This is a genomic window from Rheinheimera sp., assembly GCF_037442525.1.
Classification (GTDB): Bacteria; Pseudomonadota; Gammaproteobacteria; order Enterobacterales; family Alteromonadaceae; genus Pararheinheimera.
In genome coordinates, this window is record NZ_JBBIQD010000016.1 from 1 (window position 1) to 57,671 (window position 57,671).

Annotated in this window: 45 protein-coding genes and 2 tRNA genes (1 of these 47 running past the window's edge); 14 read left to right on the forward strand and 33 right to left on the reverse strand. The window is 54.4% G+C overall.

Going from position 1 to position 57,671, the window contains the following annotated elements:
* Positions 1-4: 4 nt before the first annotated feature.
* A tRNA-Gln gene (locus WKJ03_RS16670) sits at positions 5-79 on the forward strand.
* Positions 80-136: 57 nt separating this feature from the next.
* Positions 137-211: transfer RNA gene (locus tag WKJ03_RS16675), tRNA-Gln, on the forward strand.
* 240 nt (positions 212-451) lie between these two features.
* On the opposite strand, the gene WKJ03_RS16680 is transcribed toward WKJ03_RS16675, so the two are convergent.
* Positions 452-1,960: a glycoside hydrolase family 43 protein gene (locus WKJ03_RS16680; RefSeq protein WP_337843372.1), complete on the reverse strand. Its 1,509-nt coding sequence runs from the start codon at positions 1,958-1,960 to the stop codon at positions 452-454.
* Positions 1,961-2,088: 128 nt separating this feature from the next.
* On the opposite strand from WKJ03_RS16680, the gene WKJ03_RS16685 reads away from it, so the two are divergent.
* Positions 2,089-2,334, forward strand: a complete 246-nt coding sequence (locus WKJ03_RS16685; RefSeq protein ID WP_337843373.1) for a hypothetical protein — start codon at positions 2,089-2,091, stop codon at positions 2,332-2,334.
* Positions 2,335-3,099: 765 nt separating this feature from the next.
* On the opposite strand, the gene WKJ03_RS16690 is transcribed toward WKJ03_RS16685, so the two are convergent.
* The 10 genes from WKJ03_RS16690 to WKJ03_RS16735 all read right to left on the reverse strand — a co-directional run bounded on the left by WKJ03_RS16690 (position 3,100) and on the right by WKJ03_RS16735 (position 14,938).
* Positions 3,100-4,104: a family 43 glycosylhydrolase gene (locus tag WKJ03_RS16690; protein WP_337843374.1), complete on the reverse strand. Its 1,005-nt coding sequence runs from the start codon at positions 4,102-4,104 to the stop codon at positions 3,100-3,102.
* A complete protein-coding gene (locus WKJ03_RS16695; protein WP_337843375.1) occupies positions 4,097-5,035 on the reverse strand; it encodes an SMP-30/gluconolactonase/LRE family protein in 939 nt (312 codons plus the stop codon). Before WKJ03_RS16695 ends, WKJ03_RS16690 begins: the two co-directional genes overlap by 8 nt.
* Entirely contained in the window at positions 5,028-5,984 is a 957-nt protein-coding gene (gene yjfF / locus WKJ03_RS16700; RefSeq protein WP_337843376.1) for a galactofuranose ABC transporter, permease protein YjfF, read from the reverse strand. Before yjfF ends, WKJ03_RS16695 begins: the two co-directional genes overlap by 8 nt.
* On the reverse strand, positions 5,984-7,051 hold the full coding sequence (locus WKJ03_RS16705) for an ABC transporter permease (protein ID WP_337843377.1): 1,068 nt from the start codon (positions 7,049-7,051) through the stop codon (positions 5,984-5,986). The genes yjfF and WKJ03_RS16705 overlap by 1 nt, the downstream gene beginning before the upstream one ends.
* Before the next feature lie 17 nt (positions 7,052-7,068).
* Positions 7,069-8,595: a sugar ABC transporter ATP-binding protein gene (locus WKJ03_RS16710; protein ID WP_337843378.1), complete on the reverse strand. Its 1,527-nt coding sequence runs from the start codon at positions 8,593-8,595 to the stop codon at positions 7,069-7,071.
* Between the two features lie 10 nt (positions 8,596-8,605).
* A complete protein-coding gene (locus tag WKJ03_RS16715; RefSeq protein WP_337843379.1) occupies positions 8,606-9,547 on the reverse strand; it encodes an ABC transporter substrate-binding protein in 942 nt (313 codons plus the stop codon).
* 73 nt (positions 9,548-9,620) lie between these two features.
* Positions 9,621-10,664, reverse strand: coding sequence for an aldose epimerase family protein (locus tag WKJ03_RS16720; RefSeq protein WP_337843380.1), 1,044 nt, complete (start codon positions 10,662-10,664; stop codon positions 9,621-9,623).
* Positions 10,665-10,666: 2 nt separating this feature from the next.
* Entirely contained in the window at positions 10,667-12,265 is a 1,599-nt protein-coding gene (locus WKJ03_RS16725) for an aldehyde dehydrogenase (NADP(+)) (RefSeq protein WP_337843381.1), read from the reverse strand.
* Positions 12,266-12,331: 66 nt separating this feature from the next.
* Complete coding sequence (locus tag WKJ03_RS16730; protein WP_337843382.1) at positions 12,332-13,102, reverse strand: SDR family oxidoreductase; 771 nt, start codon at positions 13,100-13,102, stop codon at positions 12,332-12,334.
* A 96-nt stretch (positions 13,103-13,198) separates the two neighbouring features.
* Positions 13,199-14,938 (reverse strand): IlvD/Edd family dehydratase, encoded by a 1,740-nt coding sequence (locus WKJ03_RS16735; RefSeq protein ID WP_337843383.1) that lies wholly within the window; start codon positions 14,936-14,938, stop codon positions 13,199-13,201.
* Positions 14,939-15,180: 242 nt separating this feature from the next.
* On the opposite strand from WKJ03_RS16735, the gene WKJ03_RS16740 reads away from it, so the two are divergent.
* Both WKJ03_RS16740 and araD1 read left to right on the forward strand, forming a co-directional pair.
* A complete protein-coding gene (locus WKJ03_RS16740) occupies positions 15,181-16,119 on the forward strand; it encodes a glycoside hydrolase family 43 protein (protein WP_337843384.1) in 939 nt (312 codons plus the stop codon).
* Positions 16,120-16,230: 111 nt separating this feature from the next.
* Positions 16,231-17,226 (forward strand): AraD1 family protein, encoded by a 996-nt coding sequence (gene araD1 / locus WKJ03_RS16745; protein WP_337843385.1) that lies wholly within the window; start codon positions 16,231-16,233, stop codon positions 17,224-17,226.
* Positions 17,227-17,289: 63 nt separating this feature from the next.
* Here araD1 and WKJ03_RS16750 read toward each other — a convergent pair whose 3' ends face one another.
* Positions 17,290-18,018, reverse strand: a complete 729-nt coding sequence (locus tag WKJ03_RS16750) for a FadR/GntR family transcriptional regulator (protein ID WP_337843386.1) — start codon at positions 18,016-18,018, stop codon at positions 17,290-17,292.
* Between the two features lie 279 nt (positions 18,019-18,297).
* Here WKJ03_RS16750 and WKJ03_RS16755 point away from each other — a divergent pair, with 279 nt between their 5' ends.
* From WKJ03_RS16755 to WKJ03_RS16765, 3 genes are all read left to right on the forward strand, one after another.
* A complete protein-coding gene (locus tag WKJ03_RS16755; protein ID WP_337843387.1) occupies positions 18,298-19,545 on the forward strand; it encodes a DUF3391 domain-containing protein in 1,248 nt (415 codons plus the stop codon).
* 204 nt (positions 19,546-19,749) lie between these two features.
* Positions 19,750-20,937, forward strand: coding sequence for a GGDEF domain-containing protein (locus WKJ03_RS16760; RefSeq protein ID WP_337843388.1), 1,188 nt, complete (start codon positions 19,750-19,752; stop codon positions 20,935-20,937).
* A gap of 162 nt (positions 20,938-21,099) precedes the next feature.
* Positions 21,100-23,601 (forward strand): EAL domain-containing protein, encoded by a 2,502-nt coding sequence (locus tag WKJ03_RS16765; protein WP_337843389.1) that lies wholly within the window; start codon positions 21,100-21,102, stop codon positions 23,599-23,601.
* 3 nt (positions 23,602-23,604) lie between these two features.
* Here WKJ03_RS16765 and WKJ03_RS16770 read toward each other — a convergent pair whose 3' ends face one another.
* Positions 23,605-24,075 (reverse strand): cupin domain-containing protein, encoded by a 471-nt coding sequence (locus WKJ03_RS16770; RefSeq protein WP_337843390.1) that lies wholly within the window; start codon positions 24,073-24,075, stop codon positions 23,605-23,607.
* Positions 24,076-24,259: 184 nt separating this feature from the next.
* On the opposite strand from WKJ03_RS16770, the gene WKJ03_RS16775 reads away from it, so the two are divergent.
* Complete coding sequence (locus tag WKJ03_RS16775; RefSeq protein ID WP_337843391.1) at positions 24,260-24,961, forward strand: hypothetical protein; 702 nt, start codon at positions 24,260-24,262, stop codon at positions 24,959-24,961.
* Between the two features lie 8 nt (positions 24,962-24,969).
* Here WKJ03_RS16775 and WKJ03_RS16780 read toward each other — a convergent pair whose 3' ends face one another.
* The 8 genes from WKJ03_RS16780 to WKJ03_RS16815 all read right to left on the reverse strand — a co-directional run bounded on the left by WKJ03_RS16780 (position 24,970) and on the right by WKJ03_RS16815 (position 39,802).
* Entirely contained in the window at positions 24,970-25,635 is a 666-nt protein-coding gene (locus WKJ03_RS16780) for a DUF6445 family protein (protein WP_337843392.1), read from the reverse strand.
* A gap of 10 nt (positions 25,636-25,645) precedes the next feature.
* Positions 25,646-27,151: a tryptophan halogenase family protein gene (locus WKJ03_RS16785; protein ID WP_337843393.1), complete on the reverse strand. Its 1,506-nt coding sequence runs from the start codon at positions 27,149-27,151 to the stop codon at positions 25,646-25,648.
* 83 nt (positions 27,152-27,234) lie between these two features.
* Positions 27,235-30,576 carry a TonB-dependent receptor gene (locus WKJ03_RS16790; RefSeq protein ID WP_337843394.1) on the reverse strand — a complete coding sequence of 1,114 codons (3,342 nt, stop codon included), beginning with the start codon at positions 30,574-30,576 and terminating at the stop codon, positions 27,235-27,237.
* 312 nt (positions 30,577-30,888) lie between these two features.
* Entirely contained in the window at positions 30,889-32,601 is a 1,713-nt protein-coding gene (locus WKJ03_RS16795; protein ID WP_337843395.1) for a glycoside hydrolase family 9 protein, read from the reverse strand.
* Positions 32,598-33,719 carry an endo-1,4-beta-xylanase gene (locus WKJ03_RS16800; RefSeq protein WP_337843396.1) on the reverse strand — a complete coding sequence of 374 codons (1,122 nt, stop codon included), beginning with the start codon at positions 33,717-33,719 and terminating at the stop codon, positions 32,598-32,600. The genes WKJ03_RS16795 and WKJ03_RS16800 overlap by 4 nt, the downstream gene beginning before the upstream one ends.
* Positions 33,716-36,604: a glycosyl hydrolase 115 family protein gene (locus WKJ03_RS16805; RefSeq protein WP_337843397.1), complete on the reverse strand. Its 2,889-nt coding sequence runs from the start codon at positions 36,602-36,604 to the stop codon at positions 33,716-33,718. The genes WKJ03_RS16800 and WKJ03_RS16805 overlap by 4 nt, the downstream gene beginning before the upstream one ends.
* Entirely contained in the window at positions 36,601-38,265 is a 1,665-nt protein-coding gene (locus tag WKJ03_RS16810; RefSeq protein ID WP_337843398.1) for a glycoside hydrolase family 43 protein, read from the reverse strand. Before WKJ03_RS16810 ends, WKJ03_RS16805 begins: the two co-directional genes overlap by 4 nt.
* A gap of 340 nt (positions 38,266-38,605) precedes the next feature.
* Positions 38,606-39,802: a DNA-binding transcriptional regulator gene (locus WKJ03_RS16815; protein ID WP_337843399.1), complete on the reverse strand. Its 1,197-nt coding sequence runs from the start codon at positions 39,800-39,802 to the stop codon at positions 38,606-38,608.
* A 249-nt stretch (positions 39,803-40,051) separates the two neighbouring features.
* Between WKJ03_RS16815 and xylB the strand changes: the two genes are divergently transcribed.
* Together xylB and xylA are read left to right on the forward strand one after the other, a co-directional pair.
* Positions 40,052-41,509, forward strand: coding sequence for a xylulokinase (xylB, locus tag WKJ03_RS16820; protein WP_337843400.1), 1,458 nt, complete (start codon positions 40,052-40,054; stop codon positions 41,507-41,509).
* 145 nt (positions 41,510-41,654) lie between these two features.
* Complete coding sequence (gene xylA / locus WKJ03_RS16825; protein WP_337843401.1) at positions 41,655-42,974, forward strand: xylose isomerase; 1,320 nt, start codon at positions 41,655-41,657, stop codon at positions 42,972-42,974.
* Between the two features lie 87 nt (positions 42,975-43,061).
* Here the strand turns inward: xylA and WKJ03_RS16830 are convergent, their stop codons facing one another.
* Positions 43,062-43,268 (reverse strand): hypothetical protein, encoded by a 207-nt coding sequence (locus tag WKJ03_RS16830; RefSeq protein ID WP_337843402.1) that lies wholly within the window; start codon positions 43,266-43,268, stop codon positions 43,062-43,064.
* A gap of 89 nt (positions 43,269-43,357) precedes the next feature.
* Complete coding sequence (locus WKJ03_RS16835; protein WP_337843403.1) at positions 43,358-44,299, reverse strand: aldose epimerase family protein; 942 nt, start codon at positions 44,297-44,299, stop codon at positions 43,358-43,360.
* Between the two features lie 200 nt (positions 44,300-44,499).
* Here WKJ03_RS16835 and WKJ03_RS16840 point away from each other — a divergent pair, with 200 nt between their 5' ends.
* Both WKJ03_RS16840 and WKJ03_RS16845 read left to right on the forward strand, forming a co-directional pair.
* Positions 44,500-46,035: an MFS transporter gene (locus WKJ03_RS16840; protein ID WP_337843404.1), complete on the forward strand. Its 1,536-nt coding sequence runs from the start codon at positions 44,500-44,502 to the stop codon at positions 46,033-46,035.
* A 2-nt stretch (positions 46,036-46,037) separates the two neighbouring features.
* Positions 46,038-47,042 (forward strand): glycoside hydrolase family 43 protein, encoded by a 1,005-nt coding sequence (locus WKJ03_RS16845; RefSeq protein ID WP_337843405.1) that lies wholly within the window; start codon positions 46,038-46,040, stop codon positions 47,040-47,042.
* A gap of 264 nt (positions 47,043-47,306) precedes the next feature.
* Here the strand turns inward: WKJ03_RS16845 and WKJ03_RS16850 are convergent, their stop codons facing one another.
* The 5 genes from WKJ03_RS16850 to manD form a co-directional block, all read right to left on the reverse strand.
* Positions 47,307-47,618, reverse strand: coding sequence for a DNA-binding transcriptional regulator (locus WKJ03_RS16850; protein ID WP_337843406.1), 312 nt, complete (start codon positions 47,616-47,618; stop codon positions 47,307-47,309).
* Between the two features lie 39 nt (positions 47,619-47,657).
* Positions 47,658-48,095 carry a type II toxin-antitoxin system HicB family antitoxin gene (locus tag WKJ03_RS16855; RefSeq protein ID WP_337843407.1) on the reverse strand — a complete coding sequence of 146 codons (438 nt, stop codon included), beginning with the start codon at positions 48,093-48,095 and terminating at the stop codon, positions 47,658-47,660.
* A 62-nt stretch (positions 48,096-48,157) separates the two neighbouring features.
* The gene (locus WKJ03_RS16860) at positions 48,158-48,292 is read right to left on the reverse strand and encodes a type II toxin-antitoxin system HicA family toxin (protein ID WP_337843408.1); all 135 of its coding nucleotides are present in this window, start codon (positions 48,290-48,292) and stop codon (positions 48,158-48,160) included.
* 24 nt (positions 48,293-48,316) lie between these two features.
* Entirely contained in the window at positions 48,317-48,463 is a 147-nt protein-coding gene (locus WKJ03_RS16865) for a type II toxin-antitoxin system HicA family toxin (protein WP_337843409.1), read from the reverse strand.
* A gap of 222 nt (positions 48,464-48,685) precedes the next feature.
* The gene (manD, locus tag WKJ03_RS16870) at positions 48,686-49,894 is read right to left on the reverse strand and encodes a D-mannonate dehydratase ManD (protein ID WP_337843410.1); all 1,209 of its coding nucleotides are present in this window, start codon (positions 49,892-49,894) and stop codon (positions 48,686-48,688) included.
* Positions 49,895-50,129: 235 nt separating this feature from the next.
* Here manD and WKJ03_RS16875 point away from each other — a divergent pair, with 235 nt between their 5' ends.
* A complete protein-coding gene (locus WKJ03_RS16875) occupies positions 50,130-52,037 on the forward strand; it encodes a sialate O-acetylesterase (protein WP_337843411.1) in 1,908 nt (635 codons plus the stop codon).
* Between the two features lie 84 nt (positions 52,038-52,121).
* On the opposite strand, the gene WKJ03_RS16880 is transcribed toward WKJ03_RS16875, so the two are convergent.
* From WKJ03_RS16880 to WKJ03_RS16900, 5 genes are all read right to left on the reverse strand, one after another.
* Entirely contained in the window at positions 52,122-52,823 is a 702-nt protein-coding gene (locus WKJ03_RS16880) for a DUF6445 family protein (RefSeq protein WP_337843412.1), read from the reverse strand.
* Positions 52,817-54,331, reverse strand: a complete 1,515-nt coding sequence (locus WKJ03_RS16885) for a tryptophan halogenase family protein (RefSeq protein WP_337843413.1) — start codon at positions 54,329-54,331, stop codon at positions 52,817-52,819. The genes WKJ03_RS16880 and WKJ03_RS16885 overlap by 7 nt, the downstream gene beginning before the upstream one ends.
* Before the next feature lie 27 nt (positions 54,332-54,358).
* Positions 54,359-55,393, reverse strand: coding sequence for a cupin-like domain-containing protein (locus WKJ03_RS16890; protein ID WP_337843414.1), 1,035 nt, complete (start codon positions 55,391-55,393; stop codon positions 54,359-54,361).
* Positions 55,390-56,139 carry a SapC family protein gene (locus tag WKJ03_RS16895; RefSeq protein WP_337843415.1) on the reverse strand — a complete coding sequence of 250 codons (750 nt, stop codon included), beginning with the start codon at positions 56,137-56,139 and terminating at the stop codon, positions 55,390-55,392. The genes WKJ03_RS16890 and WKJ03_RS16895 overlap by 4 nt, the downstream gene beginning before the upstream one ends.
* A gap of 84 nt (positions 56,140-56,223) precedes the next feature.
* A protein-coding gene (locus WKJ03_RS16900) for a TonB-dependent receptor (RefSeq protein WP_337843416.1) crosses the window boundary here: on the reverse strand, positions 56,224-57,671 show its 3' end. Its footprint extends 1,624 nt past the window's final position; only the last 1,448 of its 3,072 coding nucleotides appear in the window; its start codon lies beyond the right edge, outside the window; its stop codon occupies positions 56,224-56,226.

Here is a 57,671-nt window from a genome sequence, read left to right on the forward strand (position 1 = left end):
CTGTAGGGGTGTAGCCAAGCGGTAAGGCAGCGGGTTTTGATCCCGCCATTCTGGGGTTCGAATCCCTGCACCCCTGCCATTTAATTAAGTGGCAGTATGGTCATCACATCATACAAGTTAGTCACCTAGTTACTGTAGGGGTGTAGCCAAGCGGTAAGGCAGCGGGTTTTGATCCCGCCATTCTGGGGTTCGAATCCCTGCACCCCTGCCATCATTAAGAACCCAGCCTTTGGCTGGGTTTTTTCTTTTGTGCTTTCCCACTTACATCCACTGCGCTATCCAAAGCGAGGGAAGGCAAAGAACTAAGCAGACCCTGTGAGGCATGGATGCCGAACAGGAGCCTACAGGGAGCGTATTCACGGCGTGTCTGCGTGGGCTTTGCCTTTTCCGCCGCACCCAAACCATCTAACGATCCTTTAGGCGCAGCGAGTACCTTTTGTTCTCTAAGATTTTAAGGGTTTTTCACCGCCCACAGACTGCGGCCCTGATCAGACAATACCGAAAAGGTCACAGCCCAGTTGCTGCGGCCCTGGTGCCATTGTTTTGAGACGACCCCATCAAACTGCCCTGCACCGTCCAGCACCAGTTTTAGTTGCTGATTGGCCTCCAGCACCCAGCTGCCGGTCTGGCTGCCGCTCACTTTGCCGTCCGCTGTTAAGGTGACGGTACTGGCGGTTTTGACTGTGGCAGAAATATCTTTGCCGTGATCAATCAGCTGATAGGTGCCAGCCACTGCGCTGGCAGCCACACTGCTGTCTGCCGGAGGCGCATAACGCAGAGGTGCTACCACAGGCCAGCCTTCACTATTGATAAACATTTGATGCACCCGCACTTCATGCTGCTCGCCCCGGCCTGGAAAACGACTGTGAAAAATCAGGAAGTACTGCTTTTTCGTTTCGTCGTACCAGGCCGAGTTATGGCCAGGAGACACATAACCAGGCGCCGTTGTTTCGCCGGTCAGCGCAGTAAACTGGTGGTTCCCCATCAGTTTTTCAGCATAAGGCGCAATACTGGCATCATCAAACAAGGTTTTTGCCGGGTCGGATTTCACCGACGCCATATCGTTGCCCAGCGCATCAAAATAGGGCCCTTCCGGGTTACTGGAGCGAGAAACGCGGATATTGTAGCCCCCGGCCGCATCCAGTCCACCAAAGGAGACAAAGAGGTAGTAGTAATCAGTGTCCGGGCTGTACAGCACATAACCGCCTTCTATCCGGCTGTGGTTACCGCCCATCAGATGCTTGCCGTACCCTTGCTCCGGCAGCGGTAAGCCTGAGGTTTTGTCCAGCTCCAGAATAAACAGGCCACCCGAGTAGGAACCATACAGCATCCAGAGCCGGCCGTTTTTATCGAAAAACACATCCGGGTCCACCACATTGGGGTGTTTCTGCGCGTCATAGACAGTGCCATCCGGGCTGGCTTCGCCCCACATGCCGGATTTCAGCAAAATCTGTTTGTTTTTATACGGTCCTTCCACTGAATCGGCCACGGCCACACCCAAGGCAGAGCGCGGCGAATCGCCTTTGCAGGCGTTGTAGTACATATAAAACTTGCCGTCCGCCAGTTGAATAACATCAGTCGCCCATAAGGTGCTGGCTTCTGCCCAATCAAAGGTTTCTTTTAATTCGGTCAGCACATTGCTGATCAGCGGGTTGGCATTGGTGACGCCATCGGCCACTTTGGTCCACTTCATCAGATCCGAGGATTTTGCGGCCGCCAGGTGGGAGCCAAAAATATAAAACTCTGAGCCGACTTTCAGCACAGACGGGTCATGCACAGAGACTTCGGTAAAGCTGGGAGCATCTGCTGGCGCTGTGGGAGTGGTGGGTGTAGTCGGCGTGGTTGGCGTGCCGCCTGTGCCGCCCCCTGTTGTGGTCGTGGAGCTGCCACCACCGCCGCCACAGCCGATAAACAGGCAGGCGCTGACCGCCAGCACCAAAGGTTGGAACTTCGTCTTCATACTTATCCCCTGTCGTTTTCAAAGACGCGGCCGCTATGTTGCAGCCTGCAATTAGAATCAGGGTAAGTATTAGATCAACTTATTTGTATTACAATACTATTTTAATAAAAATCTAGAGTGTTCGATCCTTGGCCGCCCTATCACATTGGCTAAACCCAACACCTATGGTGCTGCAGCGTAAATCGGTCGCCGGTTCTTTGATTGGCGGTATTGCCGAGACACAAGAGATGCTGGATTTTTGCGGCCAGCACAATATCGTCTCGGATGTGGAAGTGATCCAAATTCAGGACATCAACCACGCCTGCGAACCTATGCTAAAAAGCGATGTAAAGTACCGTTTTGTAATTGATATGGCGTCGTTAAAGCGGGGTTGAAGGTAGCACGATAGAGCCTTAATCAGGGCAGTTGTAGCTGCCCTTTGCACTTAGTTAGCCTGTAGGCAGCGGAAAAGATATAGCCCACACAGACCCGCCGTGAACCCATCCATGGGGGCTCGTGTTCGGCATCCATGCCTCACACGGTCTGCTTAGGACTATACCTTTCCTCGCTTTGGCTGAAACTGTTCTACTGAGCTCATTATTTGATCTTCTAAACACTATGGGCACTCTATGTTAAACCCAAATCAGATCCACAATTAGCCTCCACGCCCAATGTAGGCCCAGAACTCCGGAATGTATACCATATCTAAACAGTATGAATTCTCCCCTGAACTTCACGAAGTTCTACTGCTAACGATGTCATCCCAGATAGCGAGTGAACTGCTATGCGCTATGGCTATAAGTGTAAGTAAAGAAAATGCTGATGTAACCAATAGTGATGGTTCGGTAATGAACTTCGGTTTGTCTGCAAATCTCGTCAGGTTATTGAAGATATCAAACAACACAGATCTGATTAGGATGCTAGACAAAGCCCTTCAATCCTGAAATATCAAACGCAGTTAAACGAGAAAAGGCTGAAAACTCCGCAGACCCTACGAGAGGAGATTGAGGAATTTTCTCTCCGAGCAACAGGCTTACGGCGGGTCTGCGAGAGCTTTGCCTTTCCCGCAACCTCCGAACCTACTACTACCAGTTGCAAAGCCAAAAAGGGCGCACCAAGGTACGCCCCTACCGTTCGTTGAAAAATCGAGGTTTACACAGCTACTCGTCCCACTGGTCGGGTAACTGCTGACCAAACTGCAATTCGCCTTGGGCGGAAATGGGTAACTGGCGCAGCCGGGTATGGCGGTTGCCGTCAGCGAGCGGGTTGCCTTGGATCTCTTTGTAATTGCGGGCGTGGTACAGCATTAGCCAGTGCTGACCGTTTTTATCCAGCACAAAGCTGTTATGGCCTGGGCCAAAACGTTTTAGATCAGCATTACTGTAAAACACCGGCTCTGCTGCCTTGTGCCAACTCGCCGGGTCGAGCAGGTCAGCATCAGCCGGGGCCGTTAATAACCCCATCGCATAGTGGTGGTCTGTGGCGCTGGCGGAATAGCTGATAAACACCTTGCCGTGGCTTTGCAGCACCGCCGGGCCTTCATTGACCTTGTAGCCTATACGTTCCCAGTCAAGCAAAGGTTCGGTCAACAGCACAGGTTGTGTTGCCAGTTCAGTTGGGCTTTTCAACCGGGCTATCCACAGCGCGCTGTTGTAGCTTTTTAATTTATCCTGCTGCGCCCACACCAGATACTGCTGGCCCTGATGCTTAAACAATGTAGCGTCCAGGTTAAAACTGTCCCAGGGCAGCTGCAACAGCCCCAACTCAGTCCACTGGCCTTGCAGTGGGCTGGCGGAGGTATTTTTCAGTACATAGGTACGAATATGAAAAGGTTTATCCACCTCGCCAGCAGCAAAGTAAATATACCAAGCCCCGTCTATCCGGTGCAGCTCAGGTGCCCAGATATTCAGGCTCATAGGCCCTTTGGCTTTTTTCCGCCACACCACCTGCGGTATCGCCTGCGCCAGACCCAAGACTGAGCTGGCATGGCGCAGCTCAATCCGGTCAAATTCCGGCACTGAGGCGGTAAAGTAATAGGAATCCCCAGCCTCACGGTACACCCAAGGGTCAGCACGGTTTGGGATCAGCACGGGCGCATCAGCGGTTTGGGCTAAAACACTGTCAAACATCAACACTGCAATCAGCCCTGCAAATAACTTACGCATTGGCAGTGCCCTCCATCTGGGCCATTAGCTTCTGCCAATGCAGTGACTGCAATGTCGCTTCAGGCACGCCCTGGCTTTGGCTCTGATACACCAACAAAGCCCCGGCCAAAGGCTCTGCCGCACGCTGTGCTTCGCTCAGGCCAACAGTGGCACTGGTGACAAATAGTAAATCCAGTTCTGGCCCGCCAAAGGCCAGGCAGGTCGGCTGCGACACCGGCAATGGGTGCAGTGCCAGCAGCTCACCACTGCTACGGTACTGCGCCAAAGCGCCACCACCCCAAAGTGCGACCCAGAGGTTGCCTTCAGCGTCTATCACTGCACCGTCCGGCTCGCCCTGTGGCACTTGAGCAAAGAGTTCGCCATCGGTTACAGCCCCTGACGCCGCGTCAAACTGATAACGACGAATGGTGCCTGTCGGTGAATCGCCGTGGTACATCACACGGCTGTCCGGGCTCCAGCATAAGGCGTTGGGAATGGCTAAATCTGTCAGTACGGCGCGGGCTCCGGTCTGGGTTAAGCAATACAAAGAACCACGCTGGCCCTGATCCTGCTCTACCATAGTGCCGGCCCAAAAACGGCCCTGCCGATCCACCCGGCCATCGTTCATTCGGTTGCCAGGCAAGCCCAGTTCGGGCCTGGCCAGCCAACAACGCTGTTTCGTCTGGGGGTTATACAGCGCAAAGCCACTGGCAAAAGCCACCAACAGCGGAAACTCGGCAGCCAGGCTGTCGTTTTCAGGCAGATGGGCAAAACAGCTGATACGCTCGTCCAGTTCAAATTTATCCACTTGCTGCGAGGGCCAGCTTAACTGGTACAGTGCTTTGCCATGAATATCTGTCCACCACAGGCTTTGACTGGCATCATGCCAGACCACCGCTTCCCCCAGCAGGTTGCCCAACGCAAAACTGGCGATTAACTTCAGCTCAGCCATGGGTTTTACCCCGCTGTAACACCTTTTGCAGTGCAATAAAACCAAACAGCAGCAGACCAATCACAATTTTGCTCCACCAGCTGCTTAAACTGCCATCAAAGGTAATGTAGGTCTGGATCAGGCCCATCAGCAGTACACCAAGCACTGTACCCAGCACAAAACCGACGCCGCCACTTAATAAAGTACCGCCAATCACCACAGCAGCTATCGCATCCAGTTCGGTGCCCACTGCGGAGAGCGCATACCCCGAATAGGTGTACAGACTTAACAGCAAACCTGCTGTTGCCGCCAATAAACTGGACAAGGCATAAAGCTGAATAGTGGTGCGGGCCACAGGCACGCCCATCAGCGCCGCCGATTGCGCATTGCCGCCGAGCGCATAAACACGGCCCCCAAACTGGCTGTGATGTGCCAGCAATGCCACCAACAACACCAGCAGCAGCGCCAGCAGGGAACTAGCCCCTAACCAGCCGCCATCGGGCAGACTCAGGCCAAATTCAGACAGCTGATCGTAAAAGGGGTGCTCAATCGCCACCGACTCTTCACTCAATAAAGTCGCGATACCACGGGCCAGAAACATTCCCGCCAAAGTGACAATAAAAGGCTGCAGCTGGTAATAGTGGATCAATGCGCCCATAGCGGCGCCAAAGAGCGCTGCGACCGGCAAAATAACCGCAAAGGCCAGCAGCGGATGCCAGCCCAGCGGGCCTATCAGCAAGGCCGCCGCCACACCGGCTAACGCAATTACGGAACCGACCGATAAATCAATACCGCCGGATAAAATCACCAGCGTCATACCAAGGGCTGTCACCAGTAAAAAGGCGTTATCGCTGACCAGATTGGTCAGCACCGCCAGACTGGCAAAACCGTCAAACTGCACCGCGCCCAGCACAAACAACAGCAGCAACAGTACGGAGCTGACATACAAAGGCAAATAACGGGAGGTCATCACAAGGCTCCTTTGGCTTTGAAGCGGCCAGTCAGGGCACGGAGCTGAGCGCGGAATAAAGCTGATTGCAGCATCAGCACCGCCAAAATCACCAGCGCTTTAATCAGCAGGTTAAATTTGGCGGGTAGACCACTGACAATAATGGTGGTGCTCAGACACTGAATAATCACAGCCCCCAACACCGCCAGCGGCAAGCTGAAGCGGCCCCCCGTCAGCGCTGCACCACCAATCACCACCGCCAGTATAGCGTCCAGCTCCAGCCATAAACCGGCGTTGTTGGCGTCTGAACCCTGAATATCGGCGGTGGCCACCACGCCAGCCACAGCAGCACAGGCCCCTGCCAGCAAGTAGACCATCAGTTTGATTTGCCGATCCGGCAGGCCCATATAGCGGCTGGCTTTGCTGTTGCAGCCTACGGCTTCAATAAACAACCCCAGGGCGGTTTTGCGGGTCAACCCTTGCAGCACCAGCAACATCAACAGCACCAGCCAGACAGGCAGGGGTAAACCGAGCCAGTCCCCTGTGCCCAGCGCGGCAAAATCCGGGTTCTGAAAAGTGACAATCTGGCCCTGATTCAGCAGCTGAGCCACCCCACGGCCGGCCACCATCAACAGCAAGGTCGCCACAATAGGCTGAATCCCCAGATACGCCACCAGCACGCCATTCAGTGCACCGCACAGCAAACCCGTCGCCAGCGCCGCCAGCAACACCAGCGGCAAGGGCCAACCGCTGGCAAGCAGCAGATTGGCACAAACAGCACCACATATCGCCATCACAGCGCCCACCGACAAATCAATGCCGCCAGTGGCTATGACCAGGCTCATACCCAGCGCCAGCAACGCCACAGGCGCGGCGCGGTTCACAATATCAATCAGCGGGCCGTACAAGCGGCCGTCCTGCCACTGCAGGCTGAAAAAGCCGGGGTCCAGCAACAGATTCACCAGCAGCAACAGCCCCAGCGCCACCAAAGGCCACAACGACTGCTGCCAGCGGCTGCCAGCCTGGCCTTTGCTGTAACGCGCCACTTTGGCAGCATCCAGCGTATTGGACTGCTTCACCTCATTCATTGTGTAGTCTCCGTGGCTCATGCCCGCACTCCCTGCCCTGACGCAGGCGTCACGGTGCCAGCTATTGCCGCCATAATGGCGTCAGGACGAATTTGCTCCGCGGTCAGCTCTGCGACTTTTTGCCGGTCACGCATGACCACCACCTGATGCGCAAAAGCCACCAGCTCGTCCAGCTCTGAGGACGTCACCAGCAGGGACATGCCCTGCTCACAAAGCTGATGAATAAGCTGCAGAATTTCGGCGTGAGCGCCAATGTCAATGCCACGGGTCGGTTCGTCCAGTAACAAGAGCTCCGGCTGCACCGCCAGCCAACGAGCCAGAATGACCTTTTGTTGATTGCCACCGCTGAGCTGGCCTATCGGCTTGTCAGCATCCGGCGTGGCAATCTGCAGTTTGTCGATATAAAACTCTGCCAGCTGCTGCGCTTTTTGTTGACGGATAGGACGCCACCAGCCCTGTTTGGCCTGCAACGCCAGCTGAATATTTTCCCGAATCGACAAAGGCGCAATAATACCTTCGGTCTTCCGATCCTCTGGGCAGAGTGCAATACCGGCAGCAATCGCATCAGCCGGTTGTTTTAACTGCAGTGGCTGGCCCTTCCAGTACATGTGGCCTTGTGCCAACGGGTCCAGGCCGAATAAAAGGCGACAGACTTCAGTGCGGCCCGACCCCAGCAAACCCGCCAGCCCGACCGCCTGGCCTTTGGGTAACTCCAGGTCAAGTTGCTGCACTGACGCCAAAACACAGGCCTGCCGGGTTTGCAGCAAAGGTACATCCAGACTGGTTTTTTCTTTGGCGGTGCAGGTTTGGTGGGGGACCAGCTCGCGCCCCAGCATAGCGGCAATTAAGTCTGCCCGTGGCAGGTCAGCCGTCCGGTATTCACCGACCAAAGCGCCATTACGCAGTACTGTTATGCGCTCACAAAGCCGGTACACCTGGTCGAGGAAATGGGTGATAAACAGAATTGCGACCCCCTGCTGTTTCAACTGCTCCAACAGACAAAACAGCCGCTGCACTTCACCGGCATCCAGACTGGCGGTGGGTTCATCCAGCACCAGGACCCTCGCCTTTTGCGCCACACCACGGGCTATCGCCACCAGTTGCTGCACCGCCATCGAGTAGCAGGCCAGAGGTTTCGTCACATCAATATCAAGCGCAAAACTTTGCAACAAATCACGCGCCTGCGCGGCCATTTGTTTGTGGTCTATCAGGCCCCAGCGTTTGGGTTCTGCCCCTAAATACAGGTTATGGGCCACCGACAAATTCGGCAATAAATTCACTTCCTGGTACACAGTGGCAATACCAGCCTGCTGTGCATCCAGAGGAGTGGCAAATTTGCAGCTGTGGCCGTCAAAATGCAGAGTACCGCTCTCCGGCCGATACACCCCTGTCATCACTTTGACCAGGGTCGATTTACCGGCGCCATTTTCGCCCAAAAGCGCATGAGCTTCACCGGCAAAGAGCCGCAGGCCAGCGCCTTGCAAGGCTTTAACACCAGGGAAACTTTTGCAGATAGCGGTGAGTTCCAGCAGAGGCTGACTCATTGCAGCCTCCTTAGTTTAACCGGCGTTTTTCATATTCAGCGGCCGCTGTTTCCTGGGTGAACAGGCCACCAGTGGTGCGGATAAGTTTAGGAATGCGGGTGTCGCCCTCCAGCACTTTGCTCACCACATCAAAGGCCGGCCCCCCCAAATGCGGGTTCAGCTCGACTGTGGCATTGGCGTCACCATCGGCCATGGCTTTAAAGTAGTCCGGCACCCCATCGACCGACACGACCAGTATCTCTTTGCCCGGTACCAGACCTGCTTCTTTAATGGCCTGAATGGCCCCCAAGGCCATTTCATCGTTATGGGCCCACAGGGCACAAATGCCTTTGCCGCCATTTTCAGCTTTCAGCAAGGACTCCATCACTTCTTTGCCTTTGGCGCGGGTAAATTCCGCCGTCTGGCTGCGCACAATTTTTGACTGAGGGTACTGCGCCAGCACCTCGTTAAAACCTTTGGCGCGGTCAATCGCAGCTGTAGCACCGACTGTGCCCTGCAACTCAATAATGTTGCACTGGCCTTTACTTTGCTGCATCAGCCAGCGCGCAGCAATACGACCTTCTTCGGTAAAGTCCGACGCAATGCGGGTGACATACAAAGAGTCGTCATTCAGCGCTACGTTACGGTCGAGAATAATCACCGGAATACGGGCCCGTTTGGCTTCGCGCAGCACCGGCATCCAGCCGGTTTCGACCACTGGAGCCAACAAAATGGCATCCACCCGCTGTGCGATAAAACTGCGCACCGCTTTAATTTGGTTTTCCTGCTTTTGTTGGGCGTCGGCAAACTTCAGCTCGATACCCCGTTTGCTGGCTTCGGCTTTGACCGATTCAGAAAACTGGGTCCGCCAGCCGCTTTCAGATCCCACCTGGGCAAAGCCAACAGTGGTGGCCAGCGCACTGGCAGAATAGACAGTCAGCGCCAGAGCGCTTAATGCTAATTTAAAATTCATCACAGTCTCCCCTGTTCAAGACGGAGCCTGTAAGTGTGATTATGGCGGCTCCGCTGGTTAGTGATTCAGCAGCTTAGCTGTAACCCAGACAAAACCTCGTTACATGCTGATACGTCTCGCCTGCCCGCAGCAGCACCGAAGGAAACTCCGGCCGATTGGGGGCATCCGGGTACCCATGAGGTTCCAGGCATAAAGCCGCATATTGTTGAATAAATTCGCCATTCTGACCGCGCAGACGGCCATCCAGGAAATTACCACTGTAAAACTGAATACCTGGCTGGTCGGTATACAGCTGCAAGGTACGGCCGGATTTCGGGTCACGCACTACCGCAGCGGGTAACTCCGGATTGCGTCCGCTGTCGAGCACAAAATAATGATCATAACCACCAGGCAACAGACCCAAGTCCTGCCCTATGGTTTTGCTGAGCCGAAAATCCATCACATCACTGACAGCCCGCACTTCACCTGTCGGCAACTGCTCATTGTCCAGCACCAGATAATATGAGGCAGCCAGCCACAACTGCTGGTTCAGGATACTTTGCCCCCCGATGCCGGACAAAGTCCAATAGGCATGGTTGGTTAAACTGACCGGCGTATCCATGTTGCTGACGGCACTGAAGCACAGCTGTACTTCAGTGGCCAGCACCTTGTACTGCACAGTGACATCGACAGCACCTGGGTAGCCCTGATCCCCCTCCGGACTGTGCAGCCGGTATCCGACGACAACAGCCTCTTCCAACACTTGTGTGCTGCATTGCCAGAAACGGCTGCCAAAACCTTGGGGCCCGCCATGCAGCTGTTTGCTGCCCTCATTGGCGGAAAGCTCAACAAAACCAGCGTCGGACGGGTAACGCGCCTGACGGATACGATTGGCCACCCTGCCAATACAGACGGCCAAAAAATACGGATTGTGCGCAAAATCAGCCAGGTTCTGGTAGTTCTGCAGCAACTCAACTTTGCTGTTGCCATCAAATGACGGCATTTGTGCCGACCAGAAGCCAGCGCCCAGGTTGGAAAAACCAAAACGGTAACCTGCCGGTGTCTCCACCCAAACCAACTGCAGCGCCTGTTCAAGGGCCGGCACTGCGATAGTTTCGGTACTCAGACAAAAGCTCATGCTTAGCCCTCTACAGCTGCGCTGGTTTTCACGCCATTCACCAGGCGTGGCAACTGCCATGGGTTGCTGTTTTGCAACTCGGGAGGTAACAGCTCAGCCGGGAAGTTCTGAAAACAGACAGGCCGGACAAAACGGGCAATAGAGGCGGTACCGACAGAGGTAAAACGTGCGTCAGTGGCTGCCGGGAAAGGACCGCCATGCATCATGGCGTCACAGACTTCCACGCCTGTCGGGTAGTTGTTCACCACTAAGCGGCCGACTTTCTGCCGCAGCAGCTGCACCAGTTCCGGGTAAGCAGCCAGCTCGCCTGGCGCCGCCTGAATAGTGCCGGTCAGCTGACCTTTCAGGTTACTGACCACCTGCAGTAATTCCGTTTTATCCTGACAGACCACCAGTACAGAGGCATGGCCAAAGACTTCTTCCTGCAAATGCGGGTTGGTCAAAAAAGTTTGCGCCTGCACTTTAAACAGTTGAGCCTGCGAGCAGAAGCCTGCTTTGTCGCCCACAGCTTCACCCGACGCGAGCAGTTCTACGCCGCTTTGCTCCGCCAGATGGGCTGTACCTTGGTGGTAGGCCGCCGCAATGCCTTCATTGAGCATCACACCGGCCGGCACTTTGGCCAAGGCGTCGCTGGCTGCGCTGCAAAAACGATCCAGCGCAGGGCTTTGCAATGCGATCACCACCCCTGGATTCACACAAAACTGCCCCACCCCCAACGTCAGGGAACCAACAAAACCCGTGGCAATACCCTGAGCATTGGCCGACAGCGCTTCCGGTAACAATACCACAGGATTGACGCTGCCCATTTCAGCAAACACCGGAATAGGTTCAGGCCGGCTGTTGGCTAAATGGAACAGTGCCATACCACCGGCTTGCGAACCGGTAAAGCCCACAGCTTTGACGGCAGGAGCCTGCACCAGCTCTGCCCCCACCTCACGGCCCGAGCCCATAATCAGCGAAAACACCCCACCAGGTAAACCGGCTTTTTGCACCGCAGTCGCCAGCGCCTGCGCCACCAATTCGGACGTACCTGGGTGGCTGTTATGGCCTTTGACCAGCACAGGACAGCCTGCGGCCAATGCGGCAGCAGTGTCCCCGCCAGCCACCGAAAAGGCTAACGGGAAATTACTGGCGCCAAACACCACCACAGGGCCAATCGGCTGATTGGTAAAACGAATGTCTGGCCGCGGCAAGGGTTGACGATCCGGCAATGCGGTATCGATACGGATATTCAAGTACTCGCCTTTGACAATGGAGCTTGCGAATAAACGCAATTGATTGCAGGTGCGGGCGCGTTCGCCTTCGGCCCGCGCTTTCGGATAGCCAGTTTCCAGCGACAGGCGTTCCAGCAGTTCATCGCCGAGCGCCATAATTTCATCGGCACAAAGGTGTAAAAATGCAGCCCGCTCCGAGAGCGACGTGGCGGCAAACACAGGCGCTGCAGCTTCGGCTGCCGCCACAGCTGCCGCCACCTGAGCTTTGCTGGCATAACTCATCACGGGTTCCAGCGCCTGTGCTGTGGCAGGGTTTATCGCCTGATAACTGCCAGCGTCACCCTGTATCCACTGCCCGCTAATTAACTGTTTACCGCTGATTGCCATGTTTTCCCCCTGCAACACTCGCTAAAAACAAAAAAGATGGGGACCAGCAGGGCCCCTGAAGCTGGTTTAAATCCAGCCACCATCCACGATAAAATCCTGCGCCGAACACATGGCACTGTCATCCGACGCCAGAAACAACGCCATAGCGGCAATATGCTCCGGCATCAGCCGCTGTTTCAGGCATTGGTTCTTTTCAATATCTTTGGCGGTTTCTTCGTTGACCCAATGCGTCAGTTGCCGCTCTGTCATCACCCAGCCCGGCGTCAGCGCATTGACCCGGATATTGTCCCCCCCCAGATCGCGGGCAAGGCCTCGGGTTAAACCCAGGACTGCTGCTTTGGAGCTGGTGTAACCCGGCATACCGCCCTGGCTTTCATGCCAGCTCATCGAGCCAAAGTTGATAATGGAGCCGCCCCCCAACTCCAGCATGTGAGGGTACACGGCCTGAATGGCAAAGAATTTATGCCGCAAGTTCACATTGATACGCTGATCCCAGTACTCAGGAGTCACTTCACGAAAATCGTGCCGGGTATCGCTGGCGGCGTTATTGACCAGCACGCCAATAGGGCCCAAATCGGTCCGGACCTGAGCTATCACAGCTTTTAAGGCGGCAATATCCAGCAAATCACAGAGATAAAACTTCAGCTCCGCCTGTGGGTGCTGCACCAGCAGCTTTTGCACCAGCGCATCCGATTCAGCTTGAAGAATATCGACAAAAGCCACTTTGGCCTGTTGTGCGACAAAGGCTTCAACCAACGCCGCACCTATGCCAGAGCCGCCGCCGGTAATAAACACTGTTTTACCGGCCAGACTGGGGTAGTTATTGGTTAAATTCATTGTTTTGCCTCGTACAAAATAACCGGTCAGGCTGGCACCACCCACAGGCCCGGCCTCTGAAGAGCCTTGCCTAAACCTTACAAATCTGTGCCAGACCTAGTGCGAGTGAGCCGGCACTGCCGCGCCGCGACAGCCGACCAGGAAATCAAAATCACAGCCTTCGTCAGCCTGCAACACCCGCTCACGGTACATTTCCAGGTAACCGCCGGTGCGGAAAATCACCTGGCTGGCTTTCAGTTTTTCCAGTCGCGCCGCCAGTTCCTCATCCGACACTTCCAGTTGCAGAATGCCGTTGTGAGCGTCCAGCTGAATAAAGTCGCCGTCCTGCACCGCGGCCAAGGGCCCCAGCTCCATGGCTTCAGGGGTCACATGCAGCACCACAGTGCCAAAGGCGGTGCCGCTCATACGTGCATCTGAAATACGCACCATGTCTTTGACGCCTTGTTTCAATAACTTAGGCGGTAAGCCCATATTGCCGACTTCGGCCATGCCTGGGTAGCCCTTAGGACCACAGTTTTTCAGCACCATCACACAGCTGGCATCAATATCCAGCTCCGGGTCATTGACCCGCTGTTTGTAATGGTCGAAGTTTTCAAACACCACAGCCCGGCCACGGTGTTTCAGCAAAGCCGGAGTGGCGGCAGAAGGCTTGAGTACAGCACCGCGTGGCGCCAGATTCCCGCGCAGCACACAAATGCCACCACTGGCCACCAGCGGGTTGTCCACAGGGCGAATCACATCATCGTTGTAACAAGCCGCTTCTTTGACATTGTCCCAGATACTGCGGCCATTGACCGTCAGCGCGTCTTTATTCAGCCAGTCGTTTTCGCCCAGGCGGCGCAGCACAGCCGGCAAACCACCTGAGTAATAAAATTCTTCCATCAGGTATTTGCCTGATGGCTGCAGGTTGACCAGAGTCGGCACCACTTTGCCGTGGTTCCAGTCGTCCAGCGACAAGTCCACACCGATACGGCCAGCAATGGCTTTCAGATGAATCACCGCATTGGTGGAGCCGCCAATGGCTGCATTGGTACGAATGGCGTTAATAAAGGCGTCGCGGGTCAGTACTTTCGACAGTTTTAAGTCTTCATGCACCATATCGACAATGCGCATGCCAGATAAATGCGCCAGCACATAACGGCGTGCATCCACAGCCGGAATGGCGGCATTGTGCGGCAGACTGGTGCCGAGCGATTCAGCCATACAGGCCATAGTGGATGCGGTGCCCATGGTGTTACAGGTACCGCTTGAGCGCGACATGCTGCCTTCCATCGCCATAAATTCGTCCAGCGAAATACGGCCGGCTTTGTATTCTTCATGCGCCTGCCACACCAGGGTGCCAGAACCGACATCCTGGCCATGGTGCTTGCCGTTCAGCATAGGGCCACCTGTGACCACAATGGTCGGCAGGTCGCAGCTGGCGGCCCCCATCAGCAGTGCAGGGGTGGTTTTATCGCAGCCCACCAGCAGCACCACCCCATCAATAGGGTTGCCACGAATGGCTTCTTCGGTATCCATAGCCGCCAGGTTACGGGTCAGCATAGCGGTTGGACGCAGATTGGACTCACCGTTGGAAAACACCGGGAATTCCACCGGGATCCCACCGGCTTCGCGAATACCGTTTTTTACCCGCTCAGCAATCTGACGGAAATGCGCATTACAGGGCGTCAGTTCAGACCAGGTGTTGCAGATGCCAATCACAGGTTTGCCCTGAAAGTGGTGATCCGGAATGCCCTGGTTTTTCATCCAGCTGCGATACATAAAACCGTTTTTATCGTTGGTTCCAAACCAGCTGGCAGAACGGAGCTGCACTTTTTTCTTATCGTCATTGGCCATAGCTGAATCCACTAGCAACTAATAAAATAATATTGTATTACTAATACATCAAGACAGCGGAACTCAGCAAGGCCCCTGCAGAAAAATTTTCACCAAAGCAGTGCGGAACATTGATTTACACACTGATTTAATTGAATTTTTTCTTTGCCCTGCTGTTGTGCAACTTTTGCACAGTCGAGCTGTTTTGGTTAAATTACTCATACTATAAGATAATTTATGTGAAATCTCGACAGGGGAAAATGATGAAAAAACATCTCGCTATTACGGTATTACTGCTGACCAGCACAAGCCTGATGGCTGCCAACCCGTTGTTCCCGGAAGTGCGCACCGCCGACCCGGCCGCTTTAGTGGTCGGGGATACCCTCTACCTGTACGCTGGCCAGGATGAGGCCAAAGACAACAAAACCTTTTTCGTGATGAACCACTGGCTTGGTTTTTCCAGCAAAGACTTAAAAAGCTGGCAACGGCATGGTCCTTTATTGAAAGCCAAAGATTTCAGCTGGGCCAAAGGGGATGCCTGGGCGTCGCAGGTGATTGAAAAAGGCGGTAAGTTTTACTGGTACGTCACAGTGCGCCACGCCAGCATCAATGGTTTTGCGATAGGTGTGGCTGTGGGCGATTCGCCGATCGGGCCCTTTAAAGATGCACGGGGCAGCGCCCTTATCACCAACGATATGACCACAGACACGGAAATTGACTGGGACGATATAGACCCCTCGGTGTTTATTGACGATGACGGCCAGGCCTATTTGTTCTGGGGCAATACCAAACCGCGTTATGCCAAACTCAAAGCCAGTATGACGGAGCTGGATGGCCCCATTCAGAAACTGGATTTACCGAATTTTACCGAAGCCATCTGGGTGCATAAAAAAGCCGACATGTATTACCTGTCTTATGCGTCCGGCTTTCCGGAGAAAATTGTCTATGCCACCAGCAAGTCGATTCATGGACCATGGCAGTACCGTGGCATTCTGAATGAAGTGGCCGGAAATTCACCGACCAATCATCAGGCCATTATTGAATTTAAAGGCAAAGATTATTTCTTTTATCACAATGGCGCAGCACAGCCAGATGGTGGCGAGTTTCGCCGCAGCCTGGCTGTTGAACCTTTGTATTACAACGCCGATGGCAGTATGAAACGCATTGTGATGACCAGCGAAGGGCTGGATGCCATTCCCTGAGCCAGGCCTTTGTCTGGTTGCACTGAGTCTGGGCTTTTGCCCCTTGACAGTGCAACCAAACAGCCCCATATTAATCTTATTGTAATACAAATATTTAGTGTGAGGACGAAGATGCGACTGATCCAATTTCTGACCAGCGCAGGCAGCCGGGCTGTCGCGTTAGTCAATTCCAGACAACAAGTGCAGCTGCTTAGCGGTGTCAACACTGTCTATCAGTTGGCCCAACAGGCCCTGAACACTCAAACCCCAATTCAGGCCCTGGTCAGCCAGTTGCTGAGCAGTGAAACAGCGGACTATGCCGCCATTCGCAGCCAGGGCCGCTTGCTGACACCTTTTGATCATCCGGATCCGGCCCATTTACTGGTGACAGGCACAGGGCTGACTCACCTGGGCAGTGCCGACACCCGCGCCAATATGCACGCTCAGACCAGCGGTAAAACCCAGGCCGAACTGACCGACACCATGAAGATGTTCAAATTGGGGGTCGAAGGTGGCAAGCCGGACGCAGGCCAGGTTGGCGTGCAGCCGGAATGGTTTTATAAAGGGGATGGCAGCATAGTGGTCCCCCCCGGTGCTGCGCTGCCGTCTCCTGTTTTTGCGCTTGATGGTGGCGAAGAGCCGGAAATTGTCGGGGTTTATCTCAATGACGCCGAAGGTCAACCCTGGCGTATTGGTTTTGCGTTGGGTAATGAGTTTTCAGACCATAAAACCGAACGGCTGAATTACCTGTACCTGGCGCATTCGAAGTTACGTCCCTGCTCTTTTGGTCCGGAATTATTGCTGGGTGAGCTGCCCGCTCATATTGAAGGCGTCTCGCGGATTTACCGCAATAGCGAGCTGTTGTGGCAAAAGGCCTTTGTCAGCGGTGAAGACAATATGTCCCACAGCGTGGCCAACCTGGAACATCACCACTTTAAATACCCCTTGTTCTGCCGCCCGGGCGACGGCCACTTGCATTACTTTGGCACCGCCACCTTAAGTTTTGGGGATGGTATTGAGACTCTGCCTGGCGATGTCTTTGAAATTGAATCAGCGGCTTTTGGCGCACCGCTGCAAAACAGTCTGGGTCAGGAGCTGCGCCCCATTCGTACCGTCAAGACGCTATAACTTCTATGGGGGGCTGGTCTGGTATTTTGTGTTGCCATGCAAAATACCAGACCTGACTGCCTTCTAATCCTGTCGCGCCAGGTTCTTTAAAGCGTATTCCAGGTTTTCTTTCGATTTGGCCAATAACTGGAACATTTCCAGTTTGGCTTTGGTGGCATCTCCGGCCGCAATCGCCTGATACACGCCTTTGTGACCTGGTAATGAATCTGTGTATTCTTCGCTGATGGAGCTGCTTAAGCGGAACAAGCCCATCAGGGCAGTCTGAATGGTCATGCCCAAGGAAATCATAAACTCATTGTTGGTCGCATCCAGTACCGCCATATGAAATTCCAGGTCACTGGAAAACACCGCATCCGTGCCAAGCTCAGCCTGCTCCATGGCTTCATAGGCTCTCGCCAGCACCAGCACCTGTTCCTCGGTGCGGTTCCGGGCGGCCAGTTCAGCGGCAGCCGGTTCAAAAATTTCGCGAATTTCAAATAACGAGATAAAAAACTGTGGCGACGGCTTGGATTCAAAACACCAGCTTAAAATTTCACTGTCGAACATATTCCAGTGTTTGCGTGGGCGAATGCGGGTGCCAAGTTTGGGTCTGGATTCCAATAACCCTTTGGAGGTCAGGATCTTAAAGGCCTCGCGCAGCGCAGTGCGGGACACACCCAGCTCTTCACCTATGCTGGTTTCATTCGGAATGTATTCTCCGGGCGCATAAACACCGCTGACAATGCGGGTACCTAATTCTTCAGCCACCCAACCATGAATACTTTGAGGCCGGCTTTTTAACTGATTGGCCATGGAGTTCCCCTGCGCACTTTGCTCAGCCTGAGCACAATTACTACTACAATAATAGTTATAATATCTGATTTTCAATGCCAAAGTGGAATAAAGACCAGATTTCATTAGCTTTTTGTAAAAAACAGGAAAATCATAGGCATTGCACTATTAAATAGCAATACAGCCCGTTTTCTGAGGCAGAGATCCCAGCTTTCATTTGATAAAAACTGTAATTTATTGCGGCAGAGAGTAAAATGCAGCTAAAGCGCTTTCACCACTACTGCTTTGGAGCTTATTGAATTGCCAGTCAAAATCAGCCCGGCCGATGTCAAAGTCGGTTATGCCATCAAATTACCAGTCGGCTGGATGAAACACCCCTTTCTGACCAATAAGCTGGTGGTGGAAAACCAGCAGCAGGTGCGCATTATTCAGTCGCTGGATTTGGACTATGTGTATTTTTACCCTGAACGCAGCACTGTGCCCCTGGATGCTCCAGAAGAACCATCTGACAGCCCCGCGCTGGATATGGCAGATATTCAGGCCAAAACCGAAATGCAGCATGAAAAAATGCGCCGCATTGAACAGGCCAAAGCCCAGCGCCGTGAACTGCAGAAAACCGAAAAAGCTTTTGCCCGGTCGGTGGTGCAGGTGAGGCAGCTGATGAGCCAGATTGGCAGCCGCCCGCTCAATGCGATTCAGGACGCCGATATGCTGGTGGGCCAGCTGGCCGACACTATTTTAGGTGCTGACGCTCTGGTATTGCACCTGATCTCTCAGGCCGGTAAAGAGCAGGAAGGGCTGTATTACCACGCACTGAACGTTTCTATTTTGTCGATGATGCTGGCCAAGCAACTGAAGTTCAGCGCCGAGCAAATCAAACTGGTCGGGTTGGGAGCCTTGTTCCATGACATAGGCAAACTGAAAGTACCAGCACAGATCCTGCGTAAAACCACAGAGCTGACAGCTCCTGAACAAAACTTTCTGAAACTGCATGGCAAACTGGGGCTGGAGTTACTGAAACTCAGTGAGCAGTTTCCTGAAGCCGCCAAAGCTATAGTCGAGCAGCATCATGAATACCTGGACGGCTCGGGTTATCCGGCCGGCTTAAAAGCCGGACAAATAGACAAACTGGCCCAGGTGGTGGCCGTAGTGAACGAATTTGATAACCTCTGCCACCCGGTAGACCCCACTAAAGCCCGTTCGCCGCACCATGCACTGTCGGTGATGTACAAAAGCATGAAAGGCAAACTGGGTGATGTCGAAATGAAACTGCTGATTAAAATGATGGGTATCTACCCGCCAGGCACAGTGGTGCAACTGAGCGATCAGCGCATTGGCATAGTCCTGTCGGTCAACGAAGAGGCCATGCTCTACCCCAACATTCTGATTTATGACCCGGACGTGCCCCGGCTGGAAGCACCAGTGATTACGCTGGCAGCGGACGGACTGAAAATTGAAAAAGCCTTGCGGGCCAAAAGCCTGCCACCAGAAGTTTTCAGCTACCTGAACCCAAGAGCCCAGGTCAGTTATTACGTTCAACAAAAATAAATTATTCAGTTTCAGCCGTTTATTAAAGAAGTCAGACCTCAGCACAAAAAACTGCTGTTTCGGTTAACACACTTTGTTATGATACGCGGCCGTTTTTCGTACACAAAACGGCTGATTGTTGCAGCGTCCAGGGATTCAGACTGCAAAATTAATCGCTTTGCTCCCTGGCAGGCCCGCAGGGGAAAAGCACACTGATGTGTTGTTATGACCCCAAACCCACAAGCACAATTATTGATTTGGTTTATCTTTCTGCTGGCTATAGTCGCAGGAGTGGCCTGGGCCCTGATGACCAGCCCGTTGCGTGTCGCTCCCAAAGCCAGTGGCCGCTTTTTTATCACCAATCTGCTGTTAGCTGTGGGCGTGTTTCTGCTGTTGTTGGGGCAGACGCACTCCTATTGGGCCATCTGGCTGGCGTCTGATCTGTTAATCCTGGCCAGTTTTGCATTTTTGGGCTGGGGTATTCAGCACTTATTTAAACAAGAGTCCACCACGCGGCTGGACAGCCTGTTGTTGGCAGGCTGTGCCGCCTTGATGCTGTCCATGTATTTGTCCACCTCTATCAACACTGAATTAGGGGTGCTGTTTTGTCTGATGGCCAGCTATTTATTGGGTCAGGCCAGCCGCAATAAATTTATTGCCATTCGCCAGAATTTCAACAGCCTGGCGGCCAGCCTGATGGCGCTGCCACTGCTACTCACCGCGCTGCTGTTTGTGGCCAGAGCCATAGCGTTAGTGGTGCTGCCGGCTGAGCACCAAGGAGTCCTCAGCCACAGTTCAGAACAAGGCCTGCCGATGCTCTGGACTTATGTGGTGTTGGTGCTGGCGGTCAATGCGACCGTCTTTGGCGGCGCTTTAGCCCGGCTGGTCGCTAAAATCCGCTTAATGGCAGAACATGATCAGTTAACAGGCCTGTACAACCGCCGGGCTGTACTGAAAAAGCTGCATCAGTGTCACGACGATCTGCAAAAACAACAAATTCCTTATGGCTTGATCCTGCTCGACCTGGACCACTTTAAACAAATCAACGACAGCTATGGCCACGACGCTGGTGACGCCGCGTTATTGCAGTGTGCCAGGACCTTACGCCAGTCTGTGCGACCCAACGACATTCTGAGCCGTTACGGCGGAGAAGAGTTTTTACTGGTGCTGCCAGATTGTGCAGAAGCCTATGTGGCCGCCGTGGCAGAGCGGGTCTGTCTGGCTATCGGGCAATCACCACTGCAATGGCAGCAGCAAGAACTGCAACTCTCCGCCAGCCTTGGTCATATCTGGGCCGATCCGGATCTGTCCGTCGACCAGCTGTTAACGCTGGCCGACCAAGCCATGTATCAGGCCAAAGGGGCTGGCCGTAATACCAGTGTAAAAGCAGCACAGCACCACACCTATGGTTAATGCGGGTTGACAGCGGCGCATCGACAACTCTGAGCTTGTTTCAGATCAAAGCCTGTTGCAAAAAATCCGGTAGTCTGTGCGCACTGAATACGCACAAAAGCCAGTCGGCTCCCCACTGATGCGGACCTGACAGGCTTAAACGCCAGATGCCACAGGATCGTTATGCCAGTCACCCTGCCCCCGGATCTGACCCAGCTCAGCTCCAGCCAACCTTTAGCTGAATTGCTCAGCCAACAGGCCCTGGTTTGTTGCCCGCCAGACCAGTCGGTGCAGCAAGTCGCCTGCATTATGGCCAGTCGGAATATCAGCTGCGTGCTGGTGGAGCATCAGCACAAGATTATTGGGATCTGGACTGAGTCCGACAGCAAAAAACTGCTGTGCAGCGACTCCGATAGCCTGGACCTTCCAATCAGTCAGGTGATGAGCCACCCGGTGCTGACCATCAGTCATATGGCAAGCGCAGCCGACGCGACAGAGCTGATGAAAGGCTCTGGGGTCCGCCGATTACTGGTGCTGGATGAGCAACAACAGGCCTTAGGGATCCTGACCCAGACTGACCTGATCCGACAACAGCAGCTGGAGCATTATCTGGTACTGCGGGATATCGCCTCTTTGCTCAATGAAGCGCCTTTAGTACTGCAAGGGCATCAGAGCTTGTCTACCGCCGCCTATGCCATGGCCGAAAGCCGTACTGACGCTGTGCTGGTGCAGCTCGAAACGGGTGACTACGGCATAGTGACAGAACGCGATCTGGTCCGGTTAATTGCCGCCAAACGCACCCGACTGAATCTGGAGCAAGTGGCCAGCTTCCCGCTGTTGACTTTACCTGCCCATACCAGCCTGATGCAGGCGGTACAAACGCTGGAACACAATGGCTACCGCCACCTGGGGGTCACCTCGTCGGGTGGCCAGCTCTGCGGTCTGCTGTCTTACAGCCACTTATTGCTGAATATGGAACACCTGTACATTCGCGAACTGCGGGCGGCGCTGGAAGCACATAATCTGGCACTGCGAAGTTCCGCCGAACACCTGAAACTGGCCTATCAGGTGATTGAAGCGTCCAAGGACGCCATTATGATCACGGACCGGCATGGGGTGATCCAGTCGGTCAATCCGGCCTTTTGTCAGTTAACCGGCTACAGCGTCAGTGACGCACTGGGCCAGACGCCCAGATTACTGAGCTCGGGTTTGCACAACAACAGCTTCTACCAACAGATGTGGCAGCAGTTGCAGCAACAGGGCCACTGGCAGGGCGAAATTTACAATAAACGCAAAAACGGTGAAGTCTATCCGGAATGGCTGTCGATCAGTGCCATTCGCAGCGAGGACGGCATGGTCAGCCAATACGCCGCCATCTTCTCGGATATGACAGAGCGGAAAAAGCGCGAAGAAAAAATCCATCAGCTGGCCTTTTTTGATGAAATGACCGGGCTGGCCAACCGGCGTTTATTTCACGACCGGCTCGAACTCAGCCTGGCCAATGCCAAACGGCACCAGCATTTATTAGCCGTGCTTTTCCTTGATCTGGACTTGTTTAAACGCATCAACGACACGCTGGGGCATCAGGCGGGCGACCAGGTACTGATCCAGGTCGGCAAACGCCTGGGCCAGGTTGTACGGACCGGCGAATCTGTCGCCCGGCTGGGCGGTGATGAATTTACCCTGCTGATGCCAGAGTGCAGCTCAGTGCAGGATACCGAACAACTGGCCCGCCGCATTGTGCAGCAATTCAGTCTGCCTTTTTTAATCGGCGACCAGGAACTGGTGCTGACCACCAGCATTGGCATTGCATTTTACCCACAAGACGCCGACAGCGCCGATGAATTGTTGCGCTGCGCCGACGTCGCCATGTACCAGGCCAAATCATCCGGCCGTAACCACTACGCTTTTTACCACCACAGCCTGGGCCAGCGCCACCGCGAAGCGCTGGAACTGGAACAGGCGCTGCGCCGCGCCATGGCCGAACAACGGCTGGAGGTGCATTATCAGCCGAAAATCCGTCTGGCCGACGGCAGCACCGACAGTCTGGAGGCACTGGTGCGCTGGACAGATCCGCAGCGCGGAACAGTCCAGCCCGATTTATTTATTCCGGTGGCGGAAAACCTCGGCCTGATCCAACAACTGGGTGCTTATGTGCTGGAGCAAGTGTGCGCTCAACTGACACTGTGGTCAAAACACTGCCGGGTTGCGGTCAATATTTCGGCCAAAGAACTGAGTGCCAGCAGCTTTCTGCCTATGGTGCGGGAGTTACTGAAGCGCTATAACATTGCGCCCGGTCAGCTGGAGCTGGAAATCACCGAAAGCTGTCTGGTGCCCGAGCAGGCAGAACAGACCTTACTCTTGCTCAGCGCTCTGCGGCAAATGGGGATCCGCATTGCCATTGATGACTTTGGCACCGGCTATTCGTCCTTGTCTTATTTACGCCATTTGCCAATCGACAGCATCAAAATAGACCGCAGCTTTATCCGTGCTCTGCCAGAGGATCTTAATGATTGCCAGATCACCAGTGCCATACTGGCCATGGCGAAAGCTCTGGGGCTGCAGGTGGTGGCGGAAGGAATTGAAACGCCGCAGCAACTGGAGTTTCTGCTGCAGGCCGGTTGCGATTTAGGCCAGGGTTATTTGTTTGCCCGGCCAAAACCGGCCTCACAGCTGGAGCTCTGACCCTCAATTGCGGCCAGACACCTGTGGCTGCGCCGGGACAGGCACACCTTTACTCTGCCATTTCATTACGACAAACTTCAGCGGCACTGTGCCTGTATTGCGGATGCCGTGCGAGTCCCAGGGTGCCGCATACAAAATGTCACCGGCTTTGGCAGGCAGCTCTTTGTCGTGCAGAGACCAGACGCCGCTGCCTTCAATCACCATCAGGTATTCTTCTTCGGCATGCACATGAGGCGGATGAATTTCCTGGCCAGGTTCAATCACCGCCACGCCGGTCAGGGCATCCACAGTGCCAAAGGTTTCCCCGGCAAAATAGGTGCTGAACACATAACCTTTGCCGTGCTCGGCTTTGGCCTCACTGGCTTGTTTGATAGCGGAAGGCTGCACAGTGGCCTTCAGTGCCTGAGAGGCCGCAGGTTCAGCTGCCCATGCGGTTGCGCACAGACAGGTCAGACTCAGTATCAACAGACGCATAATTTGCTCCCGGTTTGAAAACACTGACGTCACTTTGCCAGCAACAGGGTCCGGATAACAGCTCAAACAGGCTCAATACCAATTTTCGTAACCTGATTAACAGCTCAGCCAGCCAAGAGCCGGGGCTCGCGCTAAACGGCCTGGCCTGATAGGCTGGTGTTTTTCCTGACCCCGGCCGCTGACGATGCAGAGTGACCATCAAGATAAAATCACCCATAAAAACTGGCTGAATGCGCAGGAAAAAGCGCAGCTGATTGGGTTGATCGCAGCCTGCTTTAAAGGCGTTGACAGTGTGGCGTATTTTCAGTGTTATTTTGCCAATCCGGCGCACCAGCGCTGTGCGCTGCGGCTGTTTTATCAGGACGGACAACTGACCGGCTATTGCCTTCTGACCTTTACACAGAGCGGCAAAGCCACAGTGATGGGCGCGTCCGCCGCCTTTTTACCTGGCTTTCGTGGCCAGAACAGCACCTTTGCGTTTTCGTTGCGCTGGGCACTGCGCACCTGGCTGCGCCAGCCACTGCGGCCTTTGTATTATCTGGATACCATGCTGAGCCCGGCCATGTACCGCGCCATTGGCAAAAAAGTGGCGCTGATTTACCCGAACCCGGCCATGAATGCAGCGGAAACAGCGCGCTATCGGGCCCTGGTTGGCAATGCAGAACCCAGCCCCTGGCGTGGCCTTGGCTGTTTGAAAACCGTTGGCCGCTCCAGCAATTACAGCGCTGCGGATCTGCAGCAACTGAAACAAAGCCAGAAAGCGGAAATTGCCTTTTATTGCCAGCTTAACCCCCATTTTGAGCAGGGCATCGCCCTGCTGGTGTTAATACCTGTGAGCTTTAAACAGCTGTTCTGCACTTTGTGGAAGGGGCTGCGCCACTCCTGAGCAGGCTGTTAAGACCAAAACGCCGTGAGGGTAAAACGGCCTGTCCAGGGGTTCTCGTCGTACCGGTAATCCGCGCTGATATCCCCTGAATGCAAGGATGAACAACGGTACAACAGCAGGCGGTTTTTACGGGCCGGTATTTGCAGCACCCGCTGATACAAAGCCGTATCCCCACAGATATAACCTTGTGGCTCCCCATACTGCTGCAAATCCAGCCGCTGCTGTTGCTGATATTGCGCCAGACGGCTCTGGTCTACATATTCATAACCCGTACTGCGCTGTCGGTAAAAACTGGTGCCGCCATGCTCAGCGCCACATAAATACAACACAGCCGCCAGTTCCTGCTGCTCTGGCCGGTCAAAATGCGGCAACCGCTGTGGCAGGCTCAGTTGATCGGCTGCTGTAGTGACCAGCGAATAAAAGCAGTTCAGCTGAACAAGCTGGCTGGCTTGCAGGCCAAACACCGGCTGTAGCACAGGGGCCAGCCGCTGCTGCATCCACTGGGCAAAACCAGGCGGGGCCGCTGAGCGCAAGCCTGGGTACAAGCCGGCGGCCTGCTGCACATCCTGTTGGGTCAAGGCGTAGTCAATCAGCGAGTCCGGTTCTGGCACAAAATCGTCCACCAGCAACAAAGGCTGCTGTTCCTGACCAAAACGCATGGCCTGACACTTCACGACCCGCTCCTTATTTTATCGCTGCGGCTTTGCAGTGCCGGTTAATAAAGTCCTGATGCGAAGGCATATAGTCCACCGATTTGCGGATCACAGCACGGATGCTGTCCATCCGTTTGCCCAGCTCGTCGTCACTGAACATATCCGCCAGCGGGTGGTAGGACGCTGGCCTGATGCCCTGCCCCAGCATCACTTCAAACCAGCTTAAGTCGCTGAACATTTCCTGGTTAAAGCGGAAAATACGGCCTGAAGCACGAAATTGCTCAATTTTCTGGGTCAGCTCGACCGGCACCTCCATGTGGCGGCAATAGCGCCAGAAGGCGGAATCGTCCCGCTCTGTGGCATGGTAATGCAGGATCAGAAAATCGCGGATGCGCTCGTAGTCAAAATCCATCTGACGGTTAAACTCATCAATGTCGGCCTGCTCAAAACGCCGGTCAGGGAAAAAGCTGAACAACTTGGAAATAGCCGCCTGCACCAGATGCAGACTGGTCGATTCCAGCGGCTCCATAAAACCACTGGCCAGGCCGATGGCCAGGCAGTTTTTCGACCAGAACTTTTTTCGTTTGCCAGTGGTGAATTTCAGCAAGCGGGGCTCGGCCAGCGCTTCGCCATCCAGCTGCTGCATCAGTACCGACGTAGCTTCATCCACCGACATATAGTGGCTGCTGAATACATGGCCATTGCCAGTACGGTGCTGCAACGGAATGCGCCAGATCCAGCCGGCTTTTTGCGCCGCTGCCCTGGTAAAAGGCCAGGGATCACCCGCTTTGGCACAGGGCACAGCCACAGCACTGTTGCAGGGCAGCCAGTGGCTCCAGTCGTCGTAGCCGGCCTTCAGCGTTTGTTCAATCAGCAGGCCCTGAAAACCAGAGCAATCAATAAAAAAGTCAGCCTCATGCACTGTGCCGTCGTCCAGCTGCAAAGAGCGGATAAAGCCATTGTCCCATTGTTGCACCGACTGTACCTTGCCTTCGGTGCGCACCACACCCCAGCCTTGCGCCAATTCGCGTAAATACAGCGCAAACAAACCGGCGTCAAAATGAAAGGCATAAGCAATATTGGATAACGGCGAATTGCCAGCGTCAATGGAGCGCATAAAGCGCCGCTCATCACAGGCCAGCGACGTTAAAGTGTACTCATCCAGTGGCGCTGCTTTGCCCTGCAGATGCTGGCGCAGCCAATAATGGTAAAACTGGATGCCCTCCATGTTTTTACCCACGTCGCCAAAGGCGTGATAATAACTGTGGCCAGGTTTTAACCAGTCTTTAAACTGAATGCCCAGCTTAAAAGTGGCCTGGGTGCGACGCATAAACTCGTCTTCATCCAACCCTATCAGCTGGTTATACAACATGATCTGCGGAATGGTGGCTTCGCCGACCCCGACTGTCCCTATCTGCTCAGACTCAATCAGCTGAATCTGGCAAAACTGGTTTTTCAGAACCTTGCCAAGTGCAGCTGCCGTCATCCAGCCAGCTGAACCGCCGCCTAATACGATGATTTTTCTCAGTCTATTCATCCGATTTCTCAGCACGTCTTCAATAGAAAAATGCGCTCTTGTTTTCACAAAAGCGCATTTGGCTTAGTGGCTAGTCCACAATGTCAGAAATTGGCCCGCATCACCAGCGCCAGCCGACGGTCTGACACAAACCAGGAGCGCCCGGCTTCCACACCTTCGTCGTTGAGCATCATCAGGGTTTCAGACTGCGAGTTGGTCAGGTTAGTGCCCTGTAAACCCACACTGAAGTTGTCGCTGACATTGTAAAACAGCGACGCATCCACCTGACCATGATCGTCGTACCACAGCGGTGCCTTACTGATCACATCGCGGGTGGTCAGCAGGTACTTTGACCGCCAGTTGTAAGCTACACGAGCACTCCAGCCGTTTTTCTCGTACATACCGACCAGGTTGAAGGTGCGGTCGGACTGCCCCTGCAGTGGAATATTGTCCAGGCTGACCCGAATACCTGTGTCGGTGAAATCATCCCCAACCCAGCTTTCATCATCGGCATCAATCTGGTTATTTGGTACTCCACTGGCGTCAATGTAAGTAAAGCTCGCCTGCATGCCTAAGCCATTCCAGGGCTCTGGCAACATGTCGTAAAACTGCTGATACGCAATTTCAAGACCATCCATTTTGCCGTCACCCGCATTGGTGGTGGTAGTGACCAACGCCGTCTGGCTGGCGCCGCTGACCGGGTTGGTAAAGCTTTGCGGAAAGGCCCCCTGCACAAAGTAGTTTTTCAGCTCTTTATGGAATAAAGTCGCACTCAATTGACCCACATCGGCAAAGTACCATTCGAGCGCAAAGTCATACTGCACCGACTCCATCGGCTTCAGATAAGGGTTGCCGCCACTGCCGGTCCAGATGGGCACATAAGCCCTTTGGATCAGGTTGTCCTGCGGCAAGGGCGGATTGTCTTCGTCAATGTCCGTAATGGGCCGCACGGCCATAATAGGCTCAGTCCCCAAAGAGACCTTGTTGATCACATCGCCCATATCCGGCAAGGCCACTGCTTTGGATGCGGCAAAACGGCCAATCAGTTCATCCGTCAATTCCACCTTAATGTTAAAGCTGGGTAACGTCATGCTGAAATCCGTTTCTGCTTCCAGCCGGCTGTCGGTGTCATTACCAAAAGCCCGGTCATGATCAGGCAGGTAATTGACTGCATCCCCTATCCAGCGGTTTTCCGGAGCCCGCAGCGCATCCTCTACCGTTGCGTAAGTGCCGGCCGCCACCTGCTGACCGACATAATCCAGCACCAGTTGCGGGGTCAACTGACGGTTTTGCAGTTCAGCCGGCGGCAGGAAATCAGGCAGCAGATCAGGGAAATTGACATAGCCATTGGCTTCGCGGGTCAGCTTGACGTAACGCACCCCCAGATTACCGCTGTAGCGTAAATCACCCTGACCTTCGAAGTTCAGCTTCAGGTACACCGCTTTATTGGTTTCGGTGGTGTCGTTAATTTCGCCTGGCTGGAAAATGCCAAACTCACTGTCAACCCCGTCCCGCTCTGGGTAAGGGATCCAGGTGCCGCCGTCCGACTTATACACCTGCCGTGCCGGATTTGCGCCCATAATAGAGCGGACATAAGCTTCAGTCATGGCAATGGTTTTGCCGCCCTGAATATTCACAATACCGCCATCGTGGAAATCAGACCAGTCCACCAGTTCATAGTCGCCAGCCAGTTCAGACAAGGTATCCAGCCAGCCTGCTGGCGCGGCACCTGTGTATTCAGGGGCCAGAGCCCCCCAGTTCCAACTGGTGGCCCGCACTGTCTGTTCACGTTTGGCATAACGCACACCGGCCTGCAGGGACGTCAGTACCCCTTGGCCGTCAAACTGATAAGTGCCGTCGAGTCGCAGCGCAACCGAGTCGCCTTCGGAGCGTTCATAGTGGTCCATCGCACTGCGCAGGAAATAAGAGGTCGGGTCCTGGAAGTAGTTGCTGTCTCCGGCCGGGTCGCCGCTGAAGCCTGGGTAACCTGTGGCAAAATCATCCGGGTTGGCGTCCCGCGAGCCAAACCAGGGCTCCAGTAAGGTCATGGTCGGTGTGCTGCCGGTGACATTGTAGTCCTGACCGGCAAAAGCGCCGGTCATCACCACCACATCATCATCCTGGGTATTGGCTCTGACCACCTGAAGATCACCGACCAGCTTCAGCTGCTCTGTGGCTTTCCACTCCAGGTTTAACGAAAAATCTTCCACTTCGGTGTTGGTGTCTTTGACCCGGCTGTCAAACTGGGTGACGTAACCAAACTGATTCCGGGCATTGGTGCCCCAACCGCGGGCCACGCGGTCTACGTTGCCATCAGCTGCGCGCCAGCCATCCACCCCCTGCGTAATAATGCCGGACTCAAACAAGCCATTGTCATCAAATTCAAATTCGGTGCCTTCCAGCGGGCGGGAGCGACGACCATCGATATTGTAGTAACCGCCCTGGTATTTAATGGCCTGTTCATGCCAGGACAAGCGTGCATCGGAGCGAATGTACTGAAAGGTGCCAAGGAAAGTGTCGTCGGCGTTCTGAAACTGAAAGGCGGCCGAAGCCCCATTGCGTTCACGATCATCAAACTTCTGCAGTGCGTTGGCCGCATTGGGCATCCAGACCACGCCCTGACCATCCTCACCAACAAAGTCTTCCGCTCCGGCCAGTGTATTGGCGTAAAAGGGTACATAAGCGTCGGACTGAATGCCGTGCGATTCACCATACAACTGCGAATGCGCCAGGTTAAATAACAGGCCAAATTCCGCACCGCTGTCGAGCGTATAGCGGTCACTGAATAACCCGGAAATGGTCGGGCTGCCTTTTTCAGCGATATCCCCATAAGACCAGTCCCCACTGATGGCGACCACCCGGCCGGCCGAGTCAAAGGGCTTACGGGTGCGCAGACTGACAGTGCCACCAATACCACCTTCAATCATATCGGCGGTCTGGTTTTTATAAATATCAACACCGCCCATCAGTTCAGGTGACACGTCCTGAAAGGACAACCCCCGACCTGAGTTGGCAGTAAATGAATCCCGGCCATTAAATTCACTGCGGGTCTGGGTCATCCCCCGAATAATGGCCCCACTGCCTTCGACGCTGAAATGGTCCGGGTCGTCCGGGCCAGCAAAACGCTCCACAGACACACCGGGCACCCGCTGAATGGCTTCCAGCACACTGCGGTCTGGCAATACGCCAATATCTTCGGCTGAAATACCGTCCACCACAGTGTCGGCCAGACGTTTGATATTTTGTGCGCTTTGCAGGTTGGCTCTGGTGCCTCTGACTTCAATAACTTCGGTTTTTTCGTCGCTCTTATCTGCCGTGTTTTCCGCTTGCGTCTGCTCTTGCGCGTAAGCACCGGCAGAACAGCCCAACATGGCCATCAGCAGCAAAGACGGCCTGAATGCAGGTAAACGAACACTGGTACGGTTCGCAGCTCGTGCAACCATCATAATCTCCCCGTTGTGTTGTTGAATCCCGGTCAAGTTGCGGCCTTTGGCCTGCTGTTGTTATGGCAACCGGGTCTGTTGTGATGCAGCTGGGCCTCTACAAAAGGCGCATAAACGCGAAGCGGCGAAAGCTGTCGGTATAGATACTGGAGTGAAGTATTCTTCAGGTCCAGCTCGTTGAAAAAAAACGGAATAGCAAAAACAGAATTCACACGAGAAAAATTCACCTGTCCAACAAGCCCAGTATATCTTTCTGTTTTATAAAGAAAAACCAGCCCCTGCCTCCAGACGCTGGTTTGACCTGAACTCAGGCTGTTACCTGAGTGGATCTGCTGAAAACGCCGCCAGCAAATACACCAGTGGCGCATTCCAGTTGATGGCGATTTCATTGCTGGCATAGCTGCAATAATCATCCAGATAAGACAAAGCAGGCAGCTTACTGGGATACACACACTGGTCCTGCTGCCCCTGGTTGGGGCCACCGGCCAGCCAGCCGGGTACAGGCGCTTTGACTGCATCGGCTTCAGACGGCCTGTGGTGAATGTGCTGCGGGCTCTGGCGGCCAAAACCAGTGACAAAGGAATAGCCGGTCGGGTTGCGGCCAAACAGATAATCCAGCAGGTTCAGCGCCGCTTGCCGGTACGCCAGCTTGCCGCTTAGCAGGTAACTCTGATACAGCAGTACCGCCTTATTGGCTGCCACCGCATTGCTGCCCCAAATAAAGTCTGGCTGGGTCATAGCGACCCGATACGGCGACTGCTGCTCCTGGCGCAAAAACAGTTCGGCTTCTGCCAGCAAGGCATCTTTCAATGGCTGCCTGATCCTGTCAGGCACAGCCTCGGATCGCAGCAGCTGCCAATAGGCCAGCGCCACAGGGTTGGCCCAGGACGCCACTTGCAGCGGCACTTTCAGCGCGGCGAACCACTGTAAATAGGCGGGCTCTCTGGTCAGTAAAAACAGCTGAGCCGCCGCAGTGGCAAATTCATCGTCCAGTCTGTTGTCGCCATAAGCGCCGGTCAACACATCAGCCGGTTGCTGATAGATGACCGCAGGGTTCGCCCTGGCCCACTGCCAGGCCTTGACTGCGCTGTCGGCATACTCCTTGGCCAGGCCCGGCAGTTGTGCGTCAAACTCCTGCAGTACCTGACTGGCTTTGGCCATCACAGCGGCATAATTCAGCGCAGCCGCCGTGGTTTTTTGCACCAGATACCTGGGGCTGTTGGCCTGGTCCGGCATCACAGTGCCATCAAAGTTCAGATTGGTCAGTTTGTGGTATACCCCGCCGTCAGACGGGTCCTGCATGCTTCTAAGCCAGCGCAGATTCCACAACACTTCATCCACTAAGTCTGGTAAGGCATTGCCAGACTCCGGAATCGCCCAGCTGCGTTGCCGGTAAAATGCCGGGAAGTCACTCCAGGCCTGCAACAGGGTTAACAAGGTCACCCCTGAATTCACCACGTATTTGTTGTAATCACCAGCGTCGTACCAGCCCAGGGCCGAGGACAGCACTGTGCCTTCAGGCCGTGCCCCAGAGGCGGCTGACTGATGAATACGCACCTGATGATCCGGATGTCCGGCCGCTCTGGCCCAAGGCCCGGCATAGGGCTCAGTTAAGGCCATGGATGCGCGGTTAAAATAATAAGCCTTGGCGGCCGCATCATGGGCGGCGGCAAAAGGTGCGGGATGGATCTGCACTGTCTGGGCGGCACAGCCTTCAAGTTCCAGGCGGTATTCACCAGCCTGGGTCAGCGCGGACAGATCCAGCACACTGGCTTTGCGGCCAGAGGCTGGCCAGAGTTTCGGAGCGTCCGACTTACCGGACAGCAGAACAGTACCCTCGCTGTCCAGCACCTGATAGAGCACAGAGGATGAACCTTCCAGCACCAGCAGCTTGGGCTGTTCTGGTGCAAAACCCAACTGATTCAACCTCAGGGTCGGGCAGGTCGTTTTGGTTGTACTGCAGCTGCTGAGCAACAGTGCCACTAACAAAGCGGCTGCACTGCGCCCCCACCAGGTGGCCAGCATCATGGCTTCACCTCGTCAACCAGGTTCAGCAGGGCCTTGACCACGGCTTTCGGCTGATTCTGCCGGTCAAACAGCAGCGCATAGTCGGTGCGCCCCTGCATAGGCCAGTTATTGCGCCAGCTTTGCTGATCATTCACCCCCCAAAGGGTAACCCGGCTGATGGTGTCGCTGTGACGCAAAAAAATGCGGAACAGGCCAATAAAGCGTTGCTGCTGCAGAGCCTCAATAGCCGCAGGTAAGCCCTGGCTGTAGGGGTTCAATTGCTGCTGCAGCTTCTGGTTCAGCGAAATATCTGCTCCTATGGCGTTATCGTCCACCCGCGGCAATACGGTGATATCCAGCTCGGTGATCATCACCTGAGCGCCTGTGGCCGCAAAGGCCAGGATGGAGTCTTCCACTTGCTGTAAATCCGGATAATCCAGGCCATAGTGGCCCTGCATACCCACGCCAGTCAGTTTAACCCCGGCTTTTTGCAGCTGCTGCACTATACGCACGGCCCCCTGCCGTTTTTCCGGATTGTAAAGGTTGTAGTCGTTGTAATACAGCTCTGCCGCCGGGTCGGCCGCCTGAGCCAGCTGAAAAGCGGTCACAATATAGTCATCGCCCAGAATTTTCCGCCAGGGGCTGTCACGCAAAGACCCATCGTCATTCAGCGCTTCGTTGACCACATCCCAGCCTTTGACTTTGCCTTTGTAGCGACCCACCACTGTGTTGATATGGGTCGTCAGTCGCTGCAACAGCAGAGCTTTGCTGGCGGTTTTGCCGTCTGGCCCGGTAAAGACCCAGGCTGGGGTTTGTTGATGCCACAACAAGGTATGGCCAATCAGCGTCGCCTGCTGCTGTTCAGCCAACTTCAGCAGTGCATCGGCCGGGCCAAACTGAAAGTCGCCTTCTTTGGGTTGCAACTCTTCCCACTTCATCACATTTTCAGCGGTCAGCGCATTAAAGTGTTGCTGCACCACACCCAGGGCAGCCGGATCCTTGCCTTCAATCTGCGCCATGCTCAATGCTGTACCCACTAAAAAATGCGGTGCATAGGCCTGTTTTAAACTGACGTCACTGGCGGCCATAGCGCTCTGACTCAGCAATACCCCAGCCAGTAAGCTCATCACTAATTTCATTGTTCTGTCTCCCTGTTTTTCGTTTGTGGTTGAGCCGCCCGGTAGGGGCTGACCGGCGGCCCCAGATAACTGGGTTTAAGACCGCCTGTGTTTATCAGAATACGTTCGAGCACCACACCTGGGTCGACCAGGTAAATTTTCAGTTGATGGGTGCCGGCGTTCGGTACTTTCAGTGCGCTTTTTACCAGCCGGATGCCGTCCAGTACGCCCTGCTGCCAGGCCTGATTGCTGCGATCTGTCAGGGTATCCACCAGCACCGGCTTGTTGTTATCCAGCGCGACAGCGAGGCGCAGGGTGCTGCCGGGCACAAAATCCAGGCTGGGTGCGAGCATCAGCTGCAGTTCAAACTCACCTGAGCGCTGAAAATACAGTGGGTACTGCAGATAAGGCGCCTGGTTCAGGCTTTGGTGCCGGTACTCCGGAGCCGTGGTCGCCACCATGGCGCCCGCCCCCCGGCCATGACCAGGCAAGGCTTGCCAAAACGCATCCGGTTGCGGCCGCATCGCGGTGCCGCTGGTACCATCCAGTGCTATATAGCCGTCTGTATCCAGATAGCCCTCGCCAGCGGCCTGGGTTTTGATTGCCTGTACTTTGACCCTGGCCCCACCCCAGCCAATGCCCTGGATATGCACCTCGCCCAGATTCAGCCCTGCGTCTGCTTTGTCCCAGTTAATCCTGACCTGAATAACCTGCTGCTGCCTGACAGCACCCGAGCTATGACTGAGCTCTATCCAATCCGATGAGGCTTTGGCACTAAAGTCAAAGGGGGTTAAACCGCGGTTAAATACCTCAATGCGCCTGCTGGTCTGGCCGTCCGGATAAAAAGGCGGCAGTGCCAATGGCTGATGGCGGTACTCGCTTTCTGGCCAATAAACAGCTGCGCCCTCTGCCATCACGCCCATATCCGCGCCCGGTGGTGGCGTGCGCTGCAACAAAGCCGGTAGCTGGTTTTGCGCCGGATCGTTCCAGTAGTTGTACCCCAGATGCGGCTGCGACATCATCTGGTTCCAGCGCCCATCCCCCAGCGCATGGTAAGCCGCCGTCAGCTCTGCATCGCGGGCAAACCAGAATTGCGCCTGCGCCGCCCAATCATTGGTGCTGGCACGGCCTTGCTGGCCATGCAGCTGGTTCATCGCCACAGCCCGGTTGATTTCAAACACGGCCTGACTGGCTTTGAGTGGGTGCGCCACCAACTGAACATACGCATCCTGATAGGCAGCCCCCAGCTGTTGCTGTACCTGATCGGACAGCTGCACCAAGGCTGCCAGCTCACGGCTGACCCGCTCCGCTTCGTCATAATGCAGCAGGCTATAGGTGTCAGGTTCAATGGCTTCAGGTTTGCGCCGGCCATTGTGTTTGGTATAGCCCTGCAGCAGTTCAGCAATAACCCCGGCCTGGTCCGGGCCAAACTGCTGCGCCGCCCAGTCCTGGGTCCACTGGTGCAGCCTGTCCGCCGCAAAACGCTCCGGGTTCCAGGCCATGCGCAGGAAAAAGTCGGTCGGCAGTTCCATAGGCTTTAAGTCACCGACATTGACTATCCAGATGCGGTCAGCGCCATAACGCCAGGCTAAATCCATCTGCTGCCAGATTTTGCTCAGCGGCACTGTGTTGATCCAGCGGTAAGAGCGGGGCTCGCCGACATAATCAAAGTGGTAATAAACCCCGGCACCTCCAGGGCGGTTACGCTCCTCTGCCGTTGGCAGACGGCGGATATTGCCAAAGTTATCGTCGGCCCATAATAAAGTGACATCGTCTGGCACCCGCATACCGCGTTCATAAAAGCCCTGCACTTCTTTGTACAAAGCCCAGACTTGCGGCACCTGTGTCAGTTGTTCTGCACCAAAGGTATCAGTCAGGATCTGCCGTTGATCGGCCACAATTTGCTCCAGCAGCGCGATGTTTTCGCCCTCTTTCATTGGCTCATCTTCCTGACCGCGCATGCCAAGAGTAAAAATGCTTTCCAGGTTTTTATGCCGCTGTGCGCCTTGCTGCCAGAATTTATACAACTCGTCTTTGTTGGTGGAATACTCCCAAGGGCCCGTGCCATAACGGTTCCATTCTTTGTCTGCCCGCAGCATAGGTTCATGATGGCTGTTGCTCATTACGATGCCCATCTCGTCGGCCAATAGCGGGTTTTGTGGGTCGTCGTCGGCAAAAGCGTTGTTCCACATAGCTGGCCATAAGAAGTTGGCTTTGAGGCGCTGCAGCAATTCAAACACATGCAGATAGAACTTGTGGTTGTAGCCACCGAATTTTTCCTGCACCCAGCCCGTTAAGGCCGGCGCTTCGTCATTCAGGAAAATACCGCGGTATTTCACTTTGGGCGCCTCGACAATACGGGTACCGGCTTTGACCCACAGCTGGCTTTTTTTCGCCACAGGCACATCGGCCCACCAGGCCCAGGGCGACACCCCCATCTGTTCGGCCAGATCATAGACCGCATAAATGGCACCGCGTTTATCGTTACCGGCCAGCACTAACGCCTGCTCCACTCCTGGCAGAGGTTTGTTCACCAGTGCTATCTGATAGCCGTCCCAGCGGCCACGCAATTGGCTGAAATCCAGTGTACCGTTTTGCTCCAGCGTTTTGAGCAGGCTGCTTTTGTCCAGACTGCCGATAATCAGCACGACCGGGCTTGTGGGTGTTGTGCTTTGTGTCAACCGCACAGTGCTGACCTTTTCAATATCCTGCTGCAGATTGTGCACTGCGCGCAGCAGGCCGGGATACTCCTGCGCATCGATAACAATCTGCGCCTGTTGTGCCGGGCTGACCAATGGAAAATCGCCAGCCCCTTTGCGCTCACTGATATACGAAGCGGCTGCCTGCACAGAGGCACTCAAACCTGCCATCAGCAGAAGACAAAAGCCAAACCACAGCCTGTTCATGGCGTGACCTCCAGTCGGCTGTAAAGCCCAAGGGTGGTGCCAACAAAACCACCAGCCACCTGAGTGCTTAACAGGGTGCCATCCTGCACCGGCCCCAACTGCATCCAGTCCTGGCCTGGCAGCCGGTAATAAAACCGCAGCTCTGCACCAGCACCAGCCACTTTAAACTGCAGTTCAGTTTGGCCTTCCGGCCACTGCTGCGCTAACAGCACTGTTGCCTTTGCCCCTTTGGCCTGCTCTAAAAAGACTTCAGTGCCTGTACCGGTTCGGCGCGCTCCCAGATAGTAGTGATACAACTCGCTTTGCAGCAGCACCAGCCCGGCCGAACGGCCTTTGGCAGGCACACTGAAGCTGGTGCTGGCATTGAAATTTAAATGCTGCAGTCTGCGGCCTATAAAAGCCGGTTGCCCCAGATCTTCCAGCCGGTCGGCCTTGGCCTGCAGGGCCAGAACACCATTCGTGAGCTGCAGCCAGGGCCGGTCAAACTGGCGTAACCAGTTCCAGTTCAGATCCAGACGACTCCCTGAAAACTCATCCCGCCACTGCAGATTGCCAGTTTGGGGCACGGCAACAGGCTGAGGTTTCAGGCTGACAGGGCCTGCCAGCTGATAGGGGATCCTCTGCCCTTTGGGCAGGATCTGTGGCCAGCCATCCTGCCAGTGCACCGGCAGCAAATAGGTCTCGCGACCCAGATTGGAAAGGCGTTGCTGATAGGTGCGGGTGGCTAAAAAGACGGCCCACCAGCTGCCGTCGTCCAGCTGAATAAAATCGGCATGGCCTGCGGTGGTAATGGGGTCCGCTCTGTCCGAGGCTAAATCACGTTGGGTTAAAATTGGGTTTTGGCTTGCAGGCACAAAAGGCTCAGACAGGCTGCGCGAGCGGAAAATGACCGCAGAATGCTGATCGGCCGTGCCGCCTTCGGCACAGAGCAGATAGTACCAGCCATGGTGTTTATACAAATGCGGGCCTTCTATCCAAATCGGTTTCTGGCGGATATCGACTCCACCATTAACCAACAGACGTTTCGATTCTGGTTTTACCTTTTTGGCCACAGGGTCAAATTCCCACAACCAGATAGCTCTGTGCCCTTCGTACAAAGGTTCACCCGGCGGCGCGTCATTGTGACTGATGTAGACCTTGCCATCCTCGTCAAAGAATAAATCCGGGTCTATGCCGCCAACCTCCGGCAACCAGACAGGATCCGACCAGGGCCCGGCCGGATCGGAAGCGGTCAGAATAAAATTTCCGCCCTGATCCACCACAGTGGTAATGAGATAAAAAGTGCCATTATGGTAACGCAGGGTTGGCGCAAAAATACCACGCGACAACCCGGCACCGGCAAATTCAAACTGACCGGGTCTGGTCAGCGCATGGCCAATCAGTTGCCAGTTCACCAGGTCTTTACTGTGCAAAATGGGTAAACCTGGCAGGTAGCTGAACGACGAATTCACCAGATAAAAATCATCCCCTTTGCGGGTAATGCTGGGGTCAGGAAAAAAACCTGCCAACACAGGGTTGCGGTAATGCCCAGCCTTCAAAGGGGACGCAAAAACCTCATCCTCTCCCTGGTACTGAAACCAGTCAAAACGGGCATTGCCGGTGTCACCAGCCCAGCTGAACAGACTGCAAAGCAGCACAGATAATGGCCACAGATGTCGCATTGGATCCCCTGTTGTCTTGTTTGCTTTTAGCGGATTAAAAAGAAAAAACCTCTTCAAGACAATGGGTTGAAGGTTATGAAAACTGGGGGGCTCTGTGCGTTTTTTGGCATCTACCCGTCGTACTTGGCGCTGCAGCTTTGTTGGCTGCGCCTTCTCGCCCCAGTCACATAGGTTACTATGCTCCTGGGGTCTCACCGGCTTGCCGCCTCCCTGCAACGTCAATTACTTGGGTATACCCGTTCCACCTGACGCTGCAGCTTTGTTGGCTGCGCCTTCTCGCCCAGGTGACAAAAAAACAACCCCGGCTGGCTGGCCGGGGTTGTGTGGGGAAGGGGCTGATTTATTCGTTGACCGCCATCGCATTGACTGCAGCGCCCTGACCTTCGCGGAACTCTTTGGGTGTCTGACCGAAGTGGCGTTTAAACACAGCATACATATATTGCAGTGACGGATAACCACAGATATTGGCAATTTCAGTCGGGCTGACCTGAGTTTCCAGCAGCATTTTACAAGCCCGGGTCAGTTTTTGGTTGTGCAATTCCGTATGAATAGAATGGCCACGCTCAGCACGGAAACGCTGCTCCAGATTGGAGCGGGAAATACCAACATAGTCTGTCACCTGCTCCACTTTGACGCCCCGGCTGGCATTGCGGCGAATGTAATGCATGGCCTGGATCACATAAGGGTCACGCAGCGCTTTGTAGTCGGTGGACTGGCGGGACGCGACACCGACGGGGGCCACCAGGGTGCGCTTTTTGCCGACATCTATATTGTTCAGCTGGGTATGCAGCAACTTGGCCGCCTGATAACCCATTTCAAAACAGCCCTGAGTGACTGAACTTAAACTGATGCGGCTCAAGAAACGGGCTATGTCGTCATCATCAATGCCGATAATAGACACCTGATCCGGCACAATAATGCCCAGATGCTCACAGGCCTGCAGCAAATGCCGGGCTCTGGAGTCAGTCACCGCGATAATGCCAACTGGCTTGGGCAGGCTTTGTACCCAGTCGGTCAACCTGTTCATCGCGTATTGCCAGGTTTCAGGCCGGGTGCAGTGGCCCTGATAAATCTGGCAGTCAAAACCGTCCTGAGCTGTCAGTTTCCGCACCGCGTTTTCCCGCTCTCTGGCCCAGCGGTGGTTGTCGTCGACCGGCACCGAATAAAAGGCAAAGCTGTCCAGCCCCTTGCGTTTTAAATGCTCATAAGCCGCTTCCACCAGCGCAAAATTATTGGTCGCCACATAAGGCACAGCAGGGTAATCCTCCGCATTGGCATAAGAGCCGCCGACACCGACCACAGGTTTATTCCAGAGCGACAGCGCCTGCTGAATATTGATATCGTCAAAGTCGGCAATAATGCCGTCACCGCCCCATTCGTGGATGTGTTCCAGCCGGCAGGAAAAATCTTCTTCCAGATAGATATCCCAGTCGACCTTGGAGGATTGCAGATAGTGGCCTATGCCTTCAATCACCTGACGGTCATAGACTTTATTGGCGTTAAACAGCAGTGTGATGCTGTGTTTGGCTTTGAACATGATTTCACCATTGTTGTTTTTTTAGTTTTGGTGTAGCGACTACCAGAAATAGCTTCGCCCCTGTCGTCCAAAGCCACCTCTCTGATGCACCAACTTGTATCAAATCTGTTCAATCTTAGATCGGTTCCCTGTTTTTCTGAAACGAAAAAACATAATTCAGCACAGAAATGTGAATTTTCATAATTGCCGCTTCATCACTCTGTCACCAAGGATGAATCCACAGTTCAGCCGCAACACAGAAGGCATCCCATGAGTTATTTAGGCATAGATTTAGGCACATCCGGTATAAAAGTGATCCTGCTCAACGAACAGGGCAAAGTGACCGACAGCGCCAGCGCTGAGTTGCAGGTCAGCCGGCCACAACCGCTCTGGTCTGAGCAAAACCCGGAACACTGGTGGCTTGCACTGCAAAAATGCCTGGACGAACTGGCAGCCAAACAGTGCCTGGCCGATGTCAAAGCTATAGGTCTGGCCGGCCAGATGCACGGTGCGACCTTGCTGGATCTGAAAGGCCAGCCGATACGCCCGGCCATTCTGTGGAACGATGGACGATCCTTCACCCAGTGCCAGCAAATGGAAAACGAAATTTCGCAATTGCATGCCCTGACCGGCAATTTAGCGATGCCGGGTTTTACCGCGCCAAAACTGCTGTGGCTGCACCAGAATGAACCAGAGCAGTTTGCCCGGGTGGCCATGGTGCTATTGCCCAAAGACTATTTACGTTATTGCCTGTCTGGCCAGTACGCGTCGGATATGTCGGACTCTGCCGGCACCTTATGGCTGGACGTTGGCAAACGCGACTGGAGTGATGAACTGCTAAAAGCCTGTGGCCTGAACCGCTCGCAGATGCCCGCTTTATTTGAAGGCAACCAGATCACCGGCCAGCTAAAGGCCGAGCTGGCCAGCCGCTGGGGTATGCAGCAGGTGTCGCTGGTGGCCGGTGGAGGCGATAATGCCGCCGGCGCAGTAGGGGCTGGTTTAGTCCGGCCCGGTCAGGCCATGTTATCGCTCGGCACCTCTGGTGTGTATTTTGCCGTCTGTGACGGCTTTAAAGCCAATCCGCAGTCTGCTGTGCATGCTTTTTGCCATGCGTTGCCAAACAGCTGGCATTTAATGTCCGTCACCTTAAGTGCCGCCAGCTGCCTGCAGTGGTACGCCGAACAGATTGTAAAAGCCCCGGTCGGCGACTTGCTGCAGCAGTTGGAGCAAGGGCCCGATCCCATCACGGATGCACCACTGTTTTTACCTTATCTGTCGGGCGAACGCACGCCACACAATAACCCCAATGCCCAGGGGCTCTGGTTTGGCCTCACCCATAACACCGACCAACGCGCTATGACCTATGCGGTACTGGAAGGTGTCAGCTTTGCCCTGGCACAAGGGGCTGATGCGTTGCACGATTCTGGCCTGGTGCCGGACGAAATCAACCTGATTGGCGGCGGTGCCCGCAGCCCTTACTGGCGACAGTTACTGGCCGATGTGCTGAATAAAACCCTGACCTTCCGCGAAAGTGGCGAAGTAGGCCCGGCTTTAGGCGCGGCCCGGCTGGCACAGCTGGCGATGAACCCAACTCAGCCGCTGACAGCTATCTGCCCACCTCCGCCAGTTGTCAGCACGCATCAGCCAGACGCACAGCGCCATGCACTGCTTACCAGCCGCTACCAGCGTTTTATGGCGTTGTACCACGCGGTTTCACCACTTTTTTAACCCATAGCGGCAATAAAATTCACTTTTTGCCTCCCTTAAGCAAAAGCACAAACTGGCTCTGAAAAAACATAATTGTTCAGAGCCGCAACCCTACCCACACTAACGCCATTGTCTTTATCACAAGCCGTAGTAACAGGAGAGCAGCGTGGCTCAGTATTTCGATCAACTTCAGAAAATTGCCTTTGAAGGGGCGCAAAGCAACAACCCTCTGGCGTTTAAACATTACAATGCCAGCGAAAAAGTGCTGGGTAAAACCATGGCTGAACATTTACGGATGGCCGCCTGCTACTGGCACAACTTCTGCTGGAACGGCCAGGATGTGTTTGGTCAGGGCACCTTTGGCCGTCCCTGGCTGGAAGCCGGAGATCCAATGGAAATGGCAAAATTCAAAGCCGATGTGGCCTTTGAGTTTTTCAGCAAACTGACCATTCCTTATTACTGTTTTCACGATGTGGATGTGGCACCGGAAGGCCGTAATATTCAGGACTACGTCAACAACTTCGCCGCCATGGTCGATGTCCTGGAGCAAAAACAAGCAGAAACCGGTGTGAAACTGCTGTGGGGCACCGCCAACCTGTTCTCTAACCCACGTTATGCCGCAGGCGGCGCCAGCAACCCGAATCCGGAAGTGTTCAGCTATGGCGCCACTCAAGTGTTTCATGCGATGAACGCCACCAAACGTTTGGGCGGTGAGAATTATGTGCTTTGGGGTGGCCGTGAAGGTTATGAAACCCTGCTGAACACCGACCTGCGCCATGAACGTGAGCAGTTAGGCCGCTTTATGCAAATGGTGGTCGAGCACAAACATAAAATTGGCTTTACCGGCACCCTGTTAATTGAGCCGAAGCCGCAGGAGCCGACCAAACACCAGTACGATTATGACTCGGCCACAGTGTATGGCTTTTTGAAGCAATACGGCCTGGAAAAAGAATTTAAGGTCAATATCGAAGCCAACCACGCTACCCTGGCCGGTCATTCGTTCCACCATGAAGTGGCCACCGCCATTTCGCTGGATATTTTCGGCAGCATTGACGCCAACCGCGGTGATGCGCAAAACGGCTGGGACACCGACCAGTTTCCAAACAGTGTGGAAGAACTGAGCCTGGTGATGTACGAAATTCTCAAAGCCGGTGGCTTCAGCACGGGCGGTTTTAACTTCGACGCCAAACTGCGCCGCCAGAGCGTGGACCGTTACGATTTATTCCATGGCCATATAGGTGGTATGGATCATCTGGCGCTGGCGCTGAAAAAAGCCGCCGCCCTGGTGGAAAAAGACTTTTTAGCCAATGCCAAACAGCAGCGTTACGCCGGTTGGAATGCCGACTTAGGCCAAAGCATTCTGGCGGGCAAACAATCACTGGAAAGCCTGGCCGCGCTGACCCAACAGCAGCAACTGGATCCGAAGCCCGTCAGTGGTCGTCAGGAATTACTGGAAAACCAGGTCAACCTGGTGCTGTTCAGCTAAACCGAACCCTTGTCCTGTAATGTTCGTAGAGATACGTATTGCCCGGCTTTTGCCGGGTTTTTTTATCTATGACCTTAAGCGTAAAGACTACTTCAGGGCTTCCTGGCGCAACTTCTCATATTCTTCATAGCTCATGCCCTGATTTCTCATGCAATCCTGATACTGAGCCGGAGGCGCCTTGCGGCATTCCGCCTCATGGTTTCTTTGCAAGTTTTCATAACCAGTTTTATTCGGGTTGTAAGAGCTACAGCCGGTAACCCAACACAGAACTGTGACCAACAGCAGCCATTTCATCACACACCTCCATTTTATCCCGGAACATGCAGAATACAGTGGAGTCTATAAAACGAACAAGCACTGATTCAGGCCCATTAGAGCGGCCATTAGCGCTCCAGCTGATAGCGGATATGCGCGCGAAACGGCTGTTCAGGCCTGGTGTAATGGAAGGGAAAACAGGGTTGATTGGGGGAATCGGGGAAAAACTGCGGTTCCAGGCAAATGCCTTGCCGGGCTTGAAAAGGCGCCGCCAAATGCTCGCCTGTATAGACCTGCAGGCCGGGGTAATCGGAGCTGACCTGCAGTTTCAGCTGGCCGTCCGGGCTGGTCAGTTCGGCTGAGGCCTGGCGTACATCACCGGCCACCACAAAGTTATGGTCCAGTACAGCCCCGGCAAGCAGACGCCGCTGTTGAAAATCAAAAGCAGTGCCCTGCACTTTGGCAAGCTCTCCGGTTGGAATGCATTCGTGATCCACCACCGCATAATGGGCGGCTTTGAGCTGCAACTGATGGGCATCAATGCTCGCCTTCGCTCCCCCCTCTGGCACAGCCGCCAGATTAAAATAGGGGTGCAAGGTCGGTCCCACCAAGGTCACCCGTTCAGCCCTGGCCTGAAAAGTCGCCGCCAGCGCCCCATCGGCCGTCAACTGATACAACAGGCTGAAATGCACAGGCCCGGGGTATCCCCCCAGGCCATCCGGCCTGCTGCAGACCAGTTCGACTGCATCCTGGTACTGCGTTTTCAGCTGCCAGTGCTGGCAATGCAGCCCCTGGCTGCCACCGTGCAAATGGTGCTGGCCTTCGTTGGCTTCCAACTGATAACGCTGTTGCTCCAGCTTAAACGACGACTGACCAATACGATTGGCATAAGGCCCGGCGACGGCCCCCACATAACAACAGTCCTTCCGGTAGTGCTCTGCCTTTGGATAGGACAAAATCAGCTCCCGCTGCTGGCTCCCCAATCGGGCAGACCAATGTTGCAAAGTGGCGCCATAAGACAACACCTGAAGCTGATCGCCACGGGCATTTTTCAGCTGAAACTGTTGCATCTTTTTGTTCCTTATGACTTTTAGCTATCAACACTAGCCTGCAGCAGAGCCCAGCTGTATAGCTTTTGTTACTGTCGCCATTACGGAATTTGGCAGCGGCGATGAAAAAAAATAATCGGCTCTGTACATTCCGTTAGCCCAAAACAACAGCAGACCTAGTATGGTAAGGCCATAAAAAACATAAAGATGAATCAACAGGTATGACGACACTCACCCGCAACAACAGCCTTTCTGCCAATGGAAGCCCGGCTATGCCACACACCAGCGCCCGACTCAGTGTGACCGAAAAAATCGGCTATAGCCTGGGCGACCTGGCGGCCAACCTGATCTTCCAGACCTTAATGACCTTTCTGGCGTTCTTTTACACCGACGTCTATCAGATCCCGCCAGGTGCAGCCGCCAGCATTATTTTTGCCGGCGGCTTAATAGGCGCCTGTTTTAACCCTGTGATGGGCATGATTGCCGACCGCACTCAAACCCGCTTTGGTAAATTCCGCCCCTGGGTACTCTGGACTGCCGTGCCCTTTGGTGTGATTGCGCTTGCAGCCTTCAGCACGCCGGATTTCGGCCCGGACGGCAAACTGGTGTATGCCTTTGTCACTTATGTGCTGCTGGTGTTGGTGTATTCGGCCAATAACCTGCCCTATTCGGCGCTGAGCGGTGTGCTGACCGGTAATATGGCCGAGCGCAACAGCCTGTCGAGTTACCGTTTTGTCGCCGTGATGGTGGCGCAGTTTATTATTCAGGCGCTGCTCCTGCCTTTAGTGCTGCTGATGGGTGATGGCGACAAAGCCGTCGGCTTTGAAAAAACCATGACGCTGTTTGCCTGGATCGGTATTGTGTTTTTCCTGATCACTTTTATCACCACCAAAGAGCGGGTGAAAAGCTGCGAAAAAGAGGGCAGCGTCCGCCAGGACATTGCCGACTTATTGCATAACAAACCCTGGGCTGTGATGCTGGCCGTGACCATTCTGGTGTTTATTACGCTGGCCCTGAAAGGCGGCACTTACATTTATTATTTCGAAAATTACCTGGACCAGCAGCAAATAGCGGCCTTCTTGCAAGACATTGGTTTTAATCACTTTATAGCCGGTTTAAACCAAAGCTTAAATGCACTGGGCCTGACTAACTTCAGCTGGCCGGAAGATGCAGCCACCTCGGGTTTCAGTCTGTTTAATGCCGGTGGCATTATCTGCATGATTATTGGGATAGGTTTCTCTAAACCTTTGGCTGACCGCTTTGGCAAACGGGATGTGTTTGCCGCTGCTTTGCTGGTATCCACCCTCTTTGTACTGGCGTTTTATGTTTTTCCGGCGGACGCTATTGGTCTGGTGTTTTTATCGCAAATTCTGCATGGATTTTTCTACGGCATCACCATTCCGCTGCTGTGGGCCATGATTGCCGACGTGGCGGACTTTTCGGAGTGGAAAAACCACCGCCGCGCCACCGCCATTATTTTTTCAGCGATGATTTTTGGCCTGAAGCTGGGCCTGAGTATTGGTGGTGCTTTGGTTGCCGCCATTCTGGCGGCTTTGGGTTATGACGCCGCCTTGCCACAACAAACGGCAGAAACCAACGATGGTATTAAAACAGCGGTCAGCCTGTACGCCGCACTGCCCTTTTTACTGGCGGTGGGGGTGATTTGCCTGTTCGAAATTAACAAACAAAAAGAGCTGCAAATTGAACATGAGCTGCAAAGCCGCCGTATTGCAGCTGGTGTCAGCGAAACGGAGTAGTGATGACTGAAGCCAATTACCAGGCGTTAAAAGCCAAAGCCATTTCCCAGCCTTTGGTGGAGCATATATATACGGCGGACCCGTCCGCCCATGTATTTGACGGCAAAATTTATATTTACCCGTCACACGACATTGAAGCCGGTATTCCCTTTAATGACAATGGCGACCACTTTGGTATGGAAGACTACCATGTGTTGTCGCTGGACCAGCCAGGCGGCCCGGCCACAGACCATGGTGTGGCCTTGCATGTGGCCGATGTGCCTTGGGCCGAGCGCCAGATGTGGGCGCCGGACGCGGCGAAAAAAGGCGACACTTATTACTTTTATTTTCCGGCCAAAGCGCCAGACGGTTTATTCCGTATTGGGGTCGCCACGGCAAAAACCCCTTATGGCCCGTTCAAGCCAGAAGCAGAGGCCATGGCTGGCAGCTATTCAATAGACCCGGCAGTCTTTGCTGACGATGACGGTGCCTATTACATCTACTTTGGCGGTATTTGGGGCGGCCAGCTGCAAAACTACCGCGACAACAGCTACAGTGCCGCCCATCAGGAGCCTGCGGCCGGTGAACCAGCGCTGGGCCCCCGGGTTGCGCGTCTTTCCGACGATATGCTGCAGTTTGCCGAAGCGCCGCGAGAAGTGCAGATCCTGGACTCCGACGGTCAGCCGCTGCTGGCCGGTGACAACGACAGACGCTTTTTTGAAGCGTCCTGGCTGCATAAATACAATGGGACATACTACTTTTCCTACTCGACCGGCGACACGCACTTTTTATGTTACGCCACAGGCGACAACCCCTACGGGCCTTTCACTTACCAGGGCCGCATTCTGGAGCCTGTGGTAGGCTGGACCACCCACCACTCGATTTGCCCCTTCGAAGGCAAGTGGTATCTGTTTTACCACGACTCGATTCTGTCAGAAGGCGTCACCCACCTGCGTTCCGTCAAAATGACCGAACTGGAGCATGAAGCCGACGGCCGCATCCGCACCATCCAGCCGTATCGGGATTAGGGCTTGAGAAGCCGGGGGATGCGATTTTGTTCATAATCCGCTCCGCCAAATGATGGTAGAGGCGCACCTTGGTGCGCCTTTTGTTTTAATCTGCATCTTGGTTTGGATAGAAGGTCAACCTTGCAGCAGAACAAAAAGCAGTGGCAGGCAACCCAGCCCCCGGAGACTACTGTGTTCGCCCGCTCGCGCCTCCCGCGCTCACTTTTATATCGCTCACTACGTAGTCACCGGGAGCTGATTGCTTATAGACTGCAATGATTAACGTCAATAAACCAACACCCCCAACCCCTTATGCGCCACTAAATTCAGCAGCTTTAACGAAGCACCTTTGGGGCTTTTGCCACCTTGCTCCCAGGCACGTACTGTGGATGGGCTGGTATTTAAGTAGGCGGCAAATACGGCCTGGCTCACGCGGGCATTTTCTCGAATGGCTTTGATACGGGCGGCGTCGAAGTGCTCAACCTCCGGCAAACAAAGCGCATCGAACTTGCGCATGGTTTGTACATCCATCACGCCAACATTGTTTAAACCCTCAGCGGTTTGTCGAACCATAGCTAAAACGCTGTTAGCCTTCATTTTGCCCCTTCAATTTAAATTAATTGGGAAAGGCCCAAATCAGCTCTTAGTACCGACACCAACAAGCGCAACCATCTTTTCCAGCTCGTGCAATGCGGCGACTTGCAAGAAGTGCGAGCGGCTTTTATAAGCTCTGCTGCTGCCAACCACAGTATCAATTTTATGCGCCAGCAGATCAGGCAAAGTGACATTGATTTTGGATGCTTTGCCCATGTACGGCTCGGTATCGACATCCACTAAAGCCCAGACCCATCCCGCGTAATCCGGGTTGTCACTATGCTCTGTTAAAGTGCTTGGCAATGGTGGCAACTCACCGGCATCGGCCAAGGCTTCAAAATGTAACTCAATGGCGTCTTTGGCGTTTGCCATGGCCTCATCCAAGGTATCGCCCGCGCTGAAGCAACCTGGCACGTCAGGCACAGCGACACCAAAAGCACGATGCTCGTCGCCTGGCTCAATAGCTACCGGATATAACATCTGCACTCTCCAGAATTATGCGTTTGACTCAAAGCCTTGGTAAATTCGCCACAACTTAAGGCTTACAACCCTGCTTCTTTACGTATTTTCTTTACCAGACCTATGCCTAAATCCTTTTTCGGATGCGGAATGGTCAGCGGAAGTTTGTGATCAGGGTGTTGATACCCAAGCAACTTAAAGTTGCGGGGAGGCGACAAGCCAGTGAGACCCCAGGAGCATAGTCAACCTATGTGACTGGGGCGAAATGGTGCAGTCAACAAAGCCGCAGCTTCAAGTACGACGGGTATAAACTGGTGATGACTACCTTTCACTCTAACCAGCACCCAACCTGCGGCTTCCACCTCTTTGATCAGTTCGCTGCTTTTCACCTTGCAAATCCTTTTGCGGTATTGGAGTTACTATAACCCCACATGACTTAATTGCAACTAAATAACCCCAATAACCCCTATCAATGACGTAAATACGACTGAACCCGCTGATGAGTAGGTCAATAACAACAGGGTGGACGTAACACGAAGGAATTCAAAGCAAGGAAAGGCAAGGAACTAAGCAGCCCTCAACGAAAAGCTGCTTAGCAGACTGGTAGTTCTCTACCAATTAAACAAAGTGCCATCCTCCAGCCGGTTCACTGGCAGGTAAGCCCGTTGGTAGGGGTATTTGGCCGCCAGTTGTTCGTTGATCTGCACACCATGGCCCGGGGTTTCGCCGCAGTAGAGGAAACCGGCCTCAAACTGGTAGTCGTGTGGGAAGACTTCGTCGGTCGCTTCGGTGTGGCGCATGTATTCCTGAATGCCGAAGTTTGGCACCCAGCTGTCAAAATGCAGCGCCGCGCCCATAGTGACAGGCGATAAATCGGTGGCGCCATGAAAGCCGGTGCGCACATGGTACAGTTCTGCCAAAGCGGCAATACGGCGTAAATGGGTAATACCGCCGCCGTGCACCAATGTGGTCCGGATGTAATCAATCAGCTGTTCGCTGATCAGCTGCTGGCAGTCGTAAATGGACGAAAACACCTCACCCACGGCCAAAGGCGTAGTGGTGTGCAGGCGGATCAGCCGGAAGCCTTCCTGCAACTCAGCGGTCACTGCATCTTCCAGCCAGAACAGTTTAAACGGCTCCAGCTCCTTGCCCAGCCGGGCCGCCTCAATAGGCGTCAGCCGGTGGTGCACGTCATGCAGCAGGTGAATATCATCCCCCACTGCGTCGCGCACTTTGGCAAATAACTTCGGCACATGGTTCAGGTATTTGCTGGTGGACCAGAGGTTTTCCGTTGGCAGGTCGGCATCGGCCGGCTCGTAGAAGAGTTTGTCTTTCGACACGCCGTACGTCGAGGCCAGGCCCGGCACCCCCGACTGAGCGCGGATCGCGACATAACCCAGCTCTTTGTAACGCAGCACCGCCTCAACCGTGTCGTCGATGTCCTTGCCATTGGCATGGCCATACACCATCACTCTGGAGCGGCTGCGGCCACCCAGTAGTTGATACAACGGCATGCCGGCTGCTTTGGCTTTAATGTCCCACAGCGCCATATCCACGGCCGCCAGCGCCGTCATGCCGACAGGGCCGCGTCGCCAGTAGGCGCCACGGTAAAAAAACTGCCAGATATCTTCAATTTGTGAGGCGTCTTTGCCGATCAGGCAAGGGATCATATGGTCAGTCAGGTAACTGGCCACGGCCAGCTCGCGGCCATTTAAGGTGGCATCGCCAATGCCGGTCAGGCCCTGGTCCGTCTCAATTTTTAAGGTGACAAAATTGCGGCCCGGGCTGCAGACAATGACGCGGGCAGAGGTAATTTTCATCCGAACATTCTCCTTCGAACACAATGCTTTGCAGCATACCCAAGCCTGACAGGGTGACAATTCTGAAAGCTGATAAGCGCATTATGCTTTGTTCTGGTCCCCACCCACTGTCGTGCCTGGAGCAAGCTCCAGTCCTTATGTTTTTTATTATCAGCTTCACCTTTACTGGCACCCCACTTTGCCTCTGAGCAGATGCGCAGTAGGCTGAGCAAAAACCACAACAGGGCAACTGCTAATGCGTATCCTCTTGTTCACTCTGGCTTTTGTTTCTTGCCAGCTGATGGCCGAAGTGAAATTGCCTCGCTTGATCAGCGACGGTGCCGTATTGCAACGCGACAAACCCATTGCGCTTTGGGGTTATGGCGCTGAAGGCGAAGCTGTTGAGCTTCGGCTCAACAACCAACTGATTGGCACCGCAGTCACCCGCAATGGCCGCTGGCAAATTCAGCTGCCAGCGCAAAGCGCCGGAGGTCCGCACCAGATCCGTGTCAAAGGCCAGAATGAAGTGCTGGTGAAGGATCTGTATTTTGGTGATGTCTGGGTGGCGTCCGGTCAGTCCAATATGGAGATGCCGATGGCCCGGCTGGCGGAGGCTTACCCGGCCGATTTGGCCGCCGCTCATTTTCCGCTTATTCGCCAGTTCAGCGTGCCGCAAAAATACAACTTTAAAGCACCGCAGCAGGACCTGAGCGATGGCCGCTGGATGCAGGCGACAGCCACCGATATTGAGCATTTTTCTGCGTTAGCCTATTTTTTTGCGCGCGACTTGCAGCAACAGATTCAGGTACCTGTGGGGATTTTAAATAACGCACTGGGCGGCTCGCCGGTGGAAGCCTGGCTGAGTGAAGAGGCATTGCAGGCTTACCCGGACGCTCTTGCTGAAGCCAAAAAGTTTAAAAATGATGCCTATATTGCCGAAGTAACAGCGGCGGATGCGGCAAAAAACCAGGCCTGGTACAGCGATTTAGCAGCGCGTGATCCCGGCTTAACCTCTGCCATTCCCTGGTTTAGCCAAAGCTTTGATGACTCCAGTTGGCCTGAAATTAAATTGCCCGGCTTTTTGCCAGAACCTTTTACCGGGGTCTGGTGGTTACGCCAGAGCATTCAGCTCACCGAAGCTCAGGCCAAACAAGCGACTGTGCTGCGGCTTGGCAGCATTGTCGATGCCGATGAGGCCTATTTAAACGGCCAGAAAATTGCCGAAACCACTTACCAGTATCCGCCGCGTCGTTATGAAATTCCTGCTGGCTTACTCAAAGCGGGCGTGAATCAGTTGGCGGTGCGAATCACCTCCACCCAAGGCAAAACCGGCCTGATGCCGGATAAGCCCTATTGGATTGGGAATGACCAGCAGCAACTGGCCCTAGGCAACAACTGGAAAATGCAGCTGAGCGCCAGCGCCAAACCACTGCCGGGCGATACTTTTATTCGCTGGAAACCACTGGGGCTTTATAACGGTCTAACCGCTCCTTTAACCTGGTTGCCGGTCAAAGGGGTGATTTGGTATCAGGGCGAATCCAATGTGGGGGCTTATGCTCAGTACCAACAACGTTTTGAACAGATGATTCACGTCTGGCGCCGCGCCTGGCAGCAACCGGATCTGCCGTTTTTGTATGTGCAGCTGGCCAACTTTTTAGAGAAAACCAACCAGCCAACCGACAGCAGCTGGGCAGGGTTGCGCGAAGCACAGCGCCTGACTCAGCGGGTACCGCATACTGCTATGGTGGTGGCACTGGATACCGGCGAATGGAATGATATTCACCCAGTGGATAAACGTACCTTGGGCCAGCGGCTGGCTCTGGCCGCGCGCGCTGTGGCTTATCAGGAGCCATTGGGGTATCGCGGGCCAGAAATTGCTTCGGTGAAAGCTCAGGGCCAACAACTGGTGCTGAGCTTTCATTTTGCTGACCAAGGCCTGGTTCTGAAAGGGCCAAACAGTGAGCAGTCTTTTGCTATTGCGGGCAAAGACGGCCGCTATGTCTGGGCCAAAGTGCAGCAGCAAGGTGATCAGTTACTGTTATCCGCACCAGAAGTAGCAGAGCCCGTGTCGGTGCGCTACGGCTGGGCCGATAACCCGGACGCAGTGCTCTACAACGGCCTGGGCCTGCCGGCCAGTTCTTTTGAAGCCAAAGTGAATTGGTAAGTAGTCAATTGCGTATTTAACTGCAAAAGTGGCGCAGCAAGCTACGCCACTACAATACACTGCTCTGTGGCCTGCGGAGCTGCTTTACGGCAAGCAATCAATAAAACTGCTGATGGTCAGCCGTCCCTGTCGTGGGTCGGCTGATAAGCAAGTGTCTGGCCCTATGTGGGCGCTGTGCAGCAATTTGCGGCGGTACACCACCAGGCGGTTAAAGCGGCCCTCCACGGCGCCCAGTTGGCTGTACAGTGGAGTATCGCCCTGAATGTAACCGGCGTCGGCCGCTGGCAAATTCGGCCCGGAGTTTTCGCTTTCCAGCGAACGGTAGTAGGCTTCGGTGCGCGTTTCATCAATAGTTTCAAAGCCGGTTTTGCGGTGCCGGTAAAAAGCTGTGCCCCCCTGATGGCCCTGATATAAATAATGCACAGCGGCCAGTGCATGAGGTTCGGTGGTATCAAAATGCGGAATACGCTGCAATAACTTCAGCTGGTCTGGTGCAGTGGTCACCAGGGAATAATGACAGACTGAAAAGCTTAAGTTTGCCGATGGCAACGCAAAGACCTTACACAGTGTGCTTTGCAGGCTGTGCAAAAAGCGCTGATGGTACGCCTCTGGCGCCAGCGCACGCACGCCGGGGTAATAAGGTGAATTGGCCACAAAACTTTGGTTGCAGGCGTCCTGTACCCACAGATCTGGCCGGGCAGAAAAATGATCCACCACCAGCACTGGCTGCTGCTCCTGACCCAGCTGCAGTACCTTGAGCTGCATGGACGGTGCCAGGCTTAACATGCGCCAGCCATCATCTTCGACGGGCAGGCAATGCCAGAAGCACAATAAGCACGGATAAAGTCCTGATGCGACGGCAAAGGTTCCACCGCCCGACGGATACTGCTGCGGATTTGCTGCAGATGCGCTTTCATCTCGGCGTGCGGCACACTGGCCACCAGTTGATGGTAACTCCTGGGCTCCAACCGCTGCCCCAACATCACATGAGTCCAGGACTCCAGCCGGAACATTTCATCACCGGTCTGAAAGGCCAAAGCACTGTCACGGAACAGCTCGATGCGGTGCGCCAGGCTGTCAGGGATCGACATGGTACGGCAATAATTCCAGAACTCGCTGTCACTGCGTTCGGTCTGATGGTAATGCAAAATAATAAAGTCGCGGATTTTCTCCAGTTCACGAATGGACTGCTGGTTGTATTCCTCAACCAGAGCGTCTGTCACACCAGCAAATGGAAACAGCCGCAATAACCGAATGACACCATTCATAAAAAGGTAAATGCTGGTCGATTCCAACGGTTCAATAAAGCCACTGGACAAGCCGAGCGCCACACAGTTGCGGTGCCAGAACTTTTTACGCCGCCCGGTCTGGTAACTCAATACGCGAGGCTCCATCAGTGCCGGAGTTTCCAGATTCCCCAGGAGTTGCTGCCGCGCCTGTTCATCCGACAGGTGCTCAGCCGAATACACCAGACCATTGCCCACCCGGCTTTGCAGCGGAATACGCCACTGCCAACCGGCCTGATGTGCCATGGCTCTGGTGTAAGGCGGCAGTGTTGCTGCAGACTCAGTTTGCACCACCACGGCTTTGTTGCAGGGTAACCAGTGGTCCCAGCGCTCAAAGCCAGTGTTTAACGTCTGTTCAATCAGCAACGCACGAAAGCCGGTGCAGTCGATAAATAAATCGCCATCAATGCGCTGGCCATCGGCCAGCACTAACGCACTGATGTCGCCATTGGGGTGCTGCTCGACCTGCTGAATTTTGCCTTCAATACGCCTGGCCCCCAGTGCCTCACTGAACTGACGTAAAAAACGGGCATAACGGCCAGCATCCAGATGATAGGCATAACTCAGGCCACCCTGGCTGCTTTTGGCAAACTTATGCGCCAGCGCGGCCTGCAGCTCGTAGCAATAATCCGAGAATGGCGCGTCCTCCCCCAAAGTTTTGCCATGCAGGTAATAATGCTGAAAATCAGCCAGAAAACTGCCCCGGCCTGTGGTGCCGAAGGGGTGAATATAACGGTCGCCCTGCGCTCCCCAATGTTCAAAGGAAATGCCCAGTTTAAAGGTGGCATCGGTCGCCCGCATAAAGTCCTGCTCGTCGATACCCAGCAGATTATGAAACAAAGTGACTGGCGGAATGGTGGACTCACCCACACCCACTGTGCCTATCTCTTCCGACTCCACCAGCACCAGTTCAATCTGGCCCTGCAAACGTTTGGAAAGCGCAGCAGCGGCTACCCAGCCTGCGGTGCCACCTCCTGCAACCACCACTTTTTTTACTTTGTTTTGCATGGTGTAAATCCCTGTCAATTGATTGCTTTATCGGTTCAGTCGTTGCAACAGCATAGCGCGCAACTGGCGGGCTTTTTGCTCGTCCAGACCGCCCAGCAGCCCCTGCGCAGCGTCAGGCAAATGCGCCACTGACTGCTCAGGCTCGAAAATGTAGTAATCCAGTAGTGCGCGCCAGGCTCGACGCTCGTGCGCCGGTTTATCTTTCAGCGTCAGAAGCGCGTGATACAACAAGGTTGACCCTGCACCTGTGTAACGCGGCGCCTCACTCCACCAGTAATTAAGCAGCAGGTTAAAGGATTCAAGCGCCTCGACCTGATGCCACCACATAGCAGGTAAATACAAAGCATCGCCCGGTTCCAGCTCCACCACCTGCGCTACCGCCTGTGCTTTGGCAAAGTTGGGGAATTTCTGCAAATCCGGATTGGCAAAATCGACCAGGCTAATCACCTGACCACCTGGGGTGGGCTCAAGCGGCCCAGGGTATAAATTGGCAATTTGCTCAGGCGGGAACAAGGTAAAACGACGTTTGCCGGCAATAACGCACGCCAGGTTGTCGGACGAGTCATAATGGCAGGCCGCCAATGAACGGTTGCCCAGCCACAAGCTGATCCGTTCTGGTTCTGTGCTAAAGGGCAAGGCTGGCTTTGGCCAGTCCAACTGGTTTTGTTGCAGCAACAGCGGAAAATGACTTTGGATCAGGTTGGAGGCGATATAAAGCGATGGCGGTTGCGGGTCCTGCTGCCACTGCAACAGTTGCTGCAGTACGTCATCCACCCTGCCAATACGGGCTTCAAAGTTTAATGCCGTGTAATCGTCATTGTAAAAGTAGCGGCCATTCAGCCCTGGCTCGCCATAATAGACCTGGGTCGTGCGGCCGTTGTAATGGGTCAGCAGATAATCGGCCACCGAAGCTGCGCTGTGCTTGCCAGCCTGCAGCAAAGGCCAGTGGCTCAGCAGCCCTTTGATCAGTACCGGGCCCTGACCGTCCAATAAATCGACCGGCACCTGCCCGGGGTCGCATTGCACCTGCCGCACGGCAACGACCTCTGGCGACGCACTCATCCGGCAACCCGCACTGTCTGTTGCGCTGAACTTTGCCGGTTTTTGCGTTCAATCAGCACTTGAATATTGCTCATGGAGCTAACCTGGGCAAACAGCAACGCCAGGAGACCGGTTTGGTTTAATGCGGCCAGCTCACTCCCTGTTAACTGGGCCAGCCGCTGCTGATCAATGCAGTAGTTGCCGAGCAGGCGGTATTTTTCACCATTGTCCAGACTGAACTCAATGCTGATGGGCCGCAGCAAGCCCAAAGGCTCAATAGCGGCAAAAAAATCCGGTTGCCTCTGATGCCCCAGATGCAGACGCTGAAGCAGATCAATCATATGCTCCAGATAGGCGCTATGGCCGCCCTGAGGTAAAAACAATGGCTGGCCCTGCTCTGAACTGACTTTAGGGTGCGCGGGATCAATATGGATCACCGGTGTCGGCTGTGCATCGCCCTGCTGGCGCTGAAAACCAATCAGAAAGGGGCCTTTTTCAAGGCTGGCGGGCACCACTCTGGCATCCCAGCCGGATGCCAGCGACTCATTCAGGTAAAGGTTTTCACCGGGCGCAAACCCCAGCAAGGCTGTGGCATAAAACACACCGTCCTGCTGGCGGAATAAAATTGGGTATTCTTTTTGCAATTGCAGAAATTCAGAAGGATAAACGGGCACTACGGCCTGGTTGTCGCCAAAAGCAGCAGAAAAACGCGGCAGAACGCGAAGATCCTGATGGTCGAGATTATTCAGTAATACATGCCTGTGCATAAATTTCGTCCTGTTACTGCCAAAAAGGTCAAAGCGAAGCTGCGCCTGATGACGCAGCTTCGCTCACACTACAGACCGACCAGGTTAGAAACTATACCTCATACCAATCTGATAACGGGCATCCAGATCGGTCAGATACCACATCATCGCTTCGTTACGGGCATGAGAGCGGCTGTCTTCGCCGGTCAGGTTCAAGCCTTCAAAAGACACTGTCAGCTTCTCATTAAAGGCGTAGCTGATGCTGGCGTCGATTTGCCAGTAAGCTTCTTCAAAGCGTGGGTTGTTAGAGCCACCTTTGTTGACCTCCGCCAGGTATTTATCCCGCCAGTTCCAGGCCAGACGGGCCTGCCAGCCAGCGTTTTCATAAATACCCACCAGGTTAGCGGTGTCACTCAAACCCACCAACGCAAACTGCGACTGGCTGGGGTCTGCCGCCACATCAAAGCCGACATCACCACGCACTATGGTGTAGTTGGCCTGCACACCAAAACCACTGTCACCGAAGAAATGCTGCATCGCAAGCTCTGCCCCATAAATCTTCGCCGATCTGTTGTTATCCGGTGTGCTGGTCCGGAACACCACCTCTGGGTCATCCGCATTGGCGCGCAAATCAAAGCCGGCATGGTTGGCCAGGAAATCGATTTGAGCGGCACTGCCGGTAAACTGAGGGTTGCTGCCGTACTCTGCAATCATGTCCGGATGAGTGCGGTATTCGTTAAAGACCATCATGGCATAGAGGTAAGTGTCATCAATGGGGTAGCCACCTGCACGCAGATCTTCTACCGCAGCCAAAGCACGCGGACCGGCAGTAACATCCTGAATCCCCAACAATGGCTGGTCAACCTGACGGCTACCAATAAAGTTAATGACGTCTTTCTGGAACAGGCCAACAGCAGCATAACTGTCGTCTTTGTAGTAATACTCCAGCGACAGGTCGTAGTTGGACGATTCCAGTGGCAACAACCCCGGGTTGGACGCATTGGCTGTTGGCTGCGCCCCAAACAAGGTGGAACCCCCACCCCCACCAAAGTTGGACGCCGATACCCCCAGGCTGCCTAAACCCGCGCGGGCCAGGGTTTTACTGAAGGAGAAGCGGCTGATTAATTCATCCGACAGGTGCAAGGTTAAATCCAGGCTTGGCAACAGGTAATCGTACTTGTTATTGGCACTGAACGGCGCCGCCGGCACACTGCCGTCGACATAAGACACGATGTCGTTGTTGTCTTCCCACTGGAAGTAAACTTTACTGACCAGCGAGCTGGACTCAGTTTTGGTTTCTTCATAACGTAAACCGGTCAACACATCAAAAGGCATTTTGCCAATTTCACCTTGCAGAAATACCTGGAAGTAAGCCGCTCTGGTGTCTTCCTGCACAATATTGTCAAAGGACAAACTGGTTTCTGACGCGGTCGGAATACCTGGGTACAAACCCAGCGCCGCTTCATACAAAGCGCGTGGGTCGGCGATAAAACCATAACCACCAGGCAATGCGCTGTAATCGTCAAACTCACCCGGCAGATCAAATGGCTGAA

Bases quoted from the DNA above. Each gene is read 5' to 3' on its own strand.
- WKJ03_RS16710 (WP_337843378.1), bottom strand. From the start codon at position 8,595: ATGAGTCAGCCTCTGCTGGAACTCACCGCTATCTGCAAAAGTTTCCCT.
- WKJ03_RS16775 (WP_337843391.1), top strand. From the start codon at position 24,260: ATGCAGAGTGACCATCAAGATAAAATCACCCATAAAAACTGGCTGAAT.
- WKJ03_RS16845 (WP_337843405.1), top strand. From the start codon at position 46,038: ATGACTGAAGCCAATTACCAGGCGTTAAAAGCCAAAGCCATTTCCCAG.
- WKJ03_RS16795 (WP_337843395.1), bottom strand. From the start codon at position 32,601: ATGATGCTGGCCACCTGGTGGGGGCGCAGTGCAGCCGCTTTGTTAGTG.
- WKJ03_RS16830 (WP_337843402.1), bottom strand. From the start codon at position 43,268: ATGAAATGGCTGCTGTTGGTCACAGTTCTGTGTTGGGTTACCGGCTGT.
- WKJ03_RS16850 (WP_337843406.1), bottom strand. From the start codon at position 47,618: ATGAAGGCTAACAGCGTTTTAGCTATGGTTCGACAAACCGCTGAGGGT.
- WKJ03_RS16895 (WP_337843415.1), bottom strand. From the start codon at position 56,139: ATGCACAGGCATGTATTACTGAATAATCTCGACCATCAGGATCTTCGC.
- WKJ03_RS16805 (WP_337843397.1), bottom strand. From the start codon at position 36,604: ATGAACAGGCTGTGGTTTGGCTTTTGTCTTCTGCTGATGGCAGGTTTG.
- WKJ03_RS16680 (WP_337843372.1), bottom strand. From the start codon at position 1,960: ATGAAGACGAAGTTCCAACCTTTGGTGCTGGCGGTCAGCGCCTGCCTG.
- WKJ03_RS16735 (WP_337843383.1), bottom strand. From the start codon at position 14,938: ATGGCCAATGACGATAAGAAAAAAGTGCAGCTCCGTTCTGCCAGCTGG.
- WKJ03_RS16885 (WP_337843413.1), bottom strand. From the start codon at position 54,331: ATGCAAAACAAAGTAAAAAAAGTGGTGGTTGCAGGAGGTGGCACCGCA.
- WKJ03_RS16720 (WP_337843380.1), bottom strand. From the start codon at position 10,664: ATGAGCTTTTGTCTGAGTACCGAAACTATCGCAGTGCCGGCCCTTGAA.
- WKJ03_RS16800 (WP_337843396.1), bottom strand. From the start codon at position 33,719: ATGAAATTAGTGATGAGCTTACTGGCTGGGGTATTGCTGAGTCAGAGC.
- WKJ03_RS16740 (WP_337843384.1), top strand. From the start codon at position 15,181: ATGAAAAAACATCTCGCTATTACGGTATTACTGCTGACCAGCACAAGC.
- WKJ03_RS16725 (WP_337843381.1), bottom strand. From the start codon at position 12,265: ATGGCAATCAGCGGTAAACAGTTAATTAGCGGGCAGTGGATACAGGGT.
- WKJ03_RS16840 (WP_337843404.1), top strand. From the start codon at position 44,500: ATGACGACACTCACCCGCAACAACAGCCTTTCTGCCAATGGAAGCCCG.
- manD (WP_337843410.1), bottom strand. From the start codon at position 49,894: ATGAAAATTACCTCTGCCCGCGTCATTGTCTGCAGCCCGGGCCGCAAT.
- WKJ03_RS16770 (WP_337843390.1), bottom strand. From the start codon at position 24,075: ATGCGTCTGTTGATACTGAGTCTGACCTGTCTGTGCGCAACCGCATGG.
- WKJ03_RS16705 (WP_337843377.1), bottom strand. From the start codon at position 7,051: ATGAATGAGGTGAAGCAGTCCAATACGCTGGATGCTGCCAAAGTGGCG.
- WKJ03_RS16855 (WP_337843407.1), bottom strand. From the start codon at position 48,095: ATGTTATATCCGGTAGCTATTGAGCCAGGCGACGAGCATCGTGCTTTT.
- WKJ03_RS16690 (WP_337843374.1), bottom strand. From the start codon at position 4,104: ATGCGTAAGTTATTTGCAGGGCTGATTGCAGTGTTGATGTTTGACAGT.
- WKJ03_RS16815 (WP_337843399.1), bottom strand. From the start codon at position 39,802: ATGTTCAAAGCCAAACACAGCATCACACTGCTGTTTAACGCCAATAAA.
- xylB (WP_337843400.1), top strand. From the start codon at position 40,052: ATGAGTTATTTAGGCATAGATTTAGGCACATCCGGTATAAAAGTGATC.
- WKJ03_RS16750 (WP_337843386.1), bottom strand. From the start codon at position 18,018: ATGGCCAATCAGTTAAAAAGCCGGCCTCAAAGTATTCATGGTTGGGTG.
- WKJ03_RS16835 (WP_337843403.1), bottom strand. From the start codon at position 44,299: ATGCAACAGTTTCAGCTGAAAAATGCCCGTGGCGATCAGCTTCAGGTG.
- WKJ03_RS16760 (WP_337843388.1), top strand. From the start codon at position 19,750: ATGACCCCAAACCCACAAGCACAATTATTGATTTGGTTTATCTTTCTG.
- WKJ03_RS16880 (WP_337843412.1), bottom strand. From the start codon at position 52,823: ATGTTAAGCCTGGCACCGTCCATGCAGCTCAAGGTACTGCAGCTGGGT.
- araD1 (WP_337843385.1), top strand. From the start codon at position 16,231: ATGCGACTGATCCAATTTCTGACCAGCGCAGGCAGCCGGGCTGTCGCG.
- yjfF (WP_337843376.1), bottom strand. From the start codon at position 5,984: ATGACCTCCCGTTATTTGCCTTTGTATGTCAGCTCCGTACTGTTGCTG.
- WKJ03_RS16765 (WP_337843389.1), top strand. From the start codon at position 21,100: ATGCCAGTCACCCTGCCCCCGGATCTGACCCAGCTCAGCTCCAGCCAA.
- WKJ03_RS16785 (WP_337843393.1), bottom strand. From the start codon at position 27,151: ATGAATAGACTGAGAAAAATCATCGTATTAGGCGGCGGTTCAGCTGGC.
- WKJ03_RS16890 (WP_337843414.1), bottom strand. From the start codon at position 55,393: ATGAGTGCGTCGCCAGAGGTCGTTGCCGTGCGGCAGGTGCAATGCGAC.
- WKJ03_RS16730 (WP_337843382.1), bottom strand. From the start codon at position 13,102: ATGAATTTAACCAATAACTACCCCAGTCTGGCCGGTAAAACAGTGTTT.
- WKJ03_RS16715 (WP_337843379.1), bottom strand. From the start codon at position 9,547: ATGAATTTTAAATTAGCATTAAGCGCTCTGGCGCTGACTGTCTATTCT.
- WKJ03_RS16695 (WP_337843375.1), bottom strand. From the start codon at position 5,035: ATGGCTGAGCTGAAGTTAATCGCCAGTTTTGCGTTGGGCAACCTGCTG.
- WKJ03_RS16810 (WP_337843398.1), bottom strand. From the start codon at position 38,265: ATGCGACATCTGTGGCCATTATCTGTGCTGCTTTGCAGTCTGTTCAGC.
- WKJ03_RS16875 (WP_337843411.1), top strand. From the start codon at position 50,130: ATGCGTATCCTCTTGTTCACTCTGGCTTTTGTTTCTTGCCAGCTGATG.
- WKJ03_RS16790 (WP_337843394.1), bottom strand. From the start codon at position 30,576: ATGATGGTTGCACGAGCTGCGAACCGTACCAGTGTTCGTTTACCTGCA.